Annotated in this window: 58 protein-coding genes and 1 pseudogene (2 of these 59 only partly in view); 31 read left to right on the plus strand and 28 right to left on the minus strand. The window is 70.6% G+C overall.

Features of this window, described 5'->3' with window-relative positions; translation table 11 throughout:
* Positions 1–767, plus strand: the final stretch of a protein-coding gene (locus ACFY01_RS17375; RefSeq protein WP_390736551.1) for an MFS transporter. 946 nt of this gene lie to the left of the window's left edge; only the last 767 of its 1,713 coding nucleotides appear in the window; its start codon lies off the left edge, out of view; its stop codon occupies positions 765–767.
* A gap of 29 nt (positions 768–796) precedes the next feature.
* Here the strand turns inward: ACFY01_RS17375 and ACFY01_RS17380 are convergent, their stop codons facing one another.
* Positions 797–3,217 (minus strand): SpoIIE family protein phosphatase, encoded by a 2,421-nt coding sequence (locus ACFY01_RS17380; RefSeq protein WP_390736552.1) that lies wholly within the window; start codon positions 3,215–3,217, stop codon positions 797–799.
* Positions 3,218–3,318: 101 nt separating this feature from the next.
* A complete protein-coding gene (locus ACFY01_RS17385; RefSeq protein ID WP_390736553.1) occupies positions 3,319–4,518 on the minus strand; it encodes a PucR family transcriptional regulator in 1,200 nt (399 codons plus the stop codon).
* A gap of 222 nt (positions 4,519–4,740) precedes the next feature.
* Between ACFY01_RS17385 and ACFY01_RS17390 the strand changes: the two genes are divergently transcribed.
* Positions 4,741–5,391, plus strand: a complete 651-nt coding sequence (locus ACFY01_RS17390) for a carboxymuconolactone decarboxylase family protein (RefSeq protein WP_390736554.1) — start codon at positions 4,741–4,743, stop codon at positions 5,389–5,391.
* Entirely contained in the window at positions 5,384–6,205 is an 822-nt protein-coding gene (locus ACFY01_RS17395) for an SDR family NAD(P)-dependent oxidoreductase (RefSeq protein WP_390736555.1), read from the plus strand. The genes ACFY01_RS17390 and ACFY01_RS17395 overlap by 8 nt, the downstream gene beginning before the upstream one ends.
* 91 nt (positions 6,206–6,296) lie before the next feature.
* Here ACFY01_RS17395 and ACFY01_RS17400 read toward each other — a convergent pair whose 3' ends face one another.
* Genes ACFY01_RS17400 through ACFY01_RS17420 form a run of 5 tightly spaced genes read right to left on the minus strand, consistent with a single transcriptional unit; the run spans position 6,297 to position 11,173 of the window.
* Entirely contained in the window at positions 6,297–7,574 is a 1,278-nt protein-coding gene (locus ACFY01_RS17400) for an ABC transporter substrate-binding protein (RefSeq protein ID WP_390736556.1), read from the minus strand.
* A gap of 5 nt (positions 7,575–7,579) precedes the next feature.
* Positions 7,580–8,728 carry a branched-chain amino acid ABC transporter permease gene (locus ACFY01_RS17405; protein WP_390736557.1) on the minus strand — a complete coding sequence of 383 codons (1,149 nt, stop codon included), beginning with the start codon at positions 8,726–8,728 and terminating at the stop codon, positions 7,580–7,582.
* The gene (locus tag ACFY01_RS17410) at positions 8,725–9,615 is read right to left on the minus strand and encodes a branched-chain amino acid ABC transporter permease (protein WP_390736558.1); all 891 of its coding nucleotides are present in this window, start codon (positions 9,613–9,615) and stop codon (positions 8,725–8,727) included. Before ACFY01_RS17410 ends, ACFY01_RS17405 begins: the two co-directional genes overlap by 4 nt.
* A complete protein-coding gene (locus tag ACFY01_RS17415) occupies positions 9,612–10,418 on the minus strand; it encodes an ABC transporter ATP-binding protein (RefSeq protein WP_390736559.1) in 807 nt (268 codons plus the stop codon). Before ACFY01_RS17415 ends, ACFY01_RS17410 begins: the two co-directional genes overlap by 4 nt.
* Positions 10,415–11,173: an ABC transporter ATP-binding protein gene (locus ACFY01_RS17420; RefSeq protein ID WP_390736560.1), complete on the minus strand. Its 759-nt coding sequence runs from the start codon at positions 11,171–11,173 to the stop codon at positions 10,415–10,417. Before ACFY01_RS17420 ends, ACFY01_RS17415 begins: the two co-directional genes overlap by 4 nt.
* A 188-nt stretch (positions 11,174–11,361) precedes the next feature.
* On the opposite strand from ACFY01_RS17420, the gene ACFY01_RS17425 reads away from it, so the two are divergent.
* The 4 genes from ACFY01_RS17425 (at position 11,362) to ACFY01_RS17440 (ending at position 16,464) form a co-directional block, all read left to right on the plus strand.
* Positions 11,362–12,657: a PucR family transcriptional regulator gene (locus ACFY01_RS17425; protein ID WP_390736561.1), complete on the plus strand. Its 1,296-nt coding sequence runs from the start codon at positions 11,362–11,364 to the stop codon at positions 12,655–12,657.
* Positions 12,654–13,259, plus strand: coding sequence for a TetR/AcrR family transcriptional regulator (locus tag ACFY01_RS17430; RefSeq protein WP_390736562.1), 606 nt, complete (start codon positions 12,654–12,656; stop codon positions 13,257–13,259). The genes ACFY01_RS17425 and ACFY01_RS17430 overlap by 4 nt, the downstream gene beginning before the upstream one ends.
* Before the next feature lie 151 nt (positions 13,260–13,410).
* Entirely contained in the window at positions 13,411–14,334 is a 924-nt protein-coding gene (gene sigJ, locus ACFY01_RS17435) for an RNA polymerase sigma factor SigJ (RefSeq protein ID WP_390736563.1), read from the plus strand.
* A gap of 15 nt (positions 14,335–14,349) precedes the next feature.
* Entirely contained in the window at positions 14,350–16,464 is a 2,115-nt protein-coding gene (locus ACFY01_RS17440; RefSeq protein ID WP_390736564.1) for an MMPL family transporter, read from the plus strand.
* An 18-nt stretch (positions 16,465–16,482) separates the two neighbouring features.
* On the opposite strand, the gene ACFY01_RS17445 is transcribed toward ACFY01_RS17440, so the two are convergent.
* Positions 16,483–17,382 (minus strand): arginase family protein, encoded by a 900-nt coding sequence (locus ACFY01_RS17445; RefSeq protein WP_390736565.1) that lies wholly within the window; start codon positions 17,380–17,382, stop codon positions 16,483–16,485.
* 217 nt (positions 17,383–17,599) lie between these two features.
* Here ACFY01_RS17445 and ACFY01_RS17450 point away from each other — a divergent pair.
* The 7 genes and pseudogenes from ACFY01_RS17450 to ACFY01_RS17480 all read left to right on the plus strand — a co-directional run.
* Positions 17,600–17,881, plus strand: a pseudogene (locus ACFY01_RS17450) (aldo/keto reductase); the annotation flags it as partial.
* Between the two features lie 62 nt (positions 17,882–17,943).
* On the plus strand, positions 17,944–18,552 hold the full coding sequence (locus ACFY01_RS17455; protein WP_390736566.1) for a zinc-binding dehydrogenase: 609 nt from the start codon (positions 17,944–17,946) through the stop codon (positions 18,550–18,552).
* 331 nt (positions 18,553–18,883) lie between these two features.
* Positions 18,884–19,645, plus strand: coding sequence for a DeoR/GlpR family DNA-binding transcription regulator (locus tag ACFY01_RS17460; RefSeq protein WP_390736567.1), 762 nt, complete (start codon positions 18,884–18,886; stop codon positions 19,643–19,645).
* An 83-nt stretch (positions 19,646–19,728) separates the two neighbouring features.
* Complete coding sequence (locus tag ACFY01_RS17465; protein WP_390736568.1) at positions 19,729–21,081, plus strand: ABC transporter substrate-binding protein; 1,353 nt, start codon at positions 19,729–19,731, stop codon at positions 21,079–21,081.
* A gap of 82 nt (positions 21,082–21,163) precedes the next feature.
* Positions 21,164–22,120: a carbohydrate ABC transporter permease gene (locus tag ACFY01_RS17470; RefSeq protein ID WP_390736569.1), complete on the plus strand. Its 957-nt coding sequence runs from the start codon at positions 21,164–21,166 to the stop codon at positions 22,118–22,120.
* Entirely contained in the window at positions 22,117–23,001 is an 885-nt protein-coding gene (locus ACFY01_RS17475) for a carbohydrate ABC transporter permease (RefSeq protein WP_390736570.1), read from the plus strand. The genes ACFY01_RS17470 and ACFY01_RS17475 overlap by 4 nt, the downstream gene beginning before the upstream one ends.
* Positions 22,998–23,987 (plus strand): zinc-dependent alcohol dehydrogenase family protein, encoded by a 990-nt coding sequence (locus ACFY01_RS17480; protein WP_390736571.1) that lies wholly within the window; start codon positions 22,998–23,000, stop codon positions 23,985–23,987. The genes ACFY01_RS17475 and ACFY01_RS17480 overlap by 4 nt, the downstream gene beginning before the upstream one ends.
* An 8-nt stretch (positions 23,988–23,995) precedes the next feature.
* Here ACFY01_RS17480 and ACFY01_RS17485 read toward each other — a convergent pair whose 3' ends face one another.
* The 3 genes from ACFY01_RS17485 to ACFY01_RS17495 form a co-directional block, all read right to left on the minus strand.
* On the minus strand, positions 23,996–24,409 hold the full coding sequence (locus ACFY01_RS17485; protein WP_390736572.1) for a cytidine deaminase family protein: 414 nt from the start codon (positions 24,407–24,409) through the stop codon (positions 23,996–23,998).
* Positions 24,410–24,537: 128 nt separating this feature from the next.
* The gene (locus ACFY01_RS17490) at positions 24,538–26,922 is read right to left on the minus strand and encodes a glycoside hydrolase family 44 protein (protein WP_390736573.1); all 2,385 of its coding nucleotides are present in this window, start codon (positions 26,920–26,922) and stop codon (positions 24,538–24,540) included.
* Between the two features lie 176 nt (positions 26,923–27,098).
* On the minus strand, positions 27,099–27,359 hold the full coding sequence (locus ACFY01_RS17495; RefSeq protein ID WP_390736574.1) for a hypothetical protein: 261 nt from the start codon (positions 27,357–27,359) through the stop codon (positions 27,099–27,101).
* Between the two features lie 119 nt (positions 27,360–27,478).
* Between ACFY01_RS17495 and ACFY01_RS17500 the strand changes: the two genes are divergently transcribed.
* On the plus strand, positions 27,479–27,832 hold the full coding sequence (locus ACFY01_RS17500) for a hypothetical protein (protein WP_390736575.1): 354 nt from the start codon (positions 27,479–27,481) through the stop codon (positions 27,830–27,832).
* A gap of 223 nt (positions 27,833–28,055) precedes the next feature.
* On the opposite strand, the gene ACFY01_RS17505 is transcribed toward ACFY01_RS17500, so the two are convergent.
* The 3 genes from ACFY01_RS17505 to ACFY01_RS17515 are packed head-to-tail and all read right to left on the minus strand — an operon-like array spanning position 28,056 to position 30,366.
* Complete coding sequence (locus ACFY01_RS17505) at positions 28,056–28,862, minus strand: ABC transporter permease (RefSeq protein ID WP_390736576.1); 807 nt, start codon at positions 28,860–28,862, stop codon at positions 28,056–28,058.
* A complete protein-coding gene (locus ACFY01_RS17510; protein ID WP_390736577.1) occupies positions 28,859–29,791 on the minus strand; it encodes an ABC transporter ATP-binding protein in 933 nt (310 codons plus the stop codon). Before ACFY01_RS17510 ends, ACFY01_RS17505 begins: the two co-directional genes overlap by 4 nt.
* Before the next feature lie 53 nt (positions 29,792–29,844).
* Complete coding sequence (locus ACFY01_RS17515) at positions 29,845–30,366, minus strand: YceI family protein (protein ID WP_390736578.1); 522 nt, start codon at positions 30,364–30,366, stop codon at positions 29,845–29,847.
* 178 nt (positions 30,367–30,544) lie between these two features.
* On the opposite strand from ACFY01_RS17515, the gene ACFY01_RS17520 reads away from it, so the two are divergent.
* Entirely contained in the window at positions 30,545–31,774 is a 1,230-nt protein-coding gene (locus tag ACFY01_RS17520) for a sensor histidine kinase (protein WP_390736579.1), read from the plus strand.
* On the plus strand, positions 31,756–32,412 hold the full coding sequence (locus ACFY01_RS17525) for a response regulator (RefSeq protein WP_390736580.1): 657 nt from the start codon (positions 31,756–31,758) through the stop codon (positions 32,410–32,412). Before ACFY01_RS17520 ends, ACFY01_RS17525 begins: the two co-directional genes overlap by 19 nt.
* 132 nt (positions 32,413–32,544) lie before the next feature.
* Here the strand turns inward: ACFY01_RS17525 and ACFY01_RS17530 are convergent, their stop codons facing one another.
* The 3 genes from ACFY01_RS17530 to ACFY01_RS17540 are packed head-to-tail and all read right to left on the minus strand — an operon-like array spanning position 32,545 to position 33,637.
* A complete protein-coding gene (locus ACFY01_RS17530) occupies positions 32,545–33,051 on the minus strand; it encodes a cupin domain-containing protein (protein ID WP_390736581.1) in 507 nt (168 codons plus the stop codon).
* Entirely contained in the window at positions 33,048–33,323 is a 276-nt protein-coding gene (locus ACFY01_RS17535) for a nuclear transport factor 2 family protein (RefSeq protein ID WP_390736582.1), read from the minus strand. The genes ACFY01_RS17530 and ACFY01_RS17535 overlap by 4 nt, the downstream gene beginning before the upstream one ends.
* Positions 33,320–33,637, minus strand: coding sequence for a nuclear transport factor 2 family protein (locus tag ACFY01_RS17540; protein WP_390736583.1), 318 nt, complete (start codon positions 33,635–33,637; stop codon positions 33,320–33,322). Before ACFY01_RS17540 ends, ACFY01_RS17535 begins: the two co-directional genes overlap by 4 nt.
* Positions 33,638–33,719: 82 nt before the next feature.
* On the opposite strand from ACFY01_RS17540, the gene ACFY01_RS17545 reads away from it, so the two are divergent.
* Positions 33,720–34,607, plus strand: a complete 888-nt coding sequence (locus tag ACFY01_RS17545; protein WP_390736584.1) for a LysR family transcriptional regulator — start codon at positions 33,720–33,722, stop codon at positions 34,605–34,607.
* Here ACFY01_RS17545 and ACFY01_RS17550 read toward each other — a convergent pair.
* Positions 34,521–34,877 (minus strand): FAD-binding oxidoreductase, encoded by a 357-nt coding sequence (locus ACFY01_RS17550; protein ID WP_390736701.1) that lies wholly within the window; start codon positions 34,875–34,877, stop codon positions 34,521–34,523. The genes ACFY01_RS17545 and ACFY01_RS17550 overlap by 87 nt on opposite strands.
* 2 nt (positions 34,878–34,879) lie before the next feature.
* Here ACFY01_RS17550 and ACFY01_RS17555 point away from each other — a divergent pair, with 2 nt between their 5' ends.
* Complete coding sequence (locus tag ACFY01_RS17555) at positions 34,880–35,014, plus strand: hypothetical protein (protein WP_390736585.1); 135 nt, start codon at positions 34,880–34,882, stop codon at positions 35,012–35,014.
* 37 nt (positions 35,015–35,051) lie between these two features.
* Here the strand turns inward: ACFY01_RS17555 and ACFY01_RS17560 are convergent, their stop codons facing one another.
* Positions 35,052–35,843: a hypothetical protein gene (locus ACFY01_RS17560; RefSeq protein WP_390736586.1), complete on the minus strand. Its 792-nt coding sequence runs from the start codon at positions 35,841–35,843 to the stop codon at positions 35,052–35,054.
* 271 nt (positions 35,844–36,114) lie between these two features.
* On the opposite strand from ACFY01_RS17560, the gene ACFY01_RS17565 reads away from it, so the two are divergent.
* The 4 genes from ACFY01_RS17565 to ACFY01_RS17580 are packed head-to-tail and all read left to right on the plus strand — an operon-like array spanning position 36,115 to position 39,520.
* Positions 36,115–36,783 carry a DedA family protein gene (locus tag ACFY01_RS17565; protein ID WP_390736587.1) on the plus strand — a complete coding sequence of 223 codons (669 nt, stop codon included), beginning with the start codon at positions 36,115–36,117 and terminating at the stop codon, positions 36,781–36,783.
* Between the two features lie 10 nt (positions 36,784–36,793).
* The gene (locus ACFY01_RS17570; protein ID WP_390736588.1) at positions 36,794–37,504 is read left to right on the plus strand and encodes a phosphatase PAP2 family protein; all 711 of its coding nucleotides are present in this window, start codon (positions 36,794–36,796) and stop codon (positions 37,502–37,504) included.
* Positions 37,479–38,147 carry a response regulator transcription factor gene (locus tag ACFY01_RS17575; protein ID WP_390736589.1) on the plus strand — a complete coding sequence of 223 codons (669 nt, stop codon included), beginning with the start codon at positions 37,479–37,481 and terminating at the stop codon, positions 38,145–38,147. Before ACFY01_RS17570 ends, ACFY01_RS17575 begins: the two co-directional genes overlap by 26 nt.
* Positions 38,144–39,520, plus strand: coding sequence for a sensor histidine kinase (locus ACFY01_RS17580; protein WP_390736590.1), 1,377 nt, complete (start codon positions 38,144–38,146; stop codon positions 39,518–39,520). Before ACFY01_RS17575 ends, ACFY01_RS17580 begins: the two co-directional genes overlap by 4 nt.
* A 32-nt stretch (positions 39,521–39,552) precedes the next feature.
* On the opposite strand, the gene ACFY01_RS17585 is transcribed toward ACFY01_RS17580, so the two are convergent.
* Positions 39,553–41,169 carry a tannase/feruloyl esterase family alpha/beta hydrolase gene (locus tag ACFY01_RS17585; protein WP_390736591.1) on the minus strand — a complete coding sequence of 539 codons (1,617 nt, stop codon included), beginning with the start codon at positions 41,167–41,169 and terminating at the stop codon, positions 39,553–39,555.
* 135 nt (positions 41,170–41,304) lie between these two features.
* On the opposite strand from ACFY01_RS17585, the gene ACFY01_RS17590 reads away from it, so the two are divergent.
* The gene (locus ACFY01_RS17590; RefSeq protein ID WP_390736592.1) at positions 41,305–41,868 is read left to right on the plus strand and encodes a CGNR zinc finger domain-containing protein; all 564 of its coding nucleotides are present in this window, start codon (positions 41,305–41,307) and stop codon (positions 41,866–41,868) included.
* Between the two features lie 46 nt (positions 41,869–41,914).
* Here the strand turns inward: ACFY01_RS17590 and ACFY01_RS17595 are convergent, their stop codons facing one another.
* The 3 genes from ACFY01_RS17595 to ACFY01_RS17605 all read right to left on the minus strand — a co-directional run bounded on the left by ACFY01_RS17595 (position 41,915) and on the right by ACFY01_RS17605 (position 43,976).
* The gene (locus tag ACFY01_RS17595; protein ID WP_390736593.1) at positions 41,915–42,064 is read right to left on the minus strand and encodes a hypothetical protein; all 150 of its coding nucleotides are present in this window, start codon (positions 42,062–42,064) and stop codon (positions 41,915–41,917) included.
* 134 nt (positions 42,065–42,198) lie between these two features.
* Complete coding sequence (locus ACFY01_RS17600; protein ID WP_390736594.1) at positions 42,199–42,390, minus strand: hypothetical protein; 192 nt, start codon at positions 42,388–42,390, stop codon at positions 42,199–42,201.
* Between the two features lie 143 nt (positions 42,391–42,533).
* Positions 42,534–43,976 carry an aldehyde dehydrogenase gene (locus ACFY01_RS17605; RefSeq protein ID WP_390736595.1) on the minus strand — a complete coding sequence of 481 codons (1,443 nt, stop codon included), beginning with the start codon at positions 43,974–43,976 and terminating at the stop codon, positions 42,534–42,536.
* Between the two features lie 253 nt (positions 43,977–44,229).
* On the opposite strand from ACFY01_RS17605, the gene ACFY01_RS17610 reads away from it, so the two are divergent.
* From ACFY01_RS17610 to ACFY01_RS17630, 5 genes are all read left to right on the plus strand, one after another.
* Positions 44,230–45,297: an alpha/beta fold hydrolase gene (locus ACFY01_RS17610; RefSeq protein WP_390736596.1), complete on the plus strand. Its 1,068-nt coding sequence runs from the start codon at positions 44,230–44,232 to the stop codon at positions 45,295–45,297.
* Positions 45,298–45,433: 136 nt separating this feature from the next.
* Positions 45,434–46,288, plus strand: coding sequence for an alpha/beta fold hydrolase (locus ACFY01_RS17615; RefSeq protein WP_390736597.1), 855 nt, complete (start codon positions 45,434–45,436; stop codon positions 46,286–46,288).
* A 148-nt stretch (positions 46,289–46,436) separates the two neighbouring features.
* A complete protein-coding gene (locus tag ACFY01_RS17620) occupies positions 46,437–46,946 on the plus strand; it encodes a TetR/AcrR family transcriptional regulator (RefSeq protein ID WP_390736702.1) in 510 nt (169 codons plus the stop codon).
* Positions 46,947–47,203: 257 nt separating this feature from the next.
* On the plus strand, positions 47,204–47,452 hold the full coding sequence (locus ACFY01_RS17625) for an Lrp/AsnC family transcriptional regulator (protein ID WP_390736703.1): 249 nt from the start codon (positions 47,204–47,206) through the stop codon (positions 47,450–47,452).
* Between the two features lie 145 nt (positions 47,453–47,597).
* Positions 47,598–48,251, plus strand: a complete 654-nt coding sequence (locus ACFY01_RS17630; RefSeq protein WP_390736598.1) for a SigE family RNA polymerase sigma factor — start codon at positions 47,598–47,600, stop codon at positions 48,249–48,251.
* Here the strand turns inward: ACFY01_RS17630 and ACFY01_RS17635 are convergent.
* The 4 genes from ACFY01_RS17635 to ACFY01_RS17650 all read right to left on the minus strand — a co-directional run bounded on the left by ACFY01_RS17635 (position 48,146) and on the right by ACFY01_RS17650 (position 50,927).
* A complete protein-coding gene (locus ACFY01_RS17635) occupies positions 48,146–49,306 on the minus strand; it encodes an MFS transporter (RefSeq protein WP_390736704.1) in 1,161 nt (386 codons plus the stop codon). The two genes, ACFY01_RS17630 and ACFY01_RS17635, sit on opposite strands and share 106 nt — an antisense overlap.
* Positions 49,307–49,350: 44 nt before the next feature.
* Positions 49,351–49,530 carry a hypothetical protein gene (locus ACFY01_RS17640; protein ID WP_390736599.1) on the minus strand — a complete coding sequence of 60 codons (180 nt, stop codon included), beginning with the start codon at positions 49,528–49,530 and terminating at the stop codon, positions 49,351–49,353.
* A 43-nt stretch (positions 49,531–49,573) separates the two neighbouring features.
* The gene (locus ACFY01_RS17645) at positions 49,574–49,927 is read right to left on the minus strand and encodes a hypothetical protein (RefSeq protein WP_390736705.1); all 354 of its coding nucleotides are present in this window, start codon (positions 49,925–49,927) and stop codon (positions 49,574–49,576) included.
* 130 nt (positions 49,928–50,057) lie between these two features.
* Positions 50,058–50,927 (minus strand): helix-turn-helix transcriptional regulator, encoded by an 870-nt coding sequence (locus ACFY01_RS17650; RefSeq protein WP_390736600.1) that lies wholly within the window; start codon positions 50,925–50,927, stop codon positions 50,058–50,060.
* Between the two features lie 158 nt (positions 50,928–51,085).
* Between ACFY01_RS17650 and ACFY01_RS17655 the strand changes: the two genes are divergently transcribed.
* Together ACFY01_RS17655 and ACFY01_RS17660 are read left to right on the plus strand one after the other, a co-directional pair.
* Complete coding sequence (locus tag ACFY01_RS17655; RefSeq protein WP_390736601.1) at positions 51,086–51,544, plus strand: MFS transporter; 459 nt, start codon at positions 51,086–51,088, stop codon at positions 51,542–51,544.
* Positions 51,541–52,401 carry an MFS transporter gene (locus ACFY01_RS17660; RefSeq protein ID WP_390736602.1) on the plus strand — a complete coding sequence of 287 codons (861 nt, stop codon included), beginning with the start codon at positions 51,541–51,543 and terminating at the stop codon, positions 52,399–52,401. Before ACFY01_RS17655 ends, ACFY01_RS17660 begins: the two co-directional genes overlap by 4 nt.
* Positions 52,402–52,524: 123 nt before the next feature.
* Here ACFY01_RS17660 and pepN read toward each other — a convergent pair whose 3' ends face one another.
* Positions 52,525–54,943, minus strand: partial view of an aminopeptidase N gene (gene pepN / locus ACFY01_RS17665; protein ID WP_390736603.1) — the 3' portion only. Its footprint extends 17 nt past the window's final position; only the last 2,419 of its 2,436 coding nucleotides appear in the window; its start codon lies off the right edge, out of view; its stop codon occupies positions 52,525–52,527.

Genomic DNA, 54,943 nt, shown 5'->3' on the forward strand with positions numbered 1-54,943 from the left:
ATTCGCCGCTCAAGGCCGGCCTGGTGATGGTGCCCTGGTCGGGCGGCATGATCGTCGGCTTCGGGGTCGCCCAGGGTGTCGCCCGGTTCGGGCGGGCCGTACTACAGGCGGGCGCGCTGGTCATGGCGGTCGGCGTGTTCGGCGTGTGGCTGACCCTCGACATCGTGGGGGGCGGCGTCGGCCCCTGGCAGCTCCTGCCGTCCCTGCTCGTCACCGGCATCGGTATGGGGCTCCTCATGGCGCCGTTCTTCGACATCGTGCTCGCCAGTGTCGAACAGCACGAGACGGGCTCGGCGTCCGGCACGATGACCGCGATGCAGCAGCTGGGCGGCGCCTTCGGCGTGGCCCTCCTCGGCACCGTGTTCTTCGGTCTGCTGGGCGGCGGCGTCGCCACCGCCGTCGACCACCACTCGGCCGGCCTGCGAGGGCAACTGGCCGCCGCCCACGTGGCGCCCACCGTTCAGCAACGCGTCGTGACAGACCTGCGTGACTGCGCCTCTGACCGCGCCGTCGCCAAGGATCCTGCCGCGACCCCGGCGTCCTGCGCGCGCCTGGAGAAGGACTCGCGGTCCGCCGTGACCTCACCTCAGGCCGGTGCCCGGATACCCGCCGCACTGGAGACCACCGCGTCCACAGCCTTCCGGAGCGGGTTCGGCTCCGTCATGAAGACGGTGCTGTGGATCGTCGACGGCATGCTCGCCCTGACCTTCCTGCTCTCCTTCCTCCTGCCGCGCCACGCGCGTCCCGAGGAGTCCGCCGGGCACTGAGGGCGCGGGCTCGGCACGGGCTGGGGCGGTCAGGTGAATGTGCCGGTCAGTGGTTGTTCGGTCCACACGGTCTTGCCCTCGCGGGTGTAGCGGGTGCCCCAGCGTTCGGCCATCTGGGCCACCAGGAACAGGCCACGCCCGCCCTCGTCGGTGGTGCGGGCGCGGCGCAGGTGTGGCGAGGTATGGCTGGTGTCGCTGACCTCGCACACCAGACACCGTTCCCGGATCAGCCGCAGGGTCGCAGGGCCGCCAGCATACCGGTAGACGTTGGTGACCAGTTCGCTGGCGATCAACTCGGTGGTGAACGCCAAGTGCTCCAGACCCCATTCGGTCAGCTTGGCGGAGGTCAGTGCCCGAGCCCTGGCCGCGCTTGCGGGCTCCGCCGGCAGATGCCAGGAGGCGACATCGTCCGGCGGGAGCATGCGGGTGCGGGCGATCAGCAGGGCGACGTCGTCGCTGGGGCGCGATGACACCAGCGAGTCGACCACCGATTGGCATGTCTGTTCCAGCGCGTCCGCGGGGCGGGTGAGCGCTGCGCACAGTCTGGCCAGGCTGATGTCGGCATCGATGTGGCGTTCGCCGATGACTCCGTTGGTGTACAGGCACAGCAGGCTTCCCTCGGCCAGTTCGATCTCCCGCGCCTCGAACGGCAGTCCGCCCAGGCCGAGCGGTGGGCCGGCGGGCAGATCGAGCGGAGCCACCTGTCCGTCCGGAGCGGTCACCACCGGCGGCGGGTGACCGGCGCGGGCAACGGAGCACCGCCCGGAGACCGGGTCGTACACGGTGTAAAGGCAGGTGGCACCGACCACCTGCTCGCCCACGGGTCGTTCGCCGGCTGCTTCGTGCTCGGCCGACAGCAGGTTGACGAGGTCGTCCAGGCGGGAGAGTACTTCGTCCGGTTCCAGGTCGAGGCTGGCGAGCGTATGCACGGCGGTGCGCAGCCGGCCCATGGTGGCGGCGGCATGGATCCCGCGTCCCACCACGTCGCCGACCACGAGGGCGACCCTCGCCCCGGACAGCGGGATGACGTCGAACCAGTCGCCGCCCAGGCCCGGGGCCCCGCTGGCCGGCAGGTACCGCAGGGCCACCTCGACGGCGGACTGGTCCGGAACCGCCCGGGGCAGAAGGCTGCTCTGCAAGGTGAAGGCGGTCTGCTGTTGCTGGGTGAAGCGCCGGGCGTTGTCGATGGCTACAGCGGCGCGCGAGGCGAGTTCCTGGGCGAGCGTGAGATCGTCCGCCTCGAAGGGGTCAGGGCGGCTCGAGCGCCACAGGGTCAGTACGCCCAGGACCAGGCCACGCGCGGCAAGCGGTACCACGATCAGCGAGTGGACACCCAGGTCCGGAGCGTCCGCCCCCTGGCGGTCCCCGGCCGAGAACGAGTCGGGCGGGAGAACCGGTTCAAGGACGGGCCGTCCTTCGGCCAGGCATCTGGCCTGGGGCGTGTCGAAGGCGAACTCCACCGGCTCGCCATGGGGGTGGGGCGGGCTGGGTTGCTGGGCACCGACGCCGCTGGCACCCACTCTCACCACAGGCCCTGCGACGGCCCGCGCCAGTTCCTCACCGCGTGTCACCGGCTGAAGCAGGTCCACTGACGCATGGTCGGCCAGGTGCGGCACCATCACCTCGGCGAGTTCCCGGGCGGTCTCCGCCACGTCGAGGGTGGTTCCGATACGGCTGCCGGCCTGGTCGAGGAGCGCGAGCCGGCGCTGGGCGCGATGGCGTTCGGTGATGTCCTCGATCATCTCGGCCACACCCAGGATCCGGCCGGAGGCGTCCTTCATCGGGAAGGACGAAACCATCGCGACACGCTCTCGTGTCGGATCCCGCTCCAGGCGAACGAATTGCTCGGAATAGATCAACGGTTTGCCGGTCTCCAACACCTGGCGTACGCGGTCGACGGCCTTGCGTGCGTCGTCGGGGAGGAGGAGATAGCCGGTCGGCAGACCGCGAAAGTCTGCTGTCGGGATGCCGCTGAAGCGTTCGATGGCCCGGTTGACCCGGAGAACCCTCAGGTCGGGGGTGTGGACGACCAGGCCGATCGGGCACCGGCGGTACAGCCCGTCGAGTAGCGCGCGGTCCCTTTGCCACTCCAGGACGTCAACCGCGAGTGCCCCGGCGAGAAGCCACTCACAGACCTGGTCATCGCGAGCGAGCGCCTGGGCCCTGAGCCCCAGCTCCACGAGCCGACCATCGCGGTGCCGTACCTTGAGCATCCCGAACCAGCCGTCGGTTCTCCTACAACTCGCCGCGGCCTCCCTGGCAGCCGGCAGATCGCGAGGATCGACGAGGACCTGGAAGGCCGGACGGCCCAGCACGGCTGAGACCGGATAGCCGAGCATCTCCTGGGCCCGCCGGTTCCAGGCGATCACGACTCCCCGGTCGTCGAGCACCGCCAAGGCGGCGCGGTGCGGGGCGAACGGATCGTCGTGGTTTGTGCTGGGCTCGTTCATCCGTTTCTGCACCGCTCGACACCACCTTGTACGGTCACCGATGTTGTGCCGCGGGCCCTTTATGCCATGTAAGCCTATTGAAACCCGCTGCGCAGACGCGGTCAGCGCATGATCGACGGCGAGTCCCAGCCTGCCGGGTCACTCGGGGAGGTCCGCAGCTCGCGTGCCGCCAGCGCCCAGCTGAGCTCGACCGCGGTGTCCGGAGCGTCGAGGCTGGTGCCGGTCAGCTCCTCGAAGCGGCGGAGCCGGTAGCGGACGGTGTTGACATGGACGTGTGCGCTGCGGGCGACTTCGCGGATGTGCCGTCCGTTGTCCAGGTATCCCCGCACCGACTCCTCGATGAGCGCACCGAACTCCCCCTCCGCCTCGAGCGGGCGCAGATAGCGGTCGAGCAGCAGCTCGGCGAGTTCCGGTTCGGCGACGACGGCCACCCGCCAGGACAGGTCGCTCAGGTCGTACACGCCGCGCAGAGCGTACGCACGGGCGGCTTCGAGCAGCCTGCCCGCGGCCCGGAAGGAGTGGTGCGCCGCCGTCAGGTCCGCCGGCGGGCCGAGCCCGGCCACCACCCCCAGGTCACCGATCTCCGGCTTCGCCTCGACGACTCCGGCGACAGTGTCGTCCAGCAGGGTGAGCAGCGCGCCCCGGCCGTGCCTGCGGCCGTGGTACTCCAGGGAGCGTTCCAGCGCGCCCGGAGCGACGTCGCCGTTCGGGACAGCTCTGATGGCCCGGTACGGCCGCGACGGGTCCAGTCCGTAGACCGCCGCACCGCCGTGGATCTCCGCCGTGCTCAGCGTCCCGTGGAGCAACCCGCGAAGGAAGTCGGCGCGGCGGCGGGCGTCGAGCAGGGCGGAGGCGGCCTCTGCCTGCCGGTGGACGGCGGCGATCCGGAGGCTCGCGACGTCCGTGAGCTCCCACAGGCACGTGGTGCGGTCGACGATGAGGCCGGGGTCCAGCTCGCGTCGGGTCGCCTCCGCGATGAACAGATCGCGTATCGCGCTCAGCGCCTGGCGGAAGGCGCGGAGCCCGTCGCTGAGCGGCACGCCCTGTGCGGCCCGGTCCCGGGCCACATCGGCTTCGTCGAAGTCCTCCGGCGCGGGCACCGTCCCCGCACGCAGCACCGTGAGAGCCCGCCGGAAGTGCCGGTGCCAGATCTCGTCCAGGAGTTCCCGCGGGACCGCGCGGTAGGACGGGATGTGCCCCGCCAGATCCGCGTGCAACCGCGCGCCCAGGCGCCGTTGCTGCACGGCCATGGCGGCGATGACCCGTTCGAGGGGCGCAGCTGCGCCCGACTGTACGGACATGGACTTCGCCTCCGCCCCTTCGGTACCGGCCGTTGTGGAACTGAACAATATGCCGCCCTCCGGCCTTGGCCGGCGAGCCGTCGACAATCCCCCGCCGCCGAAAGCACAGTGGCACGGCGCGGAAGGAGCGCGTCGGCGCGCACGCGGCAAGGCGCCGATCGACCGTGCTCCAACCCGCCCTCGTGCCACCGCCCCACCCTGACGACAAGTGCGGAGACTGTCATGACCGACGAGCACCATCACCGCCCCCAGCCGGCCGCCGCCGGCACCGGCCCACGGCTCGCTCCCCTGCGCGAGGACGGCTGGGACCCGTCCACCCGGGAGTTGCTCGCCCCGATTCCCCGGGACGCCGACGGCCACGTCGCCAACGTCTTCACCACCTTGGTGCGGCACCCCGGCCTCTTCCGGCACTTCCTGCCGTTCGGCAGCCATCTGCTGCGCGACGGCCGTCTTCCGGACCGGACCCGGGAGCTGTTGATCCTGCGCACCGCGTGCAACACCCGGGCCGCCTACGAATGGGGGCGCCATGTGCCGCTGGCCCGGGCCGCCGGGGTCACCGACGAGGAGATCCGGCGGGTGGGCGCGGGTCCGGACGCCCACGGGTGGACGCCGGCCGACACCGTTCTGCTGCGTGCCGCCGACGAACTGCACCGGGACGCGCGCCTGTCCGCGGCCACCTGGTCCGCACTCGCCGCCGACCACGACGAGGCACAGCTGATCGAGATCACCATGCTCGTCGGTCAATACCACATGGTCGCGTTCTTCCTGAACTCCGCCGGGACCCGGCTCGAACCCGACTACGAGACGGAGACTCTGCCCCCGCCCGACGGAACCGGCTCGGACGCCGCGGAAGGGGCACACGGTGATGCCTGAGGCCCGGCACGACGCGGCCCACCCGACCAGCCGCCCGATCGGCCTCCTGACCGGCCGGAACGTACTGGTCATCGGTGCGGGCACCCGCCCCAGCGACGATCCGAAGGCCCCGGTGGGCAACGGGCGCGCGGTGGCCGTGCTCGCCGCCCGCGAGGGAGCCTCCGTGGCCTGCGCCGACGTCTCCCCCTCCGCCGCGGCGGCCACCGCCGCCCTGGTCGGTGAGGAGGGCGTCCGGGGCCTCCCGGTGGTCGGTGACGCCACGGATCCCGCCCAGTCCTCGGCCATGGTCGCCCAGGCCCTCCGCGAACTCGGCACGCTCGACGCGCTCGTGGTCAACGTCGGCATCGGACTCGGCTCGGGCCTGGCGGAGACCTCACCCCAACAGTGGGAACGCGTGCTCTCGCTCAATCTGAGCGCCCCATTCCTCGCCGCCAAGTACGGACTGCCCGCGCTCGCCGACGGGGGCTCGATCGTCTTCGTCGGCTCCGTGGCCGGGCTGCGCGCGGCCACGGACTCGCCCGCCTACGACAGTTCCAAGGCAGGCCTGTTCGGTCTCACCCGCCATGTCGCCAAGGAGGGTGGGCCGCGTGGGATCCGTGCCAACCTGGTCGTTCCGGGGCTGATCGACACCCCGATGGGACGTGAGGCCTCGGCCCGGCGGGCGTCGCGTTCCACCTCGTTCAGCCGCATACCGCTCGGACGCCAGGGCACCGCCTGGGAGGTGGCGGAAGCCGTCACCTTCCTGCTCTCCGAGCGCGCCTCCTACGTCACCGGGCAGAGCCTGGTGGTGGACGGAGGACTGAGCGCCGTCTGAGCACGCGGGTGCCTGTGCGCACCACCGCCGGTCGACGGGGCGGGGGCGGTCCTCAGGGTTCAGGGCATCGACCTGGACCGCCCCCGCTGGTTCAGTTCGTCAGCGGGCCGAACTCCTTGCGGGTGTCCACCGGCTTGCCGAACAGCTGCCACCGCTCGCCCTTGAACCGCATCAGCTGCATCGTCTCGAGCGGGAAGGCGTCGCCGTGGCCCGTGGACATGGTGACCCCGGGCAGCAGCAGGCCCACCTTCACGTCCTTCAGGTTGCGCACCGCGTCCCTCAGCCCTTCCCTGGTCGGACACTTCATCGCGTCCAGGGCCTTGTGCAGGCTCGAGGCGACGGCCCAGCCGTAGGCGTTGAACTGGTTGGCCGGGTCGGCGTCCGGGGCGTACTTGTGCAGGGCGTTCGTGTAGGTCTTCATCTCGGGGTCGTCCGCCCACTGCGGGTCGGCGGGGTCCTTGAAGTAGGTCGCGGAGACCACACCCTGCACGTTCTTGAACCCGACGGGCTGGAGCACGGCGGCGGACGAGGCCACGTTGTTCACGATGTGCAGCGGGTTCCACCTGGTGTTCCTGGCGTCGGCGGCGAGGGCCTGGCTGCCGAACTTGGGGGTGGTGACGTCCAGCAGCACGTCCGCCTTGGAGCGGGCGAGGCTCGCCATCTGCGCCGACACGGACGGGTCGGTGACCTCGTAGCTCTCCTCGGCGACCACCTTGACGCCACTGCCGGCGACGGCCTTCTTGAACCCGCTCAGCAGGTCCTTGCCGAAGTCGTCGTTCTGGTAGAGGACCGCCACCTTGGCCTTCGGCCTCGCGTCCTTCAGGTACTTGGCGTACACCCGGGCCTCGGCCACGTAGTTGGGCTGCCATCCGATGGTCCAGGGGTGCTTGTCGTCCGTGCCCCAGACCGAGGCGCCCGTGGCGACGAAGGGCTGCGGCACCTTCTGCTTGTCGAGGTAGTCCCACACGGCCGCCGTGGACGGGGTGCCCAGGGTCTGGAACACGGCGAAGACCTTCTCCTGCTCGACGAGTCTGCGGGCCTCCTCGACCGCCTTGGGCGGCTGGTAGCCGTCGTCGCGGACGACGAACTGCACCTTGCGGCCGTCTATGCCGCCCTTGTCGTTGACGTACTTGAAGTAGGCGGCCACGCCCTTGCTGATCGTGCCGTAGGCAGAGGCGGGTCCTGACAGCGGGTAGATCCCGCCGAGCTTGATGGTGCTGTCGGTGATGCCGGTGGTCTGCTGGCCCTTGCACGCGCCACCGGCGGCGGTGTCCTGGGTGTCCTGTCCTCGCCGGCTGTTGCACGCGGTCGCGGTGAGCAGGGCGGCGGTCACGGCCGCGGCCACCCGCAGAGCGGTCGTCTTGCGCATGTGATTCATTCCTTTTCCGTACGGGGCGGTGCGCCCACGGTTTCGGCGTCGGCAACTGCGGGGTCCGCAGGGTCGTGGGGCGTGGAGGGTCCGGATCGGGCCCTGGTCTCCGGCTCCGCATCGGGCGCGGATCCGGCCTGCGGACTCCGGTCGAGGGCGGCGGCGGTGCGCGGCAGGCGAGCGGCGACGGCGCCCAGGACACGGCCGGGCAGGCCGGCCAGGCCCGTCGGGGCCACGAACATCACCGCGATGATCAGCAGGCCGAACACCACTCCCGGTGCCGCCTCGCTGACGTCCTGGGAGACGCTCGGCACGTACATCACGAACGCCGCTCCGAGCAGGGGGCCGTACAGCGAGCCGAGCCCGCCGACCACCAGGCCGGCCAGCAGGGTGATGGACAGCACGAAGCTGAAGGAGTCGGGCGAGACGAAGCCGATCACCCAGGTGTAGAGACACCCGGCGACACCGGCGAACATCGCGCTCCACGCGAAGGCGAGGGTCTTGTGCAGCGACAGCCGCACGCCCATGACCTCGGCGGCGCTCTCGTTGTCCCGCACGGCGAGCAGTGCCCGCCCGATCCGGGAGCGCAGCAGGTTGCGGGCGAGCAGCAGGGCCACCGAGGTGACGGCGAGGACGACGAAGTACATCCACTGGTCCTCGGCCAGCCCGCTCCACACGGGCGGCCGCAGTTTGTCCACGGTCAGGCCCATGGAGCCGCCCGTCACCGGTTCGAGCCGCTTGAGCAGGGGTGGCAGGAACACCGCGAACGAGAGGGTGACCAGGGCCAGGTACAGCCCGCGCAGCCGCAGCGCCGGCACTCCGAAGCCCAGGCCCAGCAGGAAGCATCCGGCGGCCGCGGCCGGCAGCGTGGCCAGGTGGCCGGTGTCGTACCGGTCGAGCATGACCGCCGCCGTGTAGGACCCCGCCGCGAAGAACGCGCCGTGCCCGAGCGAGATCTGCCCGCCGAAGCCGACCAGCAGGTTCAGGCCGGCCAGCGCGACGGCGTACAGGAGCACCATGGTCAGCTGGAACACCTGGAAGGGGGCGAAGTAGAACGGCGCGCCGACGGCGGCTGCCACCGCGAGCAGTACGGTGAGCGCGGCCCGCAGGTGCCGGGCGCGGTCGGTGGCGAGGGTTGCGGTGATCGTGGTCATGCGCGCTCCACCGCCGCCCGTCCGAACAGGCCCTGAGGCCGCACCAGCAGCACCGCCAGAATGATCACCAGGGGGACACCCACCTTCAGATCGGCACCGATCACGTCCACGTACACCCCGGTCAGCGTCTCGGCGACACCCACGAACAGGCCGCCGACGACCGCACCGACCGGGCTGTCGAAACCCCCGAGGGTGGCCGCGGCGAACGCGTAGATCAGCACCCCGCCCATCATGTTGGGCTCCAGGAACAGCACCGGGGCGACGAGCACGCCCGACACCGCGCCGACCGTGGCGGCCAGCCCCCAGCCGAGCATCAGAACCCGGCCCACCCGAATGCCCGACAGCCGGGCGGAGGCCGGATTGCAGGCGACCGCCCGCATCACCAGGCCGATGGAGGTGTGCTGGAACAGCAGGTACAGCAGGCCCATCACGACGGCCACCACGCCGATGATCCCGAGCGTCGACCAGTCCACGCGCACCCCGGCCAGGTCGAGGCCGCCGTCGGGGAACGGCTGCGGGAAGTCCTTCACGGTGAACGACCAGATCAGGCCGGCCAGCGCGTTGACGAAGATGAACAGGCCGACCGTGACGATGACGACCGTCAGCTCGGGCGCGCCCCGCACGGGACGGATGACGACCCGTTCGACCAGCATGCCGCCGGCGAAGGACACCGCGAGGGTGACCGGCAGCGCCAGCCAGAACGGCATCCCGGACGCCACCAACTGCCAGGCGACGTAGGTCGAGAGCATGGCCAGCTCGCCCTGCGCGAAGTTGACGATCCCGGTGAACCGGTGGATCAGTACCAGGGCCAGCGCCAGGCTGGCGTACACCGCGCCGGAGCCCAGTCCTTCCACCACTTGCTGGAGGAGGTCGGTCACGGCGCTCACCCGGCCTTCGCGGAGCGGACGGAGACACCGAGGTACACCTCGGCGACCTGCCCGTCCTCGCGGATCCGCGCGGCCGGTCCGGACAGCACCAGGCGGCCGGCCTCCAGTACGTGGGCCCGGTGCGCGATGTCCAGCGCCAGTTGGGCGTTCTGCTCGACGACGACCACGGTGGTGTGTTCCTCCTCGTTGACGGCACGGACGATCTCGAACAGCTCGCGGGTGATCAGTGGTGCCAGCCCCAGGGACGGCTCGTCGAGGAGCAGCAGCGAGGGCCGCAGCATCAGCGCCCTGCCGATGGCGAGCATCTGCTGCTCCCCGCCGCTGAGGCTGCCGGCGGCCTGACGCGACCGCTGGCGCAGTCTGGGGAAGTAGCCGTAGATCCGTTCGAGGTCGGCCGCCACGGCCGCGCGCTCGGCGCGGCCCCGCCGACGGAGACCGGTACGCAGGTGGGCGCCGATGCGCAGGTTCTCCTCGACGGTCAGGTCGTTGAAGGTGCCGCGGCCCTCGGGTACGTGCGCCACACCGAGCCCGGCGGCCTGCTCGGGCGAGCGGCCCAGCAGTTCCGTACCGTTCAGGGTCACTGAGCCGCGGCCGCGGACCATGCCGCACAGCGCCCGTAGCGTGGTGGTCTTGCCGGCGCCGTTGGGTCCGAGGATCGCGCACACCTCGCCGCGGGCGACGGCGAGGTCGAGGCCTTGGAGCACGCGGGCCTGACCGTAACCGGCGTGCAGGCCGGAGACCTTCAGGAAGTCCGGCTCCGCGCTCACCGCGTCCTCGGTGCGGTCGGTGGTGGGCTCGCTCATGCGGCCGCCCCCAGGTACGCCTCGACGACCGCCGGGTCGCGCTGGATCTCCTCCGGTGAGCCCTCCGCGATCCTGCGGCCGAAGTCGAGGCACACGATCTTGTCGCACAGGCCCATCACGAACCCCATGTGGTGTTCGACCACCACCAGCGTGAGGCCGAAATCCTGGCGCACCGAACGGACCAGATCCGCGAATTCGCCGACCTCGCCGTGGCTGAGCCCGTTGACGGGTTCGTCGAGCAACAGCAGCCGCGGCCGTACCGCGAGCGCCCGCGCGAGTTCGACGCGTTTGAGCGTGCCGAACGGCAGCCCGGAGGCGGGGTGGTCGGCGACGTCCGCCAGGCCGAGCCGCCGTAGCAAGTCGTCCGCCTGGTCACGCAGTTCCCTCTCCTCCCGCCGGACGCGGGGCAGCCGGAGCGCCGCGGCGAGGTGTCCGGTGCGCCCCCGGCTGTGGGCGCCGACCATGACGTTCTCCAGGACCGTGAGCCGCGGGAACAGACCCAGGTTCTGGAAGGTGCGGGCGATGCCGCGCCCGGCAACGGCGTGCGGAGGGAGGGCCAGCAGGTCCTCGTCCTCGAACCGCACCTCTCCCCGGTCGGGAGTGCAGCGCCTGGTGAGGCAGTTGAACAAGGTGGTCTTGCCGGCTCCGTTCGGCCCGATGAGCCCTACGGCGGTGCCCGGCTCGACGGTGAACGCGACACCGTCCAGTGCCGTGATCCCGCCGTAGCGCACGGTGATACCGTCGACCGCGAGCATGAGTGAGGCCCCTTCCGACGTGCTGGGGGGTGGGCGAGCGTCACAGTAGGTGGGGGCGTTCGAGCCGCACATTGGGTGTGAGCACCCAACTTCCCGGTCGCCGGACTGTGCGCCGCGCACAGATGCCGGGAGATGTCTCACTCCGAGCCTGTTGACGGAGCACGAGGCGGGCGGCGACGATCGGCTCCATGCCTCGCGGTCCCGCCCTGGGCACTCCCCAGCTCTCCGAACCACTCCGCCGGGAGCGGCGGCGGATCCTGCACGCCGTCCACGACCGGGTCGAGGAGGTGGCGGAGACCGCCGTCGGGGTGATGCGCGCGGAGATCCCGTCGTACGCGCTACAGGACGACCGGTTCTTCGACGAGGTACGGGAGCAGGTGCTCGAGCACTACCGGATGCAGTTGGCGGCGCTTGCGGGCGACCGGGACATCGCCGCCGAGGACCTGGTCTTCAGCCGGTCGGCAGCCATGCGCCGGGCGCGCGCGGGGTTCGCCCTGGAGGACTGGATCAGTGCCTTCCGGGTCGGCCGGCAGGTGATGTGGGACGCGCTGCTGGAGTGCGCGGGCACGTCCGCCGAGGCCCAGCAGGCCGCGCTGTCCCTCGTCACCCCGCTGATGCGGTACGTCGACTTCGCCAGCACCCATGCCGCGCAGGCCTACGTCGAGTACCAGCAGCATGTGGTGGCGGACGCGGACCGCGAGCGCCGGGACCTCCTGGATCAGCTGCTGGCAGGCGTGGCACCGGCGCGCGGTCCGTTGTTCGCCGCGGCACAGGCGTACGGCATCGGACCGAGCTCGCCGATGATGGCGGTCGTGGCGGTCTGCGTCGGTGACACGCGCACGGGGGACCACACCTCGGCCGAGAACGGGTATGCCACGAGCGCGTCGATCAGCGTCGCCGGCCCGTGGGCCGGCCGGACCCTGGTCGTCGTGCGCCACGACGAGGTGGTGGCCGTGCCCGTGCTCCGGGCCGGCATGGACGCGGACGACATATGCGCCCACTTCGAGGCCGTGCAGGAGCGACTCGCACGGAAGGGCACCATGCTCTGCATGGGCATCAGCACGGTCGCCCGCGGCGCGTCCGAGCTGCCGCGCGCGTACGAGGAGGCGCGGGGCGCCCTCGACCTGGTGCCCAGTGGGGGCGGGGTGGCGGCGCTGCCGCGGCTGTCCCCGTTCGACTACCTGGCGCTGCGCGCCGACGACCTCGCCCGCCAGCTGGTCGATCCCCGGGTGCGGGTGCTGCTGGAGGAGGACCGCAGGCGTGGCGACACGCTGGCGGCCACCATACGGGCCTTCGCGGAGGCGGACCTCAATCTGCGGTTGGCCGCCGACCGGTTGCGGGTGCACCACAACACGGCGCACTACCGGTTGCGCCGGATCGAGGAACGGACCGGCCGCAATCCGCGCCGGATCGCCGACCTCCTGGAACTACTGGTCGCCCTCGCCATCCGCGACGGCGCCGAGGAAGGCGGGGGCTGCCAGTGAACGGGACCGTGCCGCAGGGGCATGACGGGCAGGGGCGGACGGTCCGGCGTGCGCTGCTGGACGCCGCCCTCGAGGTGTTCACCGAGCGCGGTTACACCGACGCCGGTCTCAGTGAGATAGCGGTGCGTTCCGGCGTCCCGGTGGGCAGTCTCTTCCAGCACTACGGCGGAAAGCGCGGGCTATACCTCGCGTTGTGGGAGGAGTTCAGGGAGGAACAGGAGCGCCGGACCGCGGCCACACTGACCGCCGAACGCAGCCGTGGGGTCGACGACCCCGTCGCCCTCTTCGTGGCGGGAGCCAGGGCGTATCTGGGGGGCGCCTGGGACAACCGGAGGCTCGCCAGACTCGTCGCGGAGGACGACGGCCCGGCCGGCTTCGACGCGCTGCGCCGCCAGTGGGACCGCGCGTGGGTACGGCGCAACGCCCGGCTGCTGGAGGTGGACGAGCGGCGACGCGCCGGCCGGGTCCGGGTGAGCGTGCTGACCACCGTCATCGGAGGGGCGGCGCGCGAGCTGGGTGACTGCGGGGACGAGGCGGAGGCACGGGAGATCGTGGCCGAGGTGTGCGGCATCCTGCTCCATCTGTCGGCGCCGCCCGGCTGACCTCGCCCCACGCTGCCGGTGTGACATCGCGGGTCATGGGTGCATCGCAGGCCATGGGTGAGATGTGGATCACATTTCGCGAGTGGATGTCACACTCCGGGTGCCTGGCTCCCTCTCAGTTCGGAACGCGACCGCGACGGGAGGCCCTGCGATGTCCGAAACCCCGCCAGACCTGGTGGCGAACACCGCGACACAGGTGTTCCACGACCACCGAGAGCTGCTGTTCTCCATCGTCTACAACATGCTCGGCAGCGTTGCCGACACGGAGGACGTGTTGCAGGAGACATGGCTGTCGTGGGCGTCCAGAAGCCAGGCACCGAACGCGGAGCCGATCGAGAGCCCGCGCGCCTACCTGGTGCGGATCGCGGTGAACCGGGCCCTCACCCACCAGGCCGTCCTCAGCCGCCGCCGTGAGGCCTACGTCGGGCCATGGCTGCCCGAACCGCTCGTCAGCCCTCTCACGGACACTCCCGCTCCCGACGACGCCGCCGACGCGGCGGTGCGTGCCGAGTCGGTGTCGATGGCGCTGCTGGTGGTCCTGGAAACCCTCACCCCGCTGGAACGCGCGGTGTTCGTCCTGCACGAGGTGTTCGGCTATGCCCACACCGAGATCGCGAAAATCCTCGGCCGCAGTCCCTCGGCGATACGCCAGCTCGCCCATCGCGCCCGCGAGCACGTCCACGCCCGGCGTCCCCGCTACGAACCCGACCCGCAGGTCCGGCAGCAGGTGACCGAACGGTTTCTGGCCGCCGCGCTCGGCGGTGACCTGGAAGCCCTCCTGGAGATCCTGGCGCCGGAGGTGACCCTCTGGGGCGACGGCGGAGGCAAGGCGGCGGGGGGTCTGCGGCCGCTCCAGGGCCGGGAGAAGGTCGCCCGCCTGCTCGCGGCCCTCGCCCCTCACTCCGGTGCGGGGCTCGAGATCGCCTACCGAAGGGTCAACGGCGCGCCGTCGGCGCTGCTGTTCGCCGGCGACACCCCCTACGCCGTCCTCGTTCTGGACCTCACTCCGGACGGCGACCAGGTGTGCGGGATCTACGCCGTCGCCAACCCGGACAAGCTCTCTCACGTCGACTGAACACGGGGGAATCCAATGCTGCGAAAGATGGCGTCCTTGCCCAGTGGCAGGGTGGCGAAGTGGGTCGTCGTCCTCCTCTGGACGGTGCTGCTGGTGCCGGCTCTGATGCTGGCCGGCAAACTAGGCGACGTCGAGGACAACGACAACTCGGCCTGGTTGCCCGGCAATGCGGAGTCGACCGAAGTCGTCGACCGGGCCGAGCGGTTCCAGCCCGCGGACACCTTGCCCGCGATCGTGATCTACGACCGGCCCGAGGGCATCACCTCCGCCGACATGGCCAAGGCGCGAGCCGACGCCGAAGCGTTCAAGGGCATCGAAAACGTCGTGGGGCAGCCGCAGGGCCCGTTGAAGGCCCGGGACGGCAAGGCCATCCAGACGGTGGTCCAGATCCACAAGGACAAGACGGGATGGGAGGGGATCGGGAAGGTCGTCGACGCGATGAGCGACGTCGGCGAAGCGAAAGCGGGCGGTCTCGGGTTCCACGTCACCGGACCGGCCGGCCAGGCATCCGACTCGATCAAGGCCTTCAGCTCGGGGGGAGGCCTGACCGCGGTCACCGCGTCGGTGGTCGTCCTGATCCTGCTGCTCACCTACCGCAGTCCGGTGCTCCCGCTGCTGCCGCTGCTGACCGTGGGCGGCGCCCTCGCGACGTCGGAGGCGGTGATCTACCTGCTGGCGAAGAACGCCGGACTCACCGTCAACAAGCAGACCAGCTTCATTCTGACCGTGCTGGTGTTCGGTGCCGCCACCGACTACGCGCTCCTGCTCATCTCGCGGTACCGAGAGGAGCTGCGGCACCACGAGGACCGGCACGAGGCGATGGCCCGGGCCCTGCACCGCTCGGGTCCCGCGATCATCGCCAGCGCCGCGACCGTGGCGGTCAGCCTCATGCTGCTGACCCTGGCCACCCTCAACTCCACCCAGGGGCTCGGGCCCGCCTGCGCCGTCGGCGTCCTCGTCGGGCTGCTGGCCATGGTCACCCTGATGCCGGCCCTGCTGGTCATCTGCGGCCGATGGATCTTCTGGCCGGTGAAGCCGTCGTACGGATCGGCCGGGGCGGCCGGGGAAGGCATCTGGGCCCGGGTCGGCACCGCCGTCTCCGGAAGGCCGCGGATCGTGTGGATCGGCACCGCGCTCGCCCTCGGCGTCATGGCGACCGGGGCGTTCGGGCTCAAGGCGGACGGGCTCTCCGGCAGGGACCAGTTCACCGACAGGCCCCAGACGGCCGTCGGTGAGGAGATCCAGTCCAGGCACTTCCCGGCCGGGTCGGGTGACCCGGTCTACGTGGTGGCCAGGAGCGCCTCGGCGGAGCAGGTGAAGGCCGCGCTGTCCGGCGTCCCGGGAGTCGCCGCCGTCTCGACGCCGGTGGTCAAGGATGACGAGGTCTTCATGCTCGGGGAGCTCAAGGAGGATCCCAGCAGCACGGCCGCGACGCGCACCGTCGAACGGGCCAGGAGCGCGGTACACGGAATCGAGGGTGCGGATGCCCAAGTCGGTGGCAACACCGCGGTCATTCTCGACACGCAAGAGGCGGCCGCCCGCGACTCCGAGGTGATCATCCCCGTCGTACTGGTCCTGGTGTTCCTCATCCTCGCGCTGCTGCTGCGAGCGATCGTGGCACCGCTGCTGCTCATGGCGACGGTGGTGCTGTCGTTCGGCGCGGCCCTCGGCGTGAGCGGTCTGGTGTTCGACCACGTGTTCCACTTCGCCGGGGCGGAAGCCTCCTTCCCGCTCCTTGCGTTCGTGTTCCTGGTCGCCCTGGGCATCGACTACAACATCTTCCTCGTCACCCGGGTGCGCGAAGAGGCGCTGCTGCACGGCACCCGGCGCGGCGCGCTGACCGGCCTGTCCGCCACCGGCGGTGTGATCACCTCGGCGGGTCTGGTGCTGGCCGGCACCTTCGCGGCGATGGCCTCGCTGCCGCTGGTCTTCGCGGCCGAGCTCGGGTTCGCGGTGGCGTTCGGTGTGCTGCTGGACACCATGATCGTCCGTTCGGTGCTGGTCACCGCGCTGACTTTGGACGTGGGCCGATGGATGTGGTGGCCCAGCAAACTGTTCAGGCAGCACGACGACCCCCGGCCGCCGACGGCGGGCAAGCCGGGCCTGGAGCGCGCCGTCAGGAGCGTGTGACAGCCTCCGGCAAGCCGGTCAGGGCCGGGCGAGAGCCGAGACGAGCAGGTCGGCGAGCAGCACCGCGCAGGAGCCGTCCGGGTCGAGATCGGGGTCGTAGATGGTGACGTTGAGCCCCACGCACCGGTGGGAGCCGACCAACGTCCGCAGCAGCGGGGCGAGTTCCTCGGGCAGCAGCCCGCCGTCGTCGGGACTGTCCACGGCGGGCATCACCGATGGATCCAGGACATCGGCGTCGAGGTGCACCCAGAAGCCGTCGAGAGCGGGCGCCTCCAGCGTGCGCAGCGCCGCACCGGCCGTCTGCCGGGCGCCGAGCTCCCGGATCTCTCCCACCGTCGCACTCGCGATGCCCGAGTCCGTGAGTTCGGCGCGCTCCGTGTCGTAGTCCCGGATACCCAAGACCTGGACGTCGCTCTCCCGTACGTACGGGCGAAGCCCTTCGAGATCCGTGAGGTCGGCCTGCCCACGGCCGGTCGCAAGGGCCAACTCCTCACCACCCGCGGCGCCGACGCGATCGGAGTTGCCGGGGTGCCGGAAGTCGGCGGATCCGTCGATCACGGCGATCCCGTACCGCCCGGCACGGCGCAGCGCGAGTGAGGCGCCGAGCTGGATGGAGCAGTCCCCGCCCAGGACCACCGGGAAGTCTCCGGCCCGCACATGTGTCTCGATGCGGTCGGCGAGCCTGCGGGTGTAAGCGGCGATGGCCTGCGCGTGGAAGACGCCGTCGCCCTCCTTCCACTCCCCGCGGTCGTAGCGGGGCGGCACGACCACTCCCCCCTCGTCCGCGCCGAGCCGCGCCAGCAGGCGTTGCTCACGCAGGGCACCGGCCAGCTTGTAGCAACCTGGCACCGCTCCTTCGACGGGCGGCCTGAGACCGAGATTCGACGGGGCATCGAGGAGAACGAGGCGACGGCTCATCCGCCCATTGTGACAAGGTCACCCGTCAGGTCGCCGGGACCGGGCGGGAATCCTCAGCGCGCCACGGGTGGGGGCGAGTCGAGCACGACCCCGGAATCCCACCGCAGCCCCCACCGGCCCCGCCGACACCTTGCCGCTGCGCGGTGGAGTGCGAATCCCGGTCCTCGGTCTGGGCGTCTTCCGCAGCCCCGCCGGCCACGCGAGCCAGGCCTCGGACGTGGGCCATGGGCTGCGGGACAGCGGCCTTGACCGTGACCAGGTGTTCATCACCACCAGACCGTGGAACGCGGATCACGGCTACCGGTCGGCCCTCGACGCCTTCGAGCGCAGCCGTCGCCTGCTCGGCGTCGACCACATCGACCTCTGCCTCGTCCACTGGCCGGTGCCCGGCATCCGCCTGGAAACCTGGCGAGCCATGGAGCACCTCCTGGAGACGGGCAAGGCCCGTGCCATCGGAGTCAGCAACTACATGGCTCACCACCTCGAGGAACTCCTCGACCACGCACAGCACTTCCCCTCGGTCGACCGGGAAAGTCTTGACTCACCGTCGGCGACCGCGTCATGGCCGTCGCGGTCATCTCCGGGACGCACGGCGCCTGCGCGGAACGCCTCGTCGTGCCCGCCGAGTCGGTGGTCCGCACTCCGGTGGGGCTCACCGACGTCCCGACAGCCACACTGCCGATGAACGGGCTGACCGCACGCATGGCCCTGGACCTGCTGGAGCTTCCCGACCGCGTGATCGTCGACGCGGCACCGAAGGACGGGCGACTGGTCAAGGACCTGGGCGCCGATGTCGTCCTGCCGCGCGGGACCGAGTACCCGGAGCTGATCCGCAGGGAGGTACCCGACGGTGTCGACGGGCTCGTCGACACCGCGGGCATCGCCGAACTCGCCTCCAGCGCGGTACGCGACAACGGCCGTATCGCATGGTCGGTCCACCGCGTCGCGGTGTCCGCTGACCGCGGCATCGTCACCCGGACGACGTTCGTGCCCCGGTACGCACGTGAACACGCCAAGCTCGACCGCCTCCGCCGGCTGGCCGAGGAAGGCCGGCTCACCCCGCGGGTCGCGCAAACCCTGCCGGCCGAACAGGCCGCCGAGGCGCATCGGCTGCCGGCGGCGGGTGGCCTCCGCGGACGAGTGGTCCTCACCTTTCGGCAGGCCGGCTGAGTCGACGCTGTGCGGGACCAGGAACCCGGGTGCGGCGGGGCCGACTCCCAGCCGGGTGTCCGGATCCGTTCGGCGGAACAGGCAGCGAACGGGCACACATCGGGCGGCGAGCGGGCAGCAGCCTCCCACGTCGTTAAGTACTCCGCCGCATCATTCAGGGGCTCCCGACTCCGGAACCCGGGCACATTCGGTCACGAACCGCGCTACGGCGAACCTGGTCAGTAAGGGCGATCGCCTTGTAGAAATTTGGCCACCGGGGCCCGACGGGTCGGGCTCCCTGAAAGAGCCGGCGCAGGCACAACGCGCGGAGCCGTGAAACGGAGGTGTCGCCGTGGACGCCGAGGAACGAAGACGCGGAATCTTGGAAACAACACGCCGTTCTGGGTCCGTGGACGTGGGAAAACTCGCCGCCGACCTCGGGGTCTCCAAGGAGACCGTGAGGCGCGATCTGAACCTGCTGGAGGGGCACGGACTGGTCCGGCGCACCCACGGCGGCGCCCATCCCGTGGAGAGCGCGGGCTGGGAGACCACGCTCGCCTTCCGCACCACCATGCACGTCCCAGAGAAGTCCCGGATCGCGGCCGCCGCGGCCGCACTGCTCGGGGACGCCGAGACCGTCTTCGTCGACGAGGGCTACACCCCGCAGCTCATCGCCGCCGCCCTGCCCCGCGACCGGCCGCTGACCGTGGTCACCTCCTCGCTCGCCACCGCGGGTGACCTGGCTTCCGCCCAGAACATCACCGTGCTGCTGCTCGGCGGCCGGGTGCGGGGCGGAACGCTTGCCACGGTCGGCCACTGGGCGACCCGCATGCTGTCCGGCTTCGTCATCGACCTGGCGTACGTCGGCGCGAACGGCATCTCCCGCGAGTACGGCCTCACCACGCCGGATCCCGCCGTCAGTGAGGTCAAGGCCCAGGTGCTCAGGGCGGCCAGGCGCCGGGTGTTCTCCGGGGTCCACACGAAGTTCGGTGCCGTGAGTTTCTGCCGGTTCGCGGACGTCACGGAGTTCGAGGCGATCGTCACCGACGCGGGACTGCCCGCCTCCGAGGCGCACCGCTATTCACTGCTGGGCCCCGAAGTCATCCGGGTCTGAGCCGCAGTTCCTTCCGCATCCCAGCACCCCGCACGTCCGGGGTCTGGTTCCCCATGCCCTCGAAACACGCACTGGAGTCAGTCATGCGCACACGAAGAACGACCCATGTCCTCGTCACGGCCACGGCCGCGGGCTCACTGCTGGTCGGCTGTAGCGGGGCCGGCGGCTCCACCGGTTCCGGCGGCGGCAAGAGCATCAACGTGCTGATGGTCGGCAACCCGCAGATGGAGGACATCGCGAAGCTCACGAAGGACACCTTCACCAAGGACACCGGGATCAAGGTGAACTTCACGATCCTTCCCGAGAACGAGCTGCGCGACAAGGTCACCCAGGACGTCGCCACCCAGGCCGGCCAGTACGACGTCGCCACCGTCGGCGCGTACGAGGTCCCCATCTGGCAGAAGAACGGCTGGCTGCACGAGCTCGGCTCGTACGCCGACGAGGACGCGAGCTTCGACAAGTCGGACCTGCTCAAGCCGATGGTCACGTCGCTGTCCGGCTCGGACGGCAAGCTGTACGCCCTGCCGTTCTACGGCGAGTCGTCCTTCCTCATGTACAACAAGGACGTCATGAAGGCGAAGGGCATCACGGTGCCCGAGCACCCGACCTGGCAGCAGATCGCCGGCATCGCGGCCAAGGTCGACGGCGCCCAGCCCGGCATGCGGGGCATCTGTCTGCGCGGCTTGGCCGGCTGGGGTGAACTCGGCGCCTCGCTGACCACCGTGGTCAACACCTACGGCGGCACCTGGTTCACCAAGGACTGGAAGGCTCAGGTCAACAGCCCGGCGTTCAAGAAGGCGACCAACTTCTACGTCGACCTGGTCAGGAAGCACGGAGAGGCGGGGGCGGCGCAGTCCGGCTTCACCGAGTGCCTCAACGCCATGAGCCAGAAGAAGGTCGCGATGTGGTACGACGCGACCAGCGCGGCCGGTTCACTGGAGGACCCCAGCTCCAGCAAGATCGCCGGCCATGTCGGCTACGCCTACGCACCGACCGCCGAGACCAAGAGCAGTGGCTGGCTGTGGAGTTGGGCGTGGGCCATGCCCAAGACCACGAAGAAGGCCGACGCCGCCTCGAAGTTCATGCTGTGGGCCTCCAGCAAGAAGTACGAGAAGCTGGTCGGCGAGAAGCTCGGCTGGGCGCGCGTACCGGCCGGCAAGCGGGCCAGCACGTACGAGATCCCTCAGTACCAGAAGGCCGCCGGGGCGTTCGGTGACATCACCCTGAAGTCCATCGAGGGCGCCGACCCGGCCGACCCGGGCGTCCAGCCCAGGCCGACCGTGGGCGTCCAGTACGTGGCCGTCCCCGAGTTCCAGGACCTGGGGACCAAGGTCACCCAGGAGATCTCCGCCGCCATCGCCGGCAAGAGCAGCGTGGACAAGGCGCTGAACGACGGCCAGAAGCTCGCCGAGGACGTCGCCAAGAACTACAAGTGACCCGCTCGAACCGCCCGGCCGGCCCTCCCCCCGGCCGGGCGCCCCTCCCCCACCCCGGCCGTCACCGGCAGAGGAATCATCCATGACCGCGCTCACCGCTCCTCCCAAGACAGCACCACCGCCCATCCGCCCGCGCACGTCCGCCGTCGGCAAGTGGCGGCGCCGCGTCCCGCTGCTGCCGGCGCTGATCTTCACGATCGTCGTCACGCAACTGCCCTTCGTGGCCACGCTCGTGATCTCCACGTTCCAGTGGAACATCCTGAAGCCGGGCGACCGGCACTTCACCGGCCTGTCCAACTTCGAGTTCGTCTTCACCGACGACCGGCTGCGCACAGCGGTGCTCAACACCGTCGTGCTGACCGCGTCGGTGGTGATCGTCAGCGTGGTCCTCGGCCTCGGCCTCGCGATGCTGCTCGACCGCCGGTTCATCGGCCGCGGTCTGGCCCGGACGATGCTCATAGCGCCGTTCCTCGTCATGCCGGTCGCCGCGGCGCTGCTGTGGAAGCACGCCATCTACAACCCCGACTACGGCCTGCTCAACGGCACCCTCAACGCCGTGTACCGGCTCTTCGGAGCCACCGGCGGGCCCACGGTCGACTGGGTCTCCTCCTACCCCATGCCCGCCGTGGTGGTCTCGCTGGTCTGGCAGTGGACCCCCTTCATGATGCTGATCCTCCTGGCCGGTCTTCAGGCGCAGCCCGGTGACGTCCTGGAGGCGGCCCGTGTCGACGGGGCGTCCGCCATGGCGACCTTCCGCCACATCACCCTGCCGCACCTGCGCCAGTACATCGAGCTGGGCGTCCTGCTCGGCACGATCTACGTCGTGCAGACCTTCGACGCCGTCTACACCATCACCCAGGGCGGCCCCGGCTCCCAGACGACCAATCTGCCCTACGAGATCTACCTGACCATGTTCCGCAAGTACGAGTACGGCCAGGCGGCCGCCGCCGGCGTGGTCGTCGTGCTCGGCTCGATCGTGATCGCGACCTTCGCGCTGCGCACCATCGCGTCGCTGTTCCGCGAGGAGGTGTCCCGATGACCCAAGCAGCCGTCGCCGCGCCGGGCGCGAGACTGAAGAGGATCATCCGCCGCCGCGACGACCACGGCGGTACCCCGAAGCTGTCACCGGTGTGGACCTTCGTGGCCTGGCTCGCCACGCTGGCGTTCTTCGCGCCGGTGGCGTGGATGGTGCTCACCTCCTTCCACCAGGAGGCCGACGCAGCGACCAACCCGCCGACCCCCTTCGCCTCCCTCACCTTCGACCAGTACAAGCTCCTGTTCAGCCGGGACATCACCCCCTTCCTCCTCAACTCGGCCATGGCCGGCGTCATTTCGACGTTGCTGGTGCTCGCCCTGGCGGTGCCGACGGCCTACGCGCTGTCCATCAAGCCGGTCCAGAAGTGGACCGACGTGATGTTCTTCTTCCTGTCCACCAAGTTCCTGCCGGCCATCGCGGCCCTGCTGCCCGTGTACCTGATCGTCAAGGACGCCGGGATGCTGGACAACGTGTGGACGCTGATCGTCCTCTACACCGCCATGAACCTGCCGATCGCGGTGTGGATGATGCGCTCGTTCCTCGCCGAGGTCCCCAAGGAGATCCTGGAGGCCGCCGAGGTCGACGGCGCCGGCCTGCTCACCGTGCTGTGGCGGATCGTCGCGCCGGTCGCCATGCCCGGGCTCGCCGCCACCGCGCTGATCTGCTTCATCTTCAGCTGGAACGAGTTCATGTTCGCCGTCAACCTGACCGCGACCAACGCCTCGACCGCGCCGGTCTTCCTCGTCGGCTTCATCACCAGCGAGGGCTTGTTCCTCGCCCGGCTGTGCGCCGCCGCCACGCTCGTGTCCCTGCCGGTCCTCATCGCCGGTTTCGCCGCCCAGGACAAACTGGTCCGCGGCCTGTCCCTAGGAGCCGTCAAGTGAAAGCCGCCGTCATCGAAGCCCCCGGCAAGGTCACCGTCAGCACGGTGCCCGACCCCACTCCCGGGCCGCGCGAGGTCGTGGTCCAGGTGGCGGCCTGCGGGCTGTGCGGGACCGATCTGCACATCCTTCAGGGCGAGTTCGCACCGACCCTGCCGGTCGTGCCGGGCCACGAGTTCGCCGGGGAGGTCGTCGGCCTCGGCCGTGAGGTCACCGAACTCGCGATCGGTGACCGGGTCGCCGTGGACCCGTCGCTGTACTGCAACGAGTGCCGCTACTGCCGGGCCGGACGCAACAACCTGTGCGACCGGTGGCAGGCGATCGGAGTGACCGTCGCGGGTGGAGCCGCCGAGTACGCCGTGGCGCCCGTCGCCAACTGTGTGCGGCTGCCGGACCATGTGGACGTCCAGGACGCGGCACTGATCGAACCGCTGTCCTGTGCCGTGCGCGGCTACGACGTGCTCCACAGCAGGCTCGGCTCCCATGTGCTGATCTACGGCAGCGGGACGATGGGCCTGATGATGCTGGAGCTGGCCAAACGCACCGGTGCCGCTTCGGTGGATGTCGTCGACGTCAACCCGGAGCGGCTGGCGACGGCTGAGAAGCTGGGCTGCTCCCAGGCGGCGCTCTCGGCCGACGAGTTGGGGCGGCCGGCCGGCTGGGACGTGGTCGTCGACGCGACCGGCAACGCCGCCGCCATCCAGGACGGCCTGGAGCGGGTCGCCAAGGCGGGCACGTTCTTGCAGTTCGGTGTCTCCGACTACGCGACGACGGCCACCATTTCGCCGTACCGCATCTACAACCAGGAGATCACGATCACCGGCTCCATGGCGGTGCTGCACAGCTACGAGCGCGCTGCGGAACTGTTCGCGGCCGGGGTACTCGATCCGCAGGTGTTCATCAGCCACCGGCTGCCGCTGGCGGAGTACCCCCAGGCGCTGGACCGGTTCGCCGCCGGTCAGGGACGCAAGATCGTGGTGCTGCCCTGACCTTCGGCCTACTCCGCGTCGAGTTGGTGGTCGGCCCAGACGTAGCTTTCGGGCAGCAGGTCGGTGATGGGGACCGTTCGGAAGTGTTCGCCCTGACCGACGATGACCTTGAGGGCGGGAAAGTAGTCGAGGAGGGCCTGACGGCACCGGCCGCACGGGGGCACCACCCCTCGGTCGCGGTCGCCCACGGCGACGATCGTGTCCAGCTCGTAGACGCCCTGGGCGGCTGCCGTGCCGATGAGGACCAGCTCGGCACAGGGTCCTCCGGTGAAGTGGTAGGCGTTCACCGCGGTGACGATCCGGCCGTCCCGGGCGCGGCCCGCGGCCGCCATGGTGTGGTTGTCGCCCCGGCATCGAGTGCGCGCGACGTCTGCCGCGGCCTGGACGAGTTCCTGGTCGACATGGTGGGTCTGCGTGGTCATCTTCGCTGCCTTCGTCAGGTGTCAGGAGAGATTGACCCGGGTGACGAGGGCGTGCAAGCGGATATCGGCGGTGTGCGTGTTCCGCCGGACGACGGGGCGGCGGAACACGCACAGCCTCGGGCAAGGTGTCACCGCACGGCGTGCCTGCCTGGCGCGTGTCCGACCGCCGCGGTGACGCGGACCGCCGCCGCGGTGCCGGGCGCCGTGCAGGACTTGCCGTTGAGGGTGAAGTCCTGGGGCACGGCGTTGGTGCCGGTGTAGGCGCCGTTGAAGCCGACGCCGACGGAGGCACCGGTGCCCAGGGCGGCGTTCCAGCCCGCGTCCTTGACGGTGACCGCGGTGCCGCTCTGGCTCCAGGTGCCGTTCCAGCCCTGGGTGACCTTCTGGTTCCCGGTGAAGGTGAAGCCGAGCCGCCAGCCGTTGAGGGCGGCGCCCTTGTTGGTGACCGTGACGGTGGCGGTGAAGCCGGTGCCCCAGTCGTTGGTCACCCTGTAGTCGACCGTGCAGGCGGAGGCCGGGGCGGCCGCCGTGGTCACCCGCAGCGCGGACGACGGTGGGGAACTGCGGCCGGCGGTGTCCTTGGCCACGACGCGGAAGGTGTAGGCGGTGGACGGCGACAGACCGGTGACGGTGGCCGAGGTGGTCGGTGCGTCGACCGTGGCGACCGGCGCGGTCGTGGCCGGGCCGCCGGAGTACACCTGGTAGCTCGCCACCGGCGAGGAACCGGCGGTGGAGGCCGTCCAGTTCAACGTCGCCCGGTCCGTGCCGACGGACGTGGCGGTCGGAGTGCCGGGTGCGGAGGGCGGAGTGGCGGTGGAGGACCCGGCGGGCAGCACGTACTCGGTGACGGAGTAGGCGGGGAAGGTGGCGGTGAAGGCGCCGCCGGACACCGGCTGGTCGGCCAGGTGCTTGATCGCGGTGGTGTCGTCCTGCCCGTAGCGGTAGACCTGCGCGGCCGAGGCGGGTGCGGTGCGGCCCGTCACCGACACCGGCGCGGTGAGGTCGCCGGTGGTCTTGTTCACGACGATCACGGTCAGCGCGTGGTCGGAGCTGCGTTCCGCCGCGTACACGGCGAGCTTGTCCTGGTCGGCGCTGGCCGCGTGCACCGAGGTGTCGCCGAACGAACCGCCGTTGCCGTCGTAGTTCCGGTACATCCGGAAGGCGAAGGCTCCGGGGTCGGTGGACTTGGGCGGGTCCCACAGGGTGGCCAGGTCCAGGCCCTCCCGCCCGAAGATGCCGAGGACGTCGGCCTGGGCGAGCCCTCCGTCGATCTTGTCCAGCGCGCCCCAGTTGTACTCGGTGATGGCGAGCTTGGTGCCGGGATAGTCGGTGTCGACGAGGGAGCGCATCCGTGGGATGAACTGGACGGCCTGGTTGATCCAGCTCTCGTCCACGTAGGTCGGGTCCCACAGCTGCCGGGTGGAGCGCAGCCGCAGCGCCTGTGTCGCGGCGTCGTCGCTGCCGCCGAACACGCCGGACTGCTGCGGGTAGATGTGCTCGTCGAAGTAGTCGAGTATGCGGCGGCCGTGGGCCTGCTCGTACGCCTTCATCTGCTGGAGGTACCAGGGGGCGAACTGGACGCCGCCGTGGGCGGCCCGGTCCGGCGGGTTGGACCAGCAGTCGCCGCCCTGCTCGCCGCAGGTCTTCTGGTCGAGGCCCGAGTAGACCAGGGAGTTGAAGCCCCAGCCGACGGGGCCCAGGGTCTGTGCGGCCGGGTCGGCGTCCTTGACGGCGGCCGCGGTGGCGTACGTCGTGTCGCGGATCTCGTCGTAGCCGGGTCCGGTCGGGTGCACGTCCCGGTGGGTGCTCCACCACAGGTCGGGCTCGTTGTCGAGGTTGTAGAACCGCACCCCGCCGTCGTTCGCGGTGCCGTAGGTCTTGTCCAGGTACTGCACCCAGCCCTTGGTGAAGTCGGCGCCTATGGCGGTGCTGGTCTCGGCCGGGTCGTTGCCGGTCACCTTCGTGCCGTCGGTCTTCACTCCGTTGCCGCAGTCGGGCCGCCACTGGGCGTCGCTGCCCTGCTGGGCTCCGTACTTGGCGATGCTGAAGCCGCAGGCGCTGTTGCGTGCCGCGGTCGTCCAGCCGGTCATCGGCACGGTCATGACGGTGTCGGTGCCGGTGCGACGGTTCTGTTCGACGAACTTGTCGGCTTCCGAGCCGTCCGGCAGCTTCGCGGTGTCGTTGTTGTAGTACAGGTTCTCGAAGTACCAGTCGGCGCCCGCGTTGTAGGCGTCGAGCTTGTAGTTGTAGCGGGTCGTGGCGTTGCCGCCCCAGCGGCGGACCGGCAGCCGCAGTTCGGCGGCCAGGGACTCGTCGGCGAAGTTCATGCCGTAGATGTGCGGATCGATGGCGCGGCGGCCGGTGGTGGCGTCGACGCCGAGCGCGGGGCCGTCACCGGCGGCAGCGGCCCGCGGTGCCGCGACCGGTGAGGCGGTCGCCACGGCGGGTACGGCCGCCGGGCCAGCTCCGGCCATCAGGAGGACCACGGCCGCGAGCACGGCTCTCGAAGTCATGCGCATGATCACCTTCCCTGCGGCCGCGCGGCAGGGCCCTGGCCGCCCCGGTCGGGCGGTGCCGCACGACCTGGACGTGGGGGACGAATGGGGTGCGCGGAGCAGGCGTACATGTGCGGTGGGGGGAGCCTGTACGCGGAAAGCGCGCCCCAGGTATGGGAGCGCTCCCACAGCGTTCACATGTTCAGCGACCTTCGAGGCGGTGTCAACCGTCCCGACGCAAGCCGTCGGGACGCGGCCGTCACGGGCGGCCGCTCAGGCGGCGACGGCGATGCGTGCCGCGAGGCCGTCTGGACCCCCAGACCGAGCAGCGCCTTGCTCACCGGGGCGGCGGACACCAGTTCGCGCGGCAGGGCGACGAGCAGCTTGCCGGGTCGGCCCGTGGTGGCCTTGGCGTCGAAGAACAGCAGACGACGGTCGGTCAGCGCCCAGTGCATGGGACGCGGGCGCGACGGACTGGAGCAATTGCTGTCTGCGCCTGTATGACACTTGTCATGCGCAGCACGGGACGGCGGACACTGCGGGGCCAAGCGCCTCCGTCTGTACGGTTCTTCCCATGACGAAGAGCGACGGGGACAGCCCGCAGAAGACCGATGTCAAGGTCAGCCTCCTCGGCGGTCACCGCCTGGACGGAGCCGCGCTCCATGAGCGGACCATCACCGCATCCCTGATCGGCGGCGCCGATGTCGACCTCACGGACATCGACATCCCGGACGGCGCCGAACTTCGCATCACCAAGCTGAGCCTGATCGGCGGCGTCAGCCTCAAGGTCCGCCCCGAGGTCCGCGTGGAGGTCCGCGGGCTGCGTCTGGGCGGCGTGAAGGACGACGGCCCGAGCGAGCCGGGCGGCCCGACGGTCCGGATCGATGCCTGGGGCCTCCTCGGCGGCGTCACCGTCCACCGCCCGTAGTCACGGCGACGGCGCCCTCCTCGTCAGATCCGCCGATGCCGTCGCGACCACACGCCGGCGGGTCCGGGCGGCGGCTCGTTCGGACCGGGGCATGGACCGGCACTCGGCAGGCGGCGAACCCGCGACGGGCAGACCGACCGTGCGCGGGCTGCCGTTCGCCCACGGGACGCACCTGGGCCCCAAGTCCCGTCCGGCCGAGGCGACGCGGACGGAGCATGACCCCTCACTCGGCGAGTGGGGCCCAGCGGAACCGTCGGACGGCCACCACGGCGCCGGCCGCGCCCCACAGCAGCAGGACGCCGTAGTCCTGCCAGGGCAGGCCGGCGTGGTTCGTGGTGAAGGCGCGGAGCAGGGCGTCGTTGAACGGTTTCACGGGCAGCGCACCGGCGATGCCGTTCAGCGCGGAGGAGTGGATCGGCACGTATGTGCCGGAGATGAACACGAGGGGGAACAGGACGAGTTGCACGACCGCCGGGGCCGCCTCCGCGTTGCGGATCAGCGAGGCCACCGCGACCGCGAGGGTGCAGAAGGCGGCCGCGCCGAGCACCACGGACACCGCGAGCGCGGGCCACTGCGCGCCGGCGGGGAGCGGGACGCCGTAGAGCGTGCCGACCGCCGTGATGAGCAGGACGTCGGCGACGCTCACCAGGACGCAGTGCGCCAGCAGACCCGCGAAGTACGCGGAGGCGGACAGGGGCGTGGCCCGGACCCGCTTCAGTATTCCGTTCTGCCGTCGCGTCGCGAGGACGATCGCCAACTGGCTGTAGCAGGAGCCCAGCACGGACACCGCGGCGATCGTGGACACGTAGTACTGGAGCGCGGATCGCCCGTAGTAGAACTCGCTCCTGCCGATGTCGCCGAACAGCCCGCCGAAGACGGTCATGACGACGACCGGGAAGACGAACGTGAAGAACGCGCTCTGCGGATTGCGCCAGAACGACAGCTGCTCGTATCGGATCTGGTGCCACAGCAGGCGCAGGCCACGGTTCGGCGGCTGCCCTGCCGGGGTGCGGGGAGCGGCGATGCTCACGGGGTGCTCCTGTCCGGCGTGCGGTCCGGCGCGCTGTGGTCGTGGTCGGTCAGGCGCAGATAGACGTCCTCCAGGCTCGGCCGGTCGATCCTCAGCCCGGCGAGCACGGTGTCGCGGCGCAGCGCCCAGTCGGTGAGCCGGTGCAGGGTCGCTGTCGGCTCCGCGGACTCGACGGTGACCATGCCGTCCTGGCCTTGGCAGGGTGTGGCGGCGACGGGCAGATCGGCGACGGTGGTCGCGGGCGGCAGCGCGAAGCGGATGAGGACGCGTGCGGTGTCGCGTCCGCCCAGGGTCGCGGGGGTGCCCTGGGCCACGATCCGTCCGTCGGCGAGCACGGCCAGCCGGTCGGCCAGTTCCTGGGCCTCTTCCATGGAGTGGGTGGTGAGCAGGACGGTGGTGCCCGTGTCGCGCAGGTCCCGTATCACCTGCCAGGCGCCACGGCGCGCGTTCGGGTCGAACCCGGTCGTCGGCTCGTCGAGGAAGAGCAGGCCGGGGTTGCCGATCATGCCGAGCGCGAGGTCAAGGCGGCGCTTCTGACCGCCGGAGAGCGTCCGGACCTTCCTCTTCTCCCGCCCGGCGAGGTCGACCAGGCCGATCACCTCGTCGATGTCGCGGGGCGCGGGGTAGTAGCCCGCGTTACGGGCGATCGTCTCGCGGACGGTGAGATAGGGCTCGACCATGATGTCCTGGAGCACGAGCCCGATCCGCTCGCGCAGGACGCGCTCGGTGGCCTTCTCGCCCGGGTCCAGGCCGAGTACGTGTACCCGGCCGGAGTCGCGGCCCCGGAACCCCTCCAGGATCTCCATGGTGGTGGTCTTTCCCGCCCCGTTGCGGCCGAGCAGCGCGAAGATCTCCCCGTGCCCGACGGTGAAGCTCACCCCGCGCACCGCCGGTACGCTGCCGTAGCGCTTGTGCAGGTCCTCCACCACGACCGCGTCAGTGTCATGGCCGCCTCCCGTCGCTCGGTGCGCGGCCCTTGGTGTCAGACGCGGAGGCAACGGATGTCCAGCGTCAGGTCGAGACGGCGCCCGGCCATGCCTCGGGCGGCCGTCACACCGAACTCGGTGCGGTCGACCTGTGTCGTGGCATGGACGGTGAAGGCGTCCGCGAGCACCTCGCAGCGCACGATCGAAAGGCGTGCGGGCCGGGAGGTTCCGCATGCGGTCAGCGTGCCGGCGACGGTGGTCCCGGTGGCGTCCACCTGGCCGGAGACGAAGGTGATCAGCGGGTGCCGGTCGGCGTCGAGGAACTTCGCCGACCGTACGGCGGTGTCCCGCTGGGCGTGGCCGGTACGGAAACTCAGCGCGTCGACCTCGGCGTGCACACGCGAGGCGGAGAGCGGCTCGGTGACCTCGATGGTGCCGCCGCGAACCGCGAAGGTGCCGCGCACCGGCAGCAGGCCGAAGACGTGTCTGCTCTTGAACGAGATGGACGAGTTGTCCGTGTCGATCGTGTAGCGGCCGAGCCGGGGAGTCGTCATGGCGGTGTTGCCTGTCGCATCCATGCCCCCATTCCACGCCGGCGCCCAAGTCGGGCGGCAGGGCGAGCGGTTGGTTCCTCACCCGACGAAGGCTTGCTCACGAAGCCCGGCATGCGACTTTCGTAGGGTCCGGCCGAGGCGGAGGTATGCGGTGTCACCGGCCGGGGTGGGTCCGGGGGGCCGATGCCCTACGGTAAGCGTCATGACCGACGACCGGGGGGCGTGCGACGGACCGTGGCACCGTCGGCACCGGCTCGCCGTGGACGTGACGATCGCGGCCGCCTTCGTGCTGCTCGACACCGGCACGACACTGGCCGGCGGCACCTGGTGGCCCGGCCACCCGGGCACGCTCGCCTGGGTCATGCTGGGCGTGCAGGCGCTCGCCTGCGCCTCGCTCGCCGTGCGCCGCACCGCCCCGCTGACCGTCGTCGGCGTGCTCGGCGCGTTCACGCTCGCGGTGACTCTGCTCGTCTCACCGGCGGGCGTGCTGGAGCCGGCCCACCAGGGCAATGTATGGGCGCCCCTGTCCACCGTGCCGGCCGCCTACGGGCCGCTGTTCTACCAGCGAAGCCGCCGGACGGCGTACCTGGCGCTCGCCGCGTTCACCCTCGTCGTCATGCGGCCCTGGGATCCGTCCGTCACGAACATGATGGTCGGGCTGCTGCGTACCGGGGTCGGGCCGCTGCTGGCGCTGTACTTCGATGCCCGCCGCAGGCTGGTGCAGGCCCTGGTCGAGCGTGCCGAGCGCGCGGAACGGGAGCGTCATCTGCTGGCCGAACGGGCCCGCGCCGAGGAACGCGCCCGGCTCGCCGGTGAGATGCACGACGTGGTCACCCACCGGGTGAGCCTGATGGTGCTCCAGGCCGGTGCCCTGAAGATGACGGCAGCGGATACGGCGACCCGGCAGGCGGCGGAGGAACTGCGCGCCGCGGGCTGCCAGGCGCTGGAGGAACTGCGGGACCTCGTCGGCATTCTGCGCACCGCGCCGCAGGGCGACCAGACCCCCTCGGTGGCGGGCTTCGCCGACCTGGTCGCCGAGTCCGTGGCCGTGGGTGTACCGACCGAGCTGATCGAGGAAGGCGACCCGGCGCTGGCCTCACCGGTGGTCGGGCGCACCGCCTACCGGGTGCTGCGCGAGGCGCTGACCAACGTACGCAAGCACGCTCCCGGCGCCCGCGTGCGCGTGCGGGTGGAGTACGACACCGCACAGGTGCGGCTGACCGTCCACAACACGCCGTCGAACGGCCGGCCCCGCAGCGCCCTCGCCGCCACCGGATCCGGTCTGGGCATCGCGCATCTGCGGCAGCGCATCGAGGTGGTGCACGGCACACTGCGTGCCGGACCCTGTTCCGATGGCGGGTTCAGCCTCGAGGCGACGCTGCCCGCGTTCGTCCCGACCGCACGATCGGAGGTATGGGCGTGGCCCGGGTAGTGGTGGTGGACGACGAGCCCATGGTGTGCGGATTCCTGCGCACCATCCTCGGCTCCGCCCCGGACATCGAGGTCGTCGGCGAGGCGCACGACGGCGCGGCCGGCGTCGAGGCGGTCCGGCGCGGCCGCCCGGACGTCCTCCTGATGGACCTGCGCATGCCCGGCATGGACGGGCTGACCGCCATCGAACGCATCAACGAGCTCGCCGACCCGCCGAACATCGTGGTACTGACCACCTTCGACGCCGACCAGTACGTGCTGCGTGCGCTGCGGGCCGGGGCGACCGGCTTCCTGGTGAAGTCCACCCCGCCGGAGGAGCTGATCAATCTCGTGCGGACCGCGGCGCAGGGGCACACCGTGCTGTCGCCCTCCGCCGCCCGCCGGCTCGTCGCCGCCTCCACCGACAGCCTCTCGGCCCGCGACCGCGCCCGGGAGCTGACCGGCTCACTGACCGAGCGGGAACTCCAGGTGCTGGCCGGTCTCGGCGAGGGGCTGTCCAACGCGCAGATCGCGGCCCGGCTGTACCTTTCCGAGGCCACGATCAAGGGCTATGTCTCACGGACGCTGGACAAGCTGGGCTGCGTCAACCGCACCCAGGCCGGCCTTCTCGCCCACGACGCGGGCATCGTCGACGTCTAGGGTTTTTCCTGCGTCGCCGGGTGCGGATGTGCTGGGTGAGGAAGAGGGCCGCGCGGTCCAGCGCGTCGCCGGCCTCGTCGAGGACGCCACCTGGTCCTGACGCGCGGGAACACACGCGGTCGGTGGGATCGATCAGGCCGACGCTTCCAGGACAGCACGCCAAACAGGGCTGTCCACATAATGGTTGTCGAACCGCTCCGCCGACTCGGCGATCTCCTTCGCATCCGACTCGCCGCGCATCACCCGGCCGAGCAGGCGCAGATAGTCGAAACGGCCCATGCCCGGCGTGAACACGAACAGGACATCGGCTTCACAGCCGGGCGCCGCCGCGAAGGCGTGCGGCATGTGCGGTGGCACTGCCAGGAAGTCACCCGCCTCCAGGACGGTGACTTCCTCGCCCACCAGCACCCGAAGTGATCCGCTGATGACGAAGAACAGCTCCGTGGCCTTGGTGTGGAAGTGCGCGGGTGCTCCCACGGCTCCCTCGGCGAAAGTGGACCGGTAGCAGGTGAAGCCGTCAGCCGTGTCGTCCGAGTCGGCGAGCAGCGTCATCACGCTGCTGGGATCGGCGCAGGTCTCGGCTTCCGCACGGCGGGTCAGCACCGGCGGGCGCGTGCCGCCGACGTCGGAGAACTTCATGTCGTGCCCTTCTTTCGGGGTGATTTCGGGTCGGTGCAGCTGCCGAAGATCGCGAGCGGGTCGCCGGTGAGCCAGGTGTTCTCGATGCGCATCCGGCGGATGAGCCAGCGGCTGCCGTCGCGGACCATGTCGACGGTGTAGGGATTCTTCAACAGCGGGTGCGTGTCCGGATCGTCGACAAGCACGTGTTGGGCCTCGACCAGCGCGGTGAGGCGGGCGGTGTCCCCGTCGACGCTGATGCGCGGATCGGTGACCTGGTGAGTGGTGTTCACCCTGCCCGTGAACAGGGCCAGGACGGAGCCGACGATGGGTCCCGGCCGCTCATCAAAGGCGGCTTGCCGCCCCAACGCGCGGAGGCCGGGAAGTCCAGCTGCGCATCCGCAGTGAACGCCGAGGCGAACAGACCTTCGTCCTTGCGGTCCTGCCCCAGAGCGAACCGGAAGAGGGCGTCGACGATCTCGGTGCGATCGCGCAGTTCGTCGGCGACGGCAGTTGTGTCGCCGGGCTTTGCGGCCAGAGCGAAATGGGTGGTCCCTACGCCCATGAGCATCCTCACGTAGCTGGATGGTGTCGTGCTCGACGTCATCCACTCTGCTGCTGCGGCGGCTGGCGACCAACGTCCGCCTGTGGAACGATCGTGAACTCACGCTTAACGATGGAGGAGGGCCGTGATCGAGCGGCACGAGGTGGAAGCGTTCCTGACGCTCGCCGAGGAGCTGCACTTCGGCCGCACTGCCGCGACGTTGCACGTCTCCACCGCGCGCGTCAGCCAGACCATCCGGAAGCTGGAGCGGAGGGTGGGTGTGCCGCTGTTCCACCGGACCAGCCGTCGTGTCGCGCTCACCACGGTGGGGCAGCAACTGCACGACGGGCTCCTTCCCGCATGGCAGGGCGTGGGCGCCGCGGTACAGCGCGCGGTGGAGACGGGACGCGGCCTGTCCGGCGCCCTGCATGTCGCCTTCGTCAGTGCCGCGGGCGCTCAGCTGCTTTCCGCTGTCACGCCGGTCTTCAACGAGCTGGCTCCCGACTGCGAGGTGCGCATCCGAGAAGCGCGAGCCGACCAGCTGCTGCGCTGGATCCACTCGGGCGAGGTCGCCCTCGGACTGACGACCCTGCCCGTGGACGACCCCGACCTGACCCACGGCTCGGTCCTGGTACGCGAGGCGCGGATGCTCGCGGTTCCTGTCGGACATCCCTTTGCCCGCCGTAGCAGCGTCACGGTTGCCGACTTGTCGCGCGTCCCCCTGATACGGCTTCCGGGTCATACGGCGATTCCTCCCGGGCGGCCCGGCACTCCTTCCGCGCCTTCTGATCCGACGCCCGGTACGTTCCAGGAGGCACTCACCCTCGTCAGCGCCGGCCGGGGCGCGCTCCCCGTCGGCGCCCATGCCCGCCGCTATTACGCGCGCCCCGACATCGCCTACATCCACATCAGTGACGCTCCTCCCCTGGAATGGGGCCTGGTCTGGTCAAGCGACCGTCACACCGCGCGTGTTCGCGCCTTCGTGGCGGCAGCTGACGCCTGGACCGGCGGCCCCGCACCGCAGGACGGCTGAGGCGGGGAAGCCGGGAAGCTGCCCGTTTCCTCGCCTGGCCGGGCGATTTCGAACTGGATCGGCGAGACCATCACGGAGACAGGACCGAGGCGGGGGAAGGCACATGAGGTAGCTGCTGACTTTCCCGCGGGGCTCGTGCTTGACGCTGATGCGGTAGGTGCTCGCTGTGGGGGTGGAGGACAGGGAGTAGCTGCGTACTGCCGGGGCGGCTTCACCTACGGTGAGGCGGAGGGAGAGGTACTGCCCGGGCGGGCTTCGGGCAGGGGTGATACGTGCTGCCGCACGCGGGTCCCGGCATCGGGCTCGCGGTGGTGGCGGTCGCGACGGCGGCCACCCTGGGCACCAGCCTGCTGACGGCCCGACGGGTCGTGCGGAAACCGGCGGTGCAGGCGGTGGCGGCCGCCTGACCGCGGGTTCACCCGGGCGGCCGGCACCGGGTGGGCGTCACATGCGGCCCGGCCGCTCCTGATCCCGGCGGGAGAAGGCCAGGTAGCCCACGAAAGAGACGATGGCCGCCGTCCAGGCGAGGGTGACCGGTGCCAGCCCGAACCCGAGCCCGCCCCGGGTGTGCCCGAGCGCCATCCAGTCGGCGAGGGAAGCGCCGAGGGGCCGGGTGATGACATAGGCCGCCCAGAAGGCGGTCACGGCGTTCAGGGCGGCGAAGCGGTGGGCGACCGCGGGTACGCAGATGGCGGCGGCGAAGAGGACGACCGATCCGAGGTAGCCGAAGCCGATGGTGGCGGTCAGATCGCCCGCCGCGGTGCCGAGGGCGAAGGTGGCGAGGACGGCCGCCCAGTAGAAGATCTCGCGGCGGCGGGTGCGGATGCCGTGGATGGACAGCGTCCGCTCGACGGCGTACCAGAGGAAGAAGACGGCGGCCAGTGCGGCAAGGAAGAGCGGCGTGGACACCGTGTAGGGCACGCCGAGACCGACGTGCAGGACGTCGGCGGCCATCGTGCCGAACACACTGACCATGACGACGGCGGTCCAGTACACCCAGGCGATGTACCGGCGGACGGCGAACTGCACGACGAGGGAAACGGCCAGAGCGAGCCCGCCGAGCGCGACCGCCGGTACCGGACCGAGCACACGGGCCAGCAGGTCCGAGGCGGTCTCGCCCATCCCGGTGGTGAGCACCTTGATGATCCAGAAGTACACGGTCACTTCCGGCACCTTGTTCGCCATGGCGCGAACGGAAGCGAGGGGGCGGTTGTCGAGGAGACGCTCTGTGGTCATGGCCCGCACGATGACATGGTGAACTCCCGATGCCACAGATGCCTTTGCGATTGTTTTGGGGCTTCTGGTGCAGGAGTTTCAAAACCGCGTGGCCAACCTGACAGCAACCTGAACGCCCGGACATAATCCCTGGTCATGCCGGTTCGGCGGGTGCTACCGCGCCACCACGCCCGGACGTGGCGGCGATGCGAACGGATGTCGCTGTGCGATCGGCTAGAGTTCCAGACAACGTCTACAGGACTGTAGTCGATCTATGAAGGGGTCACCGTCCATGACCGCACCGATCCACGCCGCCTCGCATCTGGCCGTGAACGTGCTCGACGCCCATTCGCTGCTGGCGGCCTTCGGCGTGCTGGGCGTAGGAGTGGTGATGTTCGCCGAGACGGGGCTGCTGGTGGGGTTCTTCCTCCCGGGGGACTCCCTGCTCTTCACGGCCGGCCTGTTGTGCACGAGTACGGCCGAGGACAGTGTGCACCTGTCCCTGGGGCCCTTGCTCGTGGCGGCCGCGGTGGGAGCGCTGGCCGGGGCGCAATGCGGATATGTGCTCGGCCGGAAGGCGGGCGGAGCACTGTTGGCGCGCGGCCGCTCCCAGCGTCTGCACGAGGGCATGAAGCGCGCCGAGGAATTTCTCGAGCGGTACGGCCATGCGAAGGCCATCGTGCTGGCCCGCTTCGTGCCGGTGGTGCGTACGGTGCTCAACCCGATGGCGGGCGCGCTGGAGGTTCCGCCGCGGACGTTCACGCTGTGGCAGGTCGTCGGCGGGCTCGTCTGGAGCATGGGGCTCACTCTTGCGGGGTATGCGCTGGGCTCGTCGATCCCCAATGTCGACCGGTACCTCCTGCCGCTGGTCGCGTTGATCGTCGTCGTGTCGCTGGTCCCTGTTGTTTCCGAGGTGTACCGGGGCCGCCGGGCGGCCGGGTCCGAGGGCGGACGCAGGTGAGCGGGGTTTCATGAACCGGCGTGACGCCGCCGACCTGGCCGGCAGCATCGCTCTCGGCGCCTGGACGGCGTTCGGGGTGCTGTGCGCGGTCGTGGTGGGTCGGCAAGGTGTTCCCCTGTGGCTGGACGACGGGTTTCTGTCCTGGTCGGTCGCACATCGCCCGGTGGTCGCCGTGGCCGCGGCGCGGGGGGTGACGGACACCGGGACCGGGATCATCCCGTACGTTCTCGCCGCGCTCGCCGGCGCGGTGGCAGGGCGGAACAGGCGGGAGCGACTACTGGCCGCGGCATTGGGTCTCGTCTGTCTGGGATTCGGGCAGGTGGTGCGGCGCGGGGTGATGACACTCGTCCACCGGCCGCGTCCGGGGCTCGCCGACCGGGCGGCGCATGCGAGCGGGTGGGCGTTTCCGTCGGGGCACACCACCACGGCGGCGCTCACCGCCGGGCTGCTGATCGTCGCGGTCCGGATGCGCGCTCCGCGCGGCACCGCCTGGCTCGGCGCCGTCATCGGGTGCTGGGGCGTGCTGGTCGGTCTCTCGCGTGTCTATCTCGGCGTGCACTGGTTCACCGATGTCGTCGGGGGCTGGCTGTTCGCCACCGGGTGGCTCGGCGTGTGGCTGTGGGCGGTGACCCGGTGGCTGCCCGCATCGTTCGTCTCAGACACGGCCCGCACGGCCGGTGATCCGACGGAGGACCATGCGTCACAAGATCCTGGTCGTTGAGGACGATCACGCCCTGCGAGACGTGCTGCGGCGTGGCCTCGCCGAGGAGGGTTTCGAGCCCGTGCTCGCCACCGACGGCGCCACCGCGATGCGGCTGGCCGCCGACGGCATCGGCGCGGTCGTCCTGGACGTCGGGCTGCCCGACGCGGACGGCCGGGACGTGTGCCAGGCGATGCGCGCCAACGGGTTCGGCGCCCCGATCATCTTCCTGACGGCCCGCCACCACCTCACCGACCGGCTGTCCGGGTTCTCCGCCGGGGGCGACGACTACCTTCCCAAACCGTTCCATCTCGCCGAACTCGTCGCCCGGCTGCGTGCCGCGCTCAAACGCGCCGCGCCGTCGGCCATCGCAACGGCCGGCGACCTCGTCCTGGACGCGACCCGGCACAGTGCGCGGGTGGGCGACGCCGACGTCGACATGGACCTGTCCCCGACGGAGTTCCGTCTGCTGGCCACGCTGGTGGCCGCGGACGGCGGCATCGTGCGCCGCCGCGACCTGGTCAGGGCCGCCTGGCCGGACGGCGCACAGGTCAGCGACAACACCCTGGACCAGTACCTGAGCCGGCTGCGCCGCAAGCTGCGCGAAACGGGCAGCGCCCTGAACCTGCGAACGGCGCGCGGGATCGGCCACCGGCTGTCATGAACCGTCTCCTGCGGCGCCTGGCTCCGCGTACCCTGCGCGGCCGGCTCTCGCTCGTGGCGCTGACCACCGCCGCGCTCCTGATGACCGCCCTGACCGTCGTGTTCAACACCGTGGTGGACCGGCACCTGCGGCATCTGGCGGACGACGAACTGCGCAGCCGTTCGGCCGCTGTCGCCACGACCGTCGACGCCGGCGGTCCCCGGGTGCGGGTCGTGGAGTCCGTCAACGACCGTTTCCTCGACGCCAACGTGTGGATCTACGCCGGGACCCATCTGTTGGAGAAGCCGCCGTCGGCCTCGACCGGCGGCACGCTGACCCGGGCCGCCGACCGGCTCGCCGCGCGAGGGCACGGACTCTGTACGACCGTCGAGGCCGACAGCCCGCACCTCGTCCGCCTGTGTTCCCGGCCCGTGCCCGGTCACCGCAGCACCGCCACCATCGTGACCGCCCTGGACCTCGCCCCGTACCGCAACTCGGCGAACACCCTGCTGCTGGGTTCCCTGATCCTGGACGCGGTCATGCTCATGTGCACCTACGCGCTGACCCGCCTGGCCGTCGGCCGTGCGCTGCGCCCCGTGCGGACCATGACCGACCAGGCCACCCAGTGGAGCGCCGTCGGCTCCGACCAACGATTCGGCGCCGAGGCCCATCCGGCCGAACTGGCCCGCCTGGGCGGCTCGTTGGACGCGCTGCTGGACCGCATACGCACCGTACTGCGCCATGAGCAACAGCTGACCGGCGAGCTCTCCCACGAACTGCGCACACCGCTCACCCGGATCATCATCGAGCTCGACTGGTGGCGGGCCCGCCCGCGCTCCGCCGCGGAAACCAGCGCCACCCACGAGGTGATCGCCGAGGCCGCCCAGTCCATGCGCACCATCTGTGACACGCTGCTGAACGATGCCCGCGAAAACGCGCAGAACGCCTCTACGGCACCCGGCGCCACGGCCGTCGTACCCGTCCTGTCGCGGCTGGTCGACAACCTCGGCACACCGCAGCGGGTCAAGGCCGTCGTCGAGGTGACGGATCCCGAGCTGGCGGCGGGCGTCGCGCCCGCCCTGCTCGAACGCATCGTCAGCCCACTGCTGACCAACGCGGTCCGCTACGCCCGCTCCAGGGTGACCCTGTCCCCGCGGCAGGGACCCGGCGGCGTGCGGATCTACGTCACCGACGACGGTCCCGGCGTGCCCGCGGCGTTCGTCGACGAGCTCTTCCAGCCCGGCCGCCGCGCCGACGCCGACGATGGGCACGACGGCGCGGGCCTCGGACTGCCGCTCGCGCGACGCCTGGCCCGCGCCGTCGGCGGCGAGGTGTCCCACGATCCCGGGTACACCTCCGGGGCGCGCTTCCTGGCCGACCTCCCGGCCGGATGACCGGCGGCCGGCCCCTTCGTCGTGTCGCTCGGTCAGCGCCGGGACGGAAGGACGCACCGGAAGCTGGCGGCGGCAGCCGGGTCTCCGTGGCCCTTGTAGCGGGACACCCGGGGGTAACCGCACAGGTCCCGGGCGGCGTTCTGCCCGGAGGCGTTGACCAGGGTGGCGGGCAGGGTCCCGGGGGCCTTGCCGTGCTCGACCCAGGCGGTCAGCGCGGCCAGTCCGTCGGCCGAGCCGTCGGTGCCGTTGAGGCCGCAGTGGTCGGTGCCCGGGGCCAGGAAGAGGCGGTAGAAGTCGTCGACCTCGGCGCCGCCCATCTCCCGCTCGACCTGCTCGCGGTACGCCACGGTGCCCTGGGTGGGGATGTACTGATCGGCCTGGCCATGCCAGGTCAGGAGCTTGCCACCGGACTTGCGGAAGGCTGACAGGTCTGGGGCGTCCGTGCCGATGACCTTGTCGTACTCGGCCTCGGACTGCTTGAACAGCTTCGCGAACCCGCCGTAGGTGATCGTCGAGACGTCGAAGTCCGGCTGCTTCTCCAGCCACGTCGCGACCCAGGCGGCGGGCACACCGAACGGAGCCCCCTTGACGTTGCCGTTCCCGTCGGGCGCAGTGGTGCCGGCCAGAGCCGACAGGTCGGCGCCGACCGGGACGCCGGGCCACAGCTTCCTGCCGGACGGGGTGCGAGGACCGTCCCAGATCTTGCGCACCACGGTCGCGTCGGCGGCCGTGATGGTCAGCTCCTTGCCGTCGCACACGACCTTGGTCCCGATCAGGCGTCGGGCGTCGAAGTCGCACCGCGCCGGGTCCTCGACCAGGCCGTCCTCGACGCCGTCGAGCGGGTCGCAGGCCTTGACCGCGGCGTCGGTGAAGGCCTTGAACTCGCAGGAGGACGGGTACGTCTTCTCGTTGTTCATGACCACCTGCGGCCACAGGGTGGCGACCTCGAACTCGTCCCAGTTGATCGCGGGCGCGTCGGCGAGGATGCCGTCGAAGTCGTCGGGGTGGCGCTGGGCCTCCATGTAGCCCTGGCGTCCGCCGGTGGAGCAGCCGTTCCAGTAGGAGTACGAGGCGGCCCTGCCGTAGACCTCGTCGACGACCTGCTTGCCGACGAGCGCCAGCTCGTGCTGGGAGCGGTCGGCGAAGTTCTTCAGCAGGGCGGTGTTGACCTGCCGTGCGCCGTTCAGCGCCCAGCCGGTGTCCAGGACGTCGCCGACGCCCGCGTCGGTGGTGGCGGCGGCGTAGCCGTACTTGACCGCGGTGGCCAGTCCGACACCGTTGTCCCCGGCCGCGTAGGCGGCGCCCCCGATCGCCTGGAAGCGGCCGTTCCAGCCGTTCACCGGCAGCCAGGTCCGCACCTTGGCGTGGTCGCCGTCGCCCGGGTGGGTGAGGGTGACCGTCAACTCGCAGTACGCCGGGACGTCGGTGACCGTGCCGCCCAGGATGCCGGTCCCGTGGACGGTGCCGCCCGGCCGGCGGGCAGCCGTCACCGACTCCACCTCGGTGCCGGCCGGGGCCTTCACCGAGAACGTCGAGCACGGTAAGGGCGCAAAGGCGGAGCTGTTCCCGGGCGCCGCCGACGCGGTCGGCAGGTACATCACCGCGGCCAGCGGCACTCCGGCCGCGAGGACGGTCAGAAGTCGTTTCATCGCAATTCCATCCCAGGAGTTGGTGTGCGTCGCCGGTTCTACGGCGAGGCGTGTCAAGAGCGATCCGGATCCTATCACCGTTTTAACCGGTGACGCTCCTTGCAGCGCGCGGCGGTCACCTGTCAAAATGGTGATGTGAACCTCGACCATGTCTTCGTATGCGGGCACCCGGCCCTCGACTTCGCAGCCACCCTCCGCGCCCGGCGCTCGACCAGGTTCGAGATGTTCGTGACGCCGGAGCGGCTGAACGCCTGGTACCTGGAATCCGGACTAGTGGACACGATCACGCCGGGCAAGGAGGACGACGTCCGGGAGGCGACAGCCGTGCGCGAGGCCGTCTACCGGCTCGTCACGGACCGCCGCCTCGGCGAGGAGTTCCACCGGGAGGCGCTCGCCGTGGTCAACGCCGCCGCGCGCAAGACCCCCGTGACCCCGCAGCTCACCCTGGCCGGACGGCACACCGACGCGACCCCCGAGCAGGCCCTCGCGACCGTCGCGCGGCAGGCCGTCGAGTTGCTCAGCGGCCCGGACGTACCCCTGCTGAAGGAGTGCGGCAACCCGGAGTGCACGCGGGTCTACATCGACCGCTCCCGGGGCTTCCGGCGGCAGTGGTGCGGCATGGAGTCCTGCGGCAACAAGATCAAGGCCGCCGCCTACCGCGCGCGCAAGAAGACCACACCCGCCACGGCCGGGCACTGACCTCCCGACCCGGGCCCTTCCCGGCGCGCAGCGGCGTGACGGGCGGTCAGGTGGCCGCACGTCGGAGAGCGCCGAGGAAGCAGGCGGCCCAGCCGACGGCCAGGAACTGCTCGGGGTTGGTCGCGGTGCCGGCGCCGCCGAGCTCCTTGGGAACGGCGAGGCCGGTTTCCAGCAGACCGTCGGACGGCCGGATCATGACGCCTCGGTGACTGCCCCCGGGGCGGTCGCCGACGGTGCCCGCGATTCACACGTCTCAGGGTCACCTGCCTCACGGCCGCCGGGTTCCGTCGCGCAGACATACGGCGATGCCCGCGCCGGCCGGGAGGCGGCCTACAGCCCGAGGTCGAGGGCCAGGCACGAGTAGTACTTCCAAGAACCTTCAGGATCGTGCGAGTTCACAGCACCGCTCGGCGCCGCGTCGACCTCTTCGGTCATCTCCTCGAAGCGGATGGGCTCGGGGAGCCTGCCGTACCGCGCACGCCGCGCTGCCGCCGCGGCACCCATGGCGAGTTCCTCGTTCATGACCATTCTCCACTTCGTCGATCATGGATTGCGTCCTGCTTTCCGCCCGGGACGACCATCAGCATGCCTTGTCGTGCGTCACCGGTCAAGGTGGTGACGCCTTCGGTGTCTCCGGAAGGAGTCCCGCGCTTCCCATGACGCAGTCAGACAGTGATGGTCTTGTACTCCGTGTAGGTGCCGAGGCCGACGGCACCGTACTCACGGCCGATGCCACTGGCTTTGAACCCGCCGAACGGGCCGTCGAAGGCGGGGGATGCGCCGTTGACCGTGACGGTGCCGGTGCGGATACGACGGGCGACATCCAGGGCGCGCGCCTCGTCGGTGGACCAGACACCGCCGGACAGGCCGTACTCGGAATCGTTGGCGATGCGGACGGCATCGTCCTCGTCGTCGTAGGCGATGACGACGAGGACCGGGCCGAAGATCTCCTCCTGCGCGATGCGCATGGAATTGTCGACGTCGGCGAACACGGTGGGCGTGACGTAATTGCCCTTCTCCAGGCCCTCGGGGATGTGCGGGCCGCCGGTTACCAGGCGGGCGCCCTCGTCGATGCCGAGTTGGATGTAGTCGCGCACCCGCTCCTGCTGGTCGGGGCGGATCATCGGGCCGATGAAGGTGTCGGGGTCGTTCGGGTCGCCCACCTTCAATGACTCCACCAGCCTCTTCAGCGCGGCCACGACCTCCTCGTAACGGCTGCGCGGGGCCAGGATCCTCGTCTGGGCGATGCACGACTCGCCGTTGTTGAGCAGGGAGCCGAACTTCAGGCCCGCGACGGCCGTTTCGACGTCGGCGTCCGGAAGGATCACGGCGGCGGACTTGCCGCCCAGCTCCAGGCTGACCCGCTTGAGCTGTGCACCCGCGATCGAGGCGATGCGCCGACCGGCTCGCGTCGAACCGGTGAAGGCGATCTTGTCGACCTCCTTGTGCGCCACCAGGTACTCACTGGTCTCGCGGTCCGCGGACAGGACGCTGATCACGCCCTCGGGCAGACCCGCCTGCTCCAGCAACTCGGCCAGGAAGCCCATGCTGAGCGAGTTCTCCGGGGAGACCTTGAGGACCACGGAGTTGCCGGCGAGCAGCGCGGGGATGATCTTCGAAGTGGCCGAGGAGAACGGCGAGTTCCACGGGATGACCGCCGCCACGACGCCGACCGCCTCGCGGCGCACCACGCTGCGCACCGGGGAGGCCGGGTCGGAGGGGGCCAGGGTCTCCTCCCAGCCGAACTCCTCCGCCGCCTTCAGATAGGCGTTCGCCTGCCGGGTCAGACCCGGTTGTCCGGCCCGGGTGAACCAGGCCGCCGAACCGTTCTCCAGTGAGATCAGGCGCGCGACCTTGTCCGCGTTCTCCTCACGCAGCGCGTTGAACCGCCGCAGGACCGCGATCCGTCGCGCCGGCGGGGTAGTTCGCCACACACCCGCTTCGAACGACGCTCGCGCCGCGGCCACCGCGCGGTCCACGTCCGCCGGCTGCGCCTGGGCCGCGCGGCCGATCAGCGACCGGTCGTGCGGCGAGGCGATGTCGAGCAGCTCCGGGGCGCTCGGCGTCACCCAGGAACCCCCGATGAAGATCCGGTCGTAGGTGATCATCTGCTGCCTCTCTCGATTCGCTTGGATGCGGGACTGAATAGTCACATCAATGTAGCACTTACATCTGATAGCTTTACATCGAAGTGGCAGTAGACTGATGATCAATCGCGCCAATCGTCACCTGTTTGACAGGTGACACCCCCTGTGCGAGGGTCGTCGCGCCAAGAGCCGCGGTGGTCTCGTACCGACGATCCGAGCGCAAGGTTCCCCGGTCGCGGGCCGGTCACCGGAAACACACGACGGAGGGCTTCACATGATCAACAGGCGCACTTTCAGCAAGGCCGTCGGTCTGGGCACCGGCGCAGCCGCGGTCTCGCTGTCCGGCCTGCGCGCCAACGCGTCCGCCGCGACCGCCGAGCAGGCACCGGGCCACACATCCGTGCCGGCCCTGCCCGCCATCAAGCCCGGCGCCCACACCGGCTTCCGCACGCTCAAACACGTCAAGGCGGGCGTCCTCGACATCGGTTACGCCGAGGCCGGGCCCACCCACGGCCCGGTCGTCATCTGCCTGCACGGCTGGCCCTACGACATCCACAGCTTCGTCGACGTCGCCCCGCTCCTGGCCGACCTGGGCTACCGCGTCATCGTTCCCTACCTCCGCGGCCACGGCAGCACCCGCTTCCTGTCCGGCAACACCCCCCGCAGCGCCGAACAGTCCGCCATCGCCCTCGATGCCATCGCGCTGATGGACGCTCTGGACATCCACAAGGCAGTCCTCGCCGGCTTCGACTGGGGCTCACGCACCGCCGACATCATCGCCGCCCTGTGGCCCGAGCGGGTCAAGGCACTCGTCTCCACCAGCGGCTACCTGATCACCGACCGCAAGGCGCAGTTGGAACCCGCGGCTCCCGCCGTCGAGCACAACTGGTGGTACCAGTGGTACTTCGCCACCGAACGCGGCAAGAAGGCCATGGAGAACCCCGACGAACGTGTCGCCCTGTGCCGTTACGTGTGGACCCTCGTCTCCCCCAACTGGAGCTTCGACGACGCCACTTTCCAGCGCACCGCCCAGGCCTTCGAGAACCCCGATCATGCCGCCGTCGTCGTCCACAACTACCGCTGGCGCATCGGCCTCGTCGACGGGGAACGCCGCTACGACCGCTACGAGAAGCAACTCGCCGCCCAGCCTCCCATCGGCGTCCCCACCATCACCCTCGACCCGGCACTCGACCCCTTCACCCCGGCCGGCGACGGCTCCGCCTACCGCCGTCACTTCACCGGCCCCTACGAGCACCGCACCATCGCGGACATCGGCCACAACCTGCCACAGGAAGCACCCGCCACCTTCGCACAGGCCGTCGTCGACGCCGACCATCTCTGAACTCCGGGACCGACCGGCCGTCACCGTCTTGACTGGTGACGCGACGACATGGCAAATTCATCACCAGCCAGGGCGGTGACGGAGACCGACGCGAGACCGGCCCGCCCATTACCGGAATGCCGGAAAGAGGTTTGTCGTGGTGAGCATCAATGGTGGGCGCAAGCGGCTGGCGACGGGTGTGGTCTCGACGCTCACAGCATGTCTCGCGCTCGGCGGGTCAGCCCTCGGCGGCACCGCGAACGGCGTGAGCGACGCCAGCAGGCACGCCAAGCCGACCATCGTCCTGGAGCATGGCGCCTTCGCCGACGGCTCCAGCTGGAACGGTGTCGTCGCCGACCTCCGCGCCGACGGCTACCCGGTCGTCGCCGCCGCCAACCCGCTGCGCGGCCCCGCCTCCGACGCCGCCGCCCTCCGCACGGTCCTCGACCATGTCAAGGGCCCCGAGATCCTCGTCGGCCACTCCTACGGAGGCAACGTCATCAGCGAGGCCGCCACCGACGATCCGCAGGTCAAGGCTCTCGTCTACGTGGCCGCCTTCCTGCCCGCCCCCGGCGAGAGCGCTCTGGAGCTCACCGACAAGTACCCCGGTTCCACCCTCCCCGACGCCCTCGACCCCGTCACCTACCAGCAGTCCGACGGCACGACCGCCACGGACCTGTACATCCAGCAGGACAAGTTCCACCACCAGTTCGCCGCCGACGTCCCCGCCGGCCAGGCCACCCTCATGGCCGCCGAACAGCGCCCCATCGCGCAGTCCGCCCTGACGGAGAAGGCCACCACCGCCGCCTGGAAGACGAAGCCCACCTGGGACATCGTCACGACCCGCGACCTCAACATCCCGGCCGCAGTGCAGCGCTACATGGCCAAGCGCGCCCACGCCCACACCACCGAGGTCGCCGCCTCCCACTCCGTAGCCGTCTCCCACCCTCACCTGGTCGCCGACATCATCGAACAGGCAGCCGACGCGAGCACTCGCGTCGACATGCACTAACCGTCGCCCTCTTGTTGCACTTAATCATGTTAGTTCCATGATATGGAGGCACTAGACGCCCGAGATATCACTTGTTCCCACTACACTCGGCGCGGTGAGAGCCGACGCAGCACGCAATCTGGAAGCCGTTCTGACCACGGGAGCGCGCATGCTCGCCGCCGACCCCGGCGCGAGCATCGCGAGCATCGCCACCGAGGCCGGCGTGGACCGGCGCACCGTCTACCGGCGCTTCGCCTCCCGCGATGACCTCCTCGCGGCCATCTACGCATCCCGCCTGGCAGCCATCGAGCGCGCCATCGAGGACGCCCGGCTGCGCGAAGCACCCGTCGCCGTCGCCCTGCACCGCTACGTCGAGAACATCATCGCCGTCAACCGCACCTGGCCCGTCGACCTCACCCGCATGCTCGCCGACGACGCCGTTCGCGCCCGCCGCGACGCCTCCAGCCGCGAGGTCGACGCCTTTCTGCAGCGCGCCACCGACGAAGGGCTCCTCCGCTCCGGCCTTCCGGAGGGGTGGGCGGCCGCGCTGCTGCCCCAGCTCATGCACCTTGTGTCCCGGCAGATGCCCCAACTGAGCCCGGCACAAGCAGCGGACGTCGTCGTCGACACACTGCTCAACGGCCTCGGACCCTCCCAACGAGCCCACGGCATCCGGTAGTTGTCGTCCTTGCCAATAAGCTGCTGCCCATACCGCCAGCAGGAGGCAATGTGACGGGGCCGCGGCGCGGACGCACGCCGGCGCAGGCACGCGGGTGCTGTTGGAGACGCACGCCGACGTGACCTCGCCCGCCGCGCCGACACCACTGCCCTGACCGCCCGCCGCCGGCTGGAGGCACTGGTGGGCGGCAGGTCCTCGGACTCGCGACCGAAGTCGACCTGGCGCGGCTGCGCATCCGCACCGAGGCACTCCTGTGGATCACCGTCGCACCCGGCGGCCCGGAGGAGACGGGCCACCAGCTCAGCCGCCACCCACAAATCCGCTTCGCCTCCGCCACCACCGGCTCGGCCAACCTCCGCGTGGCCGTCGCCGTGGCCGACCTCAACGCGCTCTACCACTTCACGAGCGACACCATCGGTGCCCTCCCACACGTCTCCACCGTCGAGGTGACCCCCATCCTGAGTGGCGTCAAGAGAACCGGCCTGGACCGCCCAGCCAGCCTCTGAGGCCTTTGGCCAACGCCTCGCTGTGCCCGTGACCAGCGACGGAGCCATTGATCCGGGTGGCCGGACCGGCTGCCCATTCAATTCCCCAGCCGGAAGGGTCGGAGTCGGAAGGCGCGGACAGCCGCCTCGGAAGGGAAGCCGACACATGCCTCCGCTCAAAGCCCATGACCAGGCGCTGGACTTCGAGGACTACGTACGTACACGACACGCCAGTCTGCTGCGCTGTGCCCGGCGCCTCGTCGACGATCCCCTCGACGCCCAGGACCTGCTCCAGACCGCCCTCGCACGGACGTACTGCCATTGGGACGGCATCGCGAACAAGCGGCTCGCCGACGCCTACTTGCGGCGCGTGATGATCAACACCCGCACGGAGTGGTGGCGCTCCAGCAGGCTGAAAGCGGTACCGACCGAGCGGCTGCCCGACACGTCGGTCGAAGACTCCACCGAACAGCATGCCGACCGGGCCCTGCTGATGGACATCATGAAGGTGCTGCCTCCCAAGCAGCGCAACGTCGTCGTGCTGCGGCACTGGGAACAGATGTCCACGGAGGAGACCGCCGCGGCCCTGCGCATGTCGGCCGGGACGGTCAAAAGCACCCTGCACCGGGCACTCGCCCGGCTCCGCGAGGAGCTGGAACGCCGTGGCACCGCCGCGGCGGAGACGTCGAGAACCGACGCAGCACGTACGTCGCTTCACCGACCCGTCTCGGCCCGGGGCGCCGTCGGCACCGGGCGACGGTGCACGATGGCGAGCACCGCGCCCATCGCGATCAGCACCGCGAGCGCCGCGAAGCCGTAGGCGAGCGTGGTGAGTGAGGCGACGGCGGCGACGAGGAGGGGACCACCCGCGTCGCCGAGCTCGCGGCCGAGTTCGGCGGCGCCCATGGTCTGCCCCAGGCGCTCCGTGGGAGTGCTCGCGGCCAGCGTGGCGAAGCCGAGCGGGGTGATCAGGCCCGTGCCGACGCCGATGAGGGCGGCTGCGACGAGGATGCCGGTCAGGCCCGGCAGCATCGCGCAGGCCAGGCCCGCGGCGGTGACCGAGAGTCCCGCGGCCAGGCCGGTGCGCGTGGTGAGGTGACCGTCGTCCAGCGCGCGTCCGGCCCGTGGCTGGACGACGGCGGCACAGCCGGCGAGCACCGACACCGCTGCTCCTGTCGCGACCGCGCCCAGTCCGGCGAGGCGGCCGGAGACGGGCAGGAAACCGACACCGGCCGACAGAGCCGCGGTCCCCGCCGCAAGCGCTGCCGTCGGAGCGAGAAAGGCGGGTTCGGTCAGCCGCCGGGCCAGGTCCAGCACCGTCTGCCGGGCCCTGGGCAGCGGGGGCACGACGGGAACGGCGAGCGCGGCCCAGACGGCGACGGCGCCGCCGAGCACCGCCAGGACCGTGAACAGCAGCCTCAGATTCCCGGTCCACACCAGGACACCGCCGAGCAGCGGGCCCGCGGTGTAGCCAATGGCCTTGTAGAAGCCGTAGCTGCCGAAGGCCCGCCCGTGTTTCGCCGCCGGGTTGAGCCGGGCGACCAGTGCGGAGGCGGACGGCGAGAAGGCGGAGGCCGCGGCTCCCTGCCCGAGTCGGGCGGCCCACAGCCATCCAGGGCTGTCCGCGACGGCGTACACCGCGGATGCGACGGCGAAGGCGGTGAGTCCGCCGAGCAGCACGGGGCGTGCTCCGATGCGGTCGGCGAGGGTGCCGAAGAGCGGCTTCAGGACCACTTCGGCGCCGTCGTAGAGGGCGAGCAGCCCGCCGAGCACCATGAGGGAGGTGACCGCGCCCTCGGGGACGCTGCCGAGGCTGGCGGCGATGCCGTGCGCGCCGAAGGCGGTGGTGAACCCGGCGGCGTACAGCGGCCACATCCGCCGGGGCGGGCGTGGACGGCTCACGGGCATGCTGCCGACGCTCAGCCGGCGTGTCGTTGTGGCAGGTGCGGCTGCTCGGCGTGTTCCCCGCCCAGCAGTTGCGCTGCCTTGTGCTGCGTGTGCGCGGCGGCCATCTGGGCCTCCGCCACGACGTCACCCAGTTCCCGCACCAGGTCCTCGTAGATCGGCATGTGATCGATTTCGCTGGGACTACGTGTCACAGCAGTTCTCCTTCCGATGTTGTGATCTTTTCCGCCCACCGCATCAGGCTCGGTTGAGCCGGGCGGAAATCCCGTGACCGATCAGCAAATAGATGACGGCCGGAAGACCATAATTAAGGACAACGCGTAGGCTTTCCGTGTCCATTGTGAAAATGTCCTGTGCCCATCCGGACAGCCAGTCCGACGTTCCGTGCACAAACTCGACGAACGGGTTCGCCTGGTTCGCGTCGAGGAGGTAGAGCACGATCCACAGCCCCAGGAAACCGGCTGCGACGTCGGCGATCGTGCAGACCGCAAGGGCTGTCCGCCGCGCGGCGGCCTGGTTGCGGGCGGGGCGGCCGGACCCCGGTGACTGGTCGTAGGCCTGGTATCCGGAAACCGGGTCGGTGCTGTTCACAAAAAATTCCGATCTGACGCGTGTTCTGCCGAAGGGGTCACCAAAGGCGCCGAGATTCAGCACCGGCCGGTGATTCGTTCCGCTTACTTCTGCGCCTTGGTAGCACCGTCGTGTTACACCACCTTCTACGTCATCCCGAATTCTCATCGAGACGCGCCGTGTTCTGGAGCCGTGCGAAAGCTGATGTGTGAGGTGAGGCCGCGGCGAGGGTGTAGGTGACGATCGTCAGGCCGGGGTCGGCGGGGATTTCGAGGGCGTCGTAGTCGAGGTCGAGGTCGCCGACGTCGGGGTGACGGAAGCGCTGTTGGCCGCTGCGGTAGTACTCGACGTCGTGGGCGTCCCAGCGAGCGGTGAACTCGTCGCTGCGTGTGATGAGTTCGTCGATCAGGTCGGCGAGGTCGGTGTTGCCGGGGGTACGGGCGGCTTCGGTGCGCAGGCTGCCGACGGCGTCGTGGGCGATGCCGTTCCAGTCGCGGTAGAAGCGCCGGGCGCGCGGGTCGAGGAGGACGAAACGGGCCAGGTTCGGCGGCCGGTCCTCGGTGTCGAGGGCTTCGCGGTACAGGGCGCGGGCGAGCTGGTTGGTGACGAGGACGTCGAGATGGGCGTTGCGGACGAAGGCGGCGGCGCCGGTCATGGCGTCGAGGACCTGCTGGATGCTGTCGCGCACGTGCACGGCCCCGCCGTCGCGGTCGGCGGCGCGGTGGGGGGTGTTCGCGGCGCGGACGAGGGCGTTCAGGTGGGCGCGTTCGACGTCGTCGAGCTGGAGAGCGGCGGAGAGGCTGTCGAGGATCTCCTCGGAGACCCCGCCGACGTTGCCGCGTTCCAGACGGGTGTAGTGCTCGACGCTGATCGCGGCGAGCTGGGCCACTTCCGAGCGCCGCAGCCCGCTGACCTGGCGCCGCCCGCCGAAGTCGGGCAGACCGGCCTGCCGCGGGGTGATGCGGGCCCGGCGGCTGGTGAGGAAGTTGCGGATGTCCTCGCGGACGCTGTCGGTCGGCACGGCATCAGCGTAGGACACACACCCTGGTGCGGAGGGGCCCTGACAGTACCCCTCCCACCAAGGACTCCCAGGTCAAAGGGGGTGCGTGGTTCCGTGGACGGGTGACCGGGCCGGTGCGCCCGGTATCTGTCCCCATCACGGAAGGATCGTCCACCGTCATGCCCCTCACCGCTTCCATGTGCCGGTCGTCGGAGGCAGCCGCGCCCGGGACGGACCGGCACACCACGGCTACGCTGGCGGCCGCCGTCCTCGGTTTCTTCGTGATCACCCTGGACGCGACGATCGTGAACGTCGCCCTGCCCTCGATACGCGACGCGTTGGGTGGCGGGATCACCGGCCTGGAACGGGTGGTCGACGCCTACACCCTGATGTTCGCCGCCCTGCTGCTGTCCGCCGGTGCCCTGTCGGACCGGATCGGCGCGCGCAAGGCGTTCGCCGGCGGCCTGACCCCGTTCGTCGTCGCGTCCGCGGCATGTGGGCTCGCCCCGTCGCTGCCGGTCCTCATAGCCGCCCGCGCGGTGCAGGGCATCGGCGCGGCCGTGACCATGCCGACCTCGATGGCGCTGGTGCGCCACGCCTTTCCCGGCCCGGCCCGCCGGGCGCGCGCGGGCGCATGATCTTCTGGATCAACCTGCCGGTCGGCCTCCTCACCCTGCTGCTGCTCGCCCGCGCGCCCCACTCGCCGACCCGCCCGGCCCCCTTCGACTGGATCGGGCAGATCACCGCCATCCTCGCGATGGGCGGCCTCACCTTCGGGGCGATCGAAGCGGGAGCGGCCGGGTTCACCGCGCCACAGGTGCTGGCCTCGCTCGGTATCGCGGTCGTGGCGCTGGTCGCGTTCATCACGGCGCAGGCGAGGGTGGCCCACCCGATGGTGCCACTCACCCTGTTCCGGTCCACGACCGTGGTCGTCGCCACCGCCATCGGGTTCACCTTCATGGTCGGCTTCTACGGACTGCCGTTCCTTTTCTCCCTGTACTTCCAGCAACAGCACGGCCTGTCCGCGCTGAACGCCGGAATCGCGTTCCTGCCGATGATGGTGCTCGGCGCCTGCCTCACCCCCTTCTCCGCCCGGATCGCCGAACGCACCGGCCCGCGTGTGCCGGTCGTCGCCGGCCTGATCCTGATCGCGGCCGGATCGATCGCGCTGGCCGCTGTGCCGGCCTCGGTGCCGGTGTGGGTGACCGCGCTGCTGCTGATCCCCGTCGGCCTGTCCGGGCCGCTGGTGATGCCGCCGACCACGGCGTTGCTGCTGGAGCACCTCTCCGCACACCACACCGGCACCGCCGGCGGCGTGTTCAACACCAGCCGGCAAATCGGCGGAGCCCTGGCCGTGGCGGTCTTCGGAGCGCTGCTGTCCACCCCGGCCGGCTTCGAACACGGCCTGCGCGTCAGCGTCCTGCTGGCGGCCGCCGTGGCCTTGGCCGCCTCGCTGGCCGCCCCCCGCATGGGCGCCCGACGCGCCGACGCGTGATCGTCCGCACGACACGGGTTACGAGGCCATGGACGAGCGGCGTGCCATCAATGCCCTGCTGCGCCTCTGATCACAACGCCTCACCGTGTCCAGGCCGGACGGCCCGCCGGCGGCGGCGCCGGGTCAGCCCCTGCCGCTTCGGGCGTCGAGCATGCGGCTGACCATGTCCGAGCGTTCCAGGAGCGTCATGCGGACCACCGGGACCGCTTCGTGGGAGGCCTGCCGGGCCTTTTCGATGTACGTGGGATCCACGGCCTGGGTGGGGAAGAGATGGTTCGTGAAGGCGGCGGCCGCGATCATTCCGCCTTGGTGCAGCTGGGGGATCGAATCCAGGTAGCGCTGGGTGTAGGGCATCAGCAGCGCGTCCTGGGAGGGGCGCCAGAAGGCCGCCGTCACCTGGCCGACCGACTGGACGGGGACCTGGCGGTCCACGACCAGCTTCTGCCAGACCTCCGCCTTCGCGGCGGGGTCGGGCAGGGCGGCTCGTACGGTGAGGGCGCGAATCCAGGCGTCGGGGTCCGGGTCACGTTCCAGCAGGGTGGCGGCCTCGGACGAGACGTCACCGCCGAGTTCCGCCTCCCGGACCAGCGCGCGCCAGCGCAGGTCCACGTCGTCACCCGCCTGTTCGCGGAGCCAAGCCAGGTCGTCCGCGTCAGCCGCCGTGCGGGCCAGACCGCGCAGCGCGACCTGACGGTGGCGGGGACTCACGGCGAGGCGCCGACAGGCTGCCGCGACGTCCGCCGTCAGCCCGTCGCGTTCGCCGGACGGCGCCCACAGTTCGGCGATGTTCGCGGCGAGGGTCAGGTACGGCTCGATCACGGCGTCGGACGTCTCGGCCGTCAGGACCGCCGTGATGCACCGCCCGGCTTCCGTCGCCGTGGCCCTGCCGTTCGTCAGCATGTCCCACACGGTGGACGCGGCCACGGCCCGCGAGACGGCAGTGGGCAGTTGTGCCGCGCTCCGCACGAGGGCGTCCCTCGTCGTGGGGTCCGGGCGGGTCGTGGCGAAGGTCAGGCCGTCGTCGTTGATCAGCAGGACGTCCGCCGCGGGCGGGAGTCCGGTGACCGCGGTGCGGTTCCCCGTCACCTCGACCCGGACCAGCGCGCTGCGTTCCAGCGCTTCGCCGTTCCTGCCGTACGCGCCCACCGCCAGCACCTGCGGACGCGGGGTGCCCGCGGCCACCAGCGTGACGGTCTCGCCGTCACGCTCCAGTGCGAAGCGGTCGGTGCCCGCCGTCTCGAGCCAGGCCGAGCGCCAGGCGTCCAGATCACGGCCGCTGACCTCCGAGAGGGCGTCGATCAGGTCCTGGAGGGTGGTGTTGCCCCACGCGTGTCGGGCGAAGTAGGTGGCCATGCCGGCCGTGAAGCGTTCTTCGCCGACGTACGCCATGAGCTGTTGGAGGACGGAGGCGCCCTTGGGATAGGTGATGCTGTCGAAGATCGACGCGGCCTGGGCGACGTCGTGGATGGGCTGGTGGATCGGGTGGGAGGCGGGGCCCTGGTCGGCCAGGTACGCCCTGAGCTTGCCGCCCACGAGGTGGCTCGCCCACACGTCGGTGTACCGGGTGGCGCGTTCGGCGGCCCAGTGGCAGGCGAACTCGGCGAACGCCTCGTTCAGCCAGAGGTCGTCCCACCAGCGCATGGTGACGATGTTGCCGAACCACATGTGCGCCATCTCGTGCAGCAGCACCCTGGCGAACAGCTCGCGCTCGGCGGGCGTGGGCGTGGCCCGCCGCAGGAACACGTCCGACCAGGTCACGCAGCCGTAGTTCTCCATCGCCCCGCCGAACTCGGGCGTGAACACCTGGTCGTACCGGCGCTGCGGGAACGGCATCGCGAAGGCCTCGCCGAAGAAGGCGAGGCCTTGGCGGGTGAGGGTGAAGATCTCGTCGGCGTCGCGTGCGAGGACCCCGGCGAGCGAGCGGCGGGCGTAGAGGCCCAGGTCATGGCCGTCGGCCTCGTGGCGGATCTCGTGGAACGGGCCCGCGTTGACGACGGTGTTGTACACGGACAGCGGCGGGGTGTCCGGGAAGATCCAGCGGCGGGCCGAGTCCAGTTCCTCGACGCGCGCGTCGCCGGAGTTGCTGATGACCGTCCACGCGGGCGGGGCCGTGACGGTGAACGCGTGCGGGGCCTTGAGATCGGGCTGGTCGAAGCACGCCCAGACGAACCGGGCCTCGTCCGGTTCGAAGCTCGTCCACACATAGACCTCGCCGTCCGCGGGGTCGATGGCCTTGTGCACGCCCTCGCCCGTGGCCGTGTCGGCCTGGACACTCTCCACCCGCAGCACGTTGTGCCCGGCCAGGGCGGGCAGTGGGATACGGCCGTCATCGGTGGGCGTGAGGGGGGTGCCGTTCAGCGTGGCGCTCAGTACCCGTGCCGCGCAGTCCACGAAGGTGTCCGCGCCCGGTTCGTGGCAGATGAAGGTCACGGTGGAGACGCATCGGACCTCGGGTCCCTCGGGCAGGGCCGTGAGATCGACGTCCACGTCGTACCGCTCGACCGTCAGCAACGCGGCCCGTCGCGCGGCTTCGGTACGGGTA

The sequence above is a fragment of the Streptomyces sp. NPDC001480 genome, assembly GCF_042894725.1.
GTDB lineage: Bacteria > Actinomycetota > Actinomycetes > Streptomycetales > Streptomycetaceae > Streptomyces.

Bases quoted from the DNA above. Each gene is read 5' to 3' on its own strand.
- ACFY01_RS17380 (WP_390736552.1), bottom strand. From the start codon at position 3,217: ATGAACGAGCCCAGCACAAACCACGACGATCCGTTCGCCCCGCACCGC.
- ACFY01_RS17385 (WP_390736553.1), bottom strand. From the start codon at position 4,518: ATGTCCGTACAGTCGGGCGCAGCTGCGCCCCTCGAACGGGTCATCGCC.
- ACFY01_RS17390 (WP_390736554.1), top strand. From the start codon at position 4,741: ATGACCGACGAGCACCATCACCGCCCCCAGCCGGCCGCCGCCGGCACC.
- ACFY01_RS17395 (WP_390736555.1), top strand. From the start codon at position 5,384: ATGCCTGAGGCCCGGCACGACGCGGCCCACCCGACCAGCCGCCCGATC.
- ACFY01_RS17400 (WP_390736556.1), bottom strand. From the start codon at position 7,574: ATGCGCAAGACGACCGCTCTGCGGGTGGCCGCGGCCGTGACCGCCGCC.
- ACFY01_RS17405 (WP_390736557.1), bottom strand. From the start codon at position 8,728: ATGACCACGATCACCGCAACCCTCGCCACCGACCGCGCCCGGCACCTG.
- ACFY01_RS17415 (WP_390736559.1), bottom strand. From the start codon at position 10,418: ATGAGCGAGCCCACCACCGACCGCACCGAGGACGCGGTGAGCGCGGAG.
- ACFY01_RS17420 (WP_390736560.1), bottom strand. From the start codon at position 11,173: ATGCTCGCGGTCGACGGTATCACCGTGCGCTACGGCGGGATCACGGCA.
- ACFY01_RS17425 (WP_390736561.1), top strand. From the start codon at position 11,362: ATGCCTCGCGGTCCCGCCCTGGGCACTCCCCAGCTCTCCGAACCACTC.
- sigJ (WP_390736563.1), top strand. From the start codon at position 13,411: ATGTCCGAAACCCCGCCAGACCTGGTGGCGAACACCGCGACACAGGTG.
- ACFY01_RS17440 (WP_390736564.1), top strand. From the start codon at position 14,350: ATGCTGCGAAAGATGGCGTCCTTGCCCAGTGGCAGGGTGGCGAAGTGG.
- ACFY01_RS17445 (WP_390736565.1), bottom strand. From the start codon at position 17,382: ATGAGCCGTCGCCTCGTTCTCCTCGATGCCCCGTCGAATCTCGGTCTC.
- ACFY01_RS17455 (WP_390736566.1), top strand. From the start codon at position 17,944: ATGGCCGTCGCGGTCATCTCCGGGACGCACGGCGCCTGCGCGGAACGC.
- ACFY01_RS17465 (WP_390736568.1), top strand. From the start codon at position 19,729: ATGCGCACACGAAGAACGACCCATGTCCTCGTCACGGCCACGGCCGCG.
- ACFY01_RS17470 (WP_390736569.1), top strand. From the start codon at position 21,164: ATGACCGCGCTCACCGCTCCTCCCAAGACAGCACCACCGCCCATCCGC.
- ACFY01_RS17475 (WP_390736570.1), top strand. From the start codon at position 22,117: ATGACCCAAGCAGCCGTCGCCGCGCCGGGCGCGAGACTGAAGAGGATC.
- ACFY01_RS17485 (WP_390736572.1), bottom strand. From the start codon at position 24,409: ATGACCACGCAGACCCACCATGTCGACCAGGAACTCGTCCAGGCCGCG.
- ACFY01_RS17490 (WP_390736573.1), bottom strand. From the start codon at position 26,922: ATGACTTCGAGAGCCGTGCTCGCGGCCGTGGTCCTCCTGATGGCCGGA.
- ACFY01_RS17495 (WP_390736574.1), bottom strand. From the start codon at position 27,359: ATGCACTGGGCGCTGACCGACCGTCGTCTGCTGTTCTTCGACGCCAAG.
- ACFY01_RS17500 (WP_390736575.1), top strand. From the start codon at position 27,479: ATGACGAAGAGCGACGGGGACAGCCCGCAGAAGACCGATGTCAAGGTC.
- ACFY01_RS17515 (WP_390736578.1), bottom strand. From the start codon at position 30,366: ATGGATGCGACAGGCAACACCGCCATGACGACTCCCCGGCTCGGCCGC.
- ACFY01_RS17520 (WP_390736579.1), top strand. From the start codon at position 30,545: ATGACCGACGACCGGGGGGCGTGCGACGGACCGTGGCACCGTCGGCAC.
- ACFY01_RS17525 (WP_390736580.1), top strand. From the start codon at position 31,756: ATGGGCGTGGCCCGGGTAGTGGTGGTGGACGACGAGCCCATGGTGTGC.
- ACFY01_RS17530 (WP_390736581.1), bottom strand. From the start codon at position 33,051: ATGAAGTTCTCCGACGTCGGCGGCACGCGCCCGCCGGTGCTGACCCGC.
- ACFY01_RS17540 (WP_390736583.1), bottom strand. From the start codon at position 33,637: ATGACGTCGAGCACGACACCATCCAGCTACGTGAGGATGCTCATGGGC.
- ACFY01_RS17560 (WP_390736586.1), bottom strand. From the start codon at position 35,843: ATGACCACAGAGCGTCTCCTCGACAACCGCCCCCTCGCTTCCGTTCGC.
- ACFY01_RS17565 (WP_390736587.1), top strand. From the start codon at position 36,115: ATGACCGCACCGATCCACGCCGCCTCGCATCTGGCCGTGAACGTGCTC.
- ACFY01_RS17570 (WP_390736588.1), top strand. From the start codon at position 36,794: ATGAACCGGCGTGACGCCGCCGACCTGGCCGGCAGCATCGCTCTCGGC.
- ACFY01_RS17575 (WP_390736589.1), top strand. From the start codon at position 37,479: ATGCGTCACAAGATCCTGGTCGTTGAGGACGATCACGCCCTGCGAGAC.
- ACFY01_RS17580 (WP_390736590.1), top strand. From the start codon at position 38,144: ATGAACCGTCTCCTGCGGCGCCTGGCTCCGCGTACCCTGCGCGGCCGG.
- ACFY01_RS17585 (WP_390736591.1), bottom strand. From the start codon at position 41,169: ATGAAACGACTTCTGACCGTCCTCGCGGCCGGAGTGCCGCTGGCCGCG.
- ACFY01_RS17595 (WP_390736593.1), bottom strand. From the start codon at position 42,064: ATGATCCGGCCGTCCGACGGTCTGCTGGAAACCGGCCTCGCCGTTCCC.
- ACFY01_RS17600 (WP_390736594.1), bottom strand. From the start codon at position 42,390: ATGAACGAGGAACTCGCCATGGGTGCCGCGGCGGCAGCGCGGCGTGCG.
- ACFY01_RS17605 (WP_390736595.1), bottom strand. From the start codon at position 43,976: ATGATCACCTACGACCGGATCTTCATCGGGGGTTCCTGGGTGACGCCG.
- ACFY01_RS17610 (WP_390736596.1), top strand. From the start codon at position 44,230: ATGATCAACAGGCGCACTTTCAGCAAGGCCGTCGGTCTGGGCACCGGC.
- ACFY01_RS17620 (WP_390736702.1), top strand. From the start codon at position 46,437: ATGCTCGCCGCCGACCCCGGCGCGAGCATCGCGAGCATCGCCACCGAG.
- ACFY01_RS17630 (WP_390736598.1), top strand. From the start codon at position 47,598: ATGCCTCCGCTCAAAGCCCATGACCAGGCGCTGGACTTCGAGGACTAC.
- ACFY01_RS17635 (WP_390736704.1), bottom strand. From the start codon at position 49,306: ATGTGGCCGCTGTACGCCGCCGGGTTCACCACCGCCTTCGGCGCGCAC.
- ACFY01_RS17655 (WP_390736601.1), top strand. From the start codon at position 51,086: ATGCCCCTCACCGCTTCCATGTGCCGGTCGTCGGAGGCAGCCGCGCCC.
- ACFY01_RS17660 (WP_390736602.1), top strand. From the start codon at position 51,541: ATGATCTTCTGGATCAACCTGCCGGTCGGCCTCCTCACCCTGCTGCTG.